The organism is Candidatus Thermoplasmatota archaeon, from assembly GCA_035541015.1.
Lineage (GTDB): Archaea > Thermoplasmatota > SW-10-69-26 > JACQPN01 > JAIVGT01 > DATLFM01.
Genome location: DATLFM010000055.1, coordinates 1 through 46766, shown reverse-complemented (window position 1 = coordinate 46766; position 46766 = coordinate 1). Strand labels below are relative to the sequence as shown.

The window sequence follows — 46766 nt, the reverse complement described above, 5'->3', positions numbered from 1 at the left end:
ATCCCAACCTCGGCGGGCTGCGCGGGCAAGGTCGCGGAAACTACGTCTCGCGCCCTTCGGACCCCGCCGCCGACTGGACGCCCGATCGCGACTCGGAAGCCGGCGACGTCGTGTGCGATTTCGTCTTCAACCCGGCGCTTGGCTGCATGAAGCGCCTCGTCGCGCTCGACGCCGTGAAGCCCGACTACCGCCTGCACGTGAAGGACCCGGCGCTGCGGCCCGTCCCGACGGGCTTCTCCGGAAGCGCCTCCATGCTGCGCTTCGAAGGCCAGTTCCCCATCCGTCTGGCGCCCGGCAAGCCCACCCCCATCTTCTCGGTCTCCCCCGAGGCGCAGATCGGCTCCTACGAGACCTTGCCGCGCGTGTCGCTCACCTTCTGGAAGGACGGCGCCGACGCCTACTACGTGAAGGGCAACTACGAGGGCACCGTCGAGCTCACCGTCGTCATGTGGGCGCCTCGCGCGTACTTCGACGGCACGCTCCCGCCGGGCGCAACCGTGGCGGACGTGCCCGCCTCGCTTGCGCCCTCCCTGCCGCCGCAACTGGCAGCTCCGGCCTCGCGCGTGGCCGCGCACGTGGGTCTTGCGGGCGAGCGGAGCGTCGCCACGATCGTGGACCGGCTCGAAGCGTACTTCTCCGCGTTTGGCGAGGGGCCGATCCCCACCGCCGCGCAAGAACCCGACCCGTACCTTGCGATCGCGCTTTCGCAGAACGGGTGCTGCCGACACCGCGCGTTCGCCTTTGTCGTCACGGCGCAGTACCTTGGCGTGCCCACCCGCTTTGTCGCCAACGAGGCGCACGCCTTCGTCGAAGTGTACGCCCCCACGGTGGGCTGGGTCCAGGTGAACCTCGGAGGCTGCGGCACGTACCGCACGAACAACCCCCTCCAGAACCGGCCGCTGTTCAACGAGCGGAACGTCTCGGACCCGAGGATTCCCGACGGTCGCGAGCCGCCCCCGGACGACCTGCCCCCTCCGCCGCCCCGGCGCGAGCGGATCACGATCCCGACCTTCACCGACATCACGCAGGCGCCCGAATCCGTTCGCAAGGGGGAGCCCTTCACGGTCGAGGGCTTCGTCGTGGTCGAGGCCACGGGAGCGCCGGTGGCAGGCGCCGTCGTCGACCTCTTCCTCAACCGGACGAAGGAAACGCCCGGCGACAAGATCGGGCAAGGAACGACCGACGCCCGAGGTCTCTACGCCATCACGACCTCCGTCCAATCGCTGCCCGCGCGCAGCTACCAGCTCGTGGCCGGCGCAAGGCCGCGAACGATCAACGAGACGCACCAATACGGCGAGTCGTGGAGCGACCCCCCCCTCTCCGTCGTGGCAGAGACGCGCCTTGAGCTTTCGATTCCCGCCGTCGACGGCGTGGGCGTCTCCGTTTCCCTCGCCGGGCGCCTGTTGGACGAGTTCGGCGATCCGGTGACCGAGGCGGAGGTCCTCCTCCGCGCGACCGGCGGCGCACCTCCGCTGCGCGCCTTCACGGACGCCGCCGGACGGTTCGAAGCCCGACACGCGTTCTCCAGCGCCGGCACGTACCACGTGATCGTCGAGTTTCCCGGCGACGACTTCTACTTCGCCTCGAACGCGAGCACGACGCTTCGTATCGTGAACGCCGCGCTCGATGTGGGGGAGACGGTGGAGGCCGTGCGCGGCGAGCCGGTGGAGATCCGAGGTACCGTGCGCGTCGGCGACGGCCCGCCTTCGTCTCCGAGGGCCGTGCGAGTCGTGCACGGCTTTGAGACCGCCGACGCCGCGGGCCGTACCACGACGGTCACGACGCAGCCGGCGGGCAACTTCAGCTCCCGCCAGGTCGTCGGCGCCAACGCGACGCTTGGCAACGCCAGCGTCACGGTTCTCCTGCTCGAGCCCCTTCTCGAGAAATCGGTCACGGTGACGATCCGTGCGCGCACGAACGTCACCCTCGACGCCCCCTCGGAGGTGCGGGAGGACGCCGAGGCCCTCGTGCGCGTGGTCGTTCGCGACGATCGCGGACGGCCGCTTGGCAACGCAAGCGTGACGCTCGATGTCCTCTCCGGCGGCGCCGTCGTGCGCACGTTTCCCCTCATCACAGGCGACGACGGCGCCTCGAACGTTTCCGTCAACGTCTCGGGTCTCGTCGGAACGCTTTCTCTCTCCGCCCGCTCGCGACCCGACGGATTCTACCTGCCCTCGGAGTCCTCCGGGCGCCTCGTCGTCCATGGAATCCCGGCGCCACCTGACGAGACCCTCTCGGCGGCCGTCGCCGTCGGCGTCCCGCTTGCCGCGCTTGGCGCCGCGCTTGCCGTGCGAGGTCGCCGCGCGCGCGGATCCGTGCTCTTCCAGGCCCACGCGCCGGGCCGGTCGCTCTCCATCGAGCTTCCCGATCTCGAGGCCGACGTACCGCCGGTCTGGGAGCCACGCGTTCCGCTGCGGATCGGCGTCCGGGTCCGCGGACCCGACGGCGCGCCGCTTCCGGGCGAGCGCGTTCTGCTCGTCGTCGCCGACCGGCGCCTCACGCTCACCACCGAGGCCGACGGCCGCGCGACGATCGAGCACGTCTTCGCCGACGAGGGTGAGCACCCGATCGCCGCGCGCGTGGGCGAAGGCCGCGCCGGGGTCGTGCGCGCGGTCGCCCCGCTGCGCGTGAGCGAGTACCGAAAGGAGGCCGGTCGGTCGTGGGAGGCGCTTCGCGCCGAGCTTGCGGACGCCGGTCTTGCGATCGCACCCGACGCCACGCCGCGCGACATCCAGCGGCGGCTTGCGGATCTCCAGGCCGACGACGAGTCTCTCGAGTCGGCCGTGACGTCGTTCGAAATCGCCAACTACAGCCAGCGTCCGTTCGGCCGCTCGCAATGGGTGGCCTTCGAGCGGGCCCGGGCGCGCGCGCTTGCGCATGCGCGCGGCAAGCTTGCGCCGCCGCCGGATCCCGCGACGGGAGGTGAGAAGGACGCCGCCTCCGCCTGAGACGCAAGGTTTTCCCCCGCAGGCCGCTCCGCCCGCGCCGGTCGTCACGTGGGAATCCAGTCCGGGGCCCGCGCGCCCCAATCGGGCTGCGTTCTTTGCCACGGCCCTCCTCTGCGGAGGCGCCTTCCTCGTCGCCCTCTTTGGCCTTGCCGAGTTCTCCCGCGCGGCGCCCGGCGTCCTTCCGCGCGATCCGTCCGTGCCCCTTGCGCTTGCGCTCCTGTTGGCCGGCGCCCTGGCGTGGGCTCGCCAGGAGACCGGGCGCGCCGTTGCCGGCGGCACGGTCGCGCTCGGGGTCGCCGCAGCGGCGTTGCTTGGCGCCGGCGCGGCGCTCCTGTACCGGGCCCTTGGCGACGTCCTGCCGTTTCCCGAGGAGGCGGGCGTCGTGCTGGCCGCGGCCTCCGGCGCGGCAGCGCTCCTGGTCGTCCTGCGGGCCGCCGCCCGCAACCGTCGGGACGGACTCGCCGCCTTCCTTTCTGGAAGCGCCAGCCGTTTCGTGTACCTCATCGTGGTCGTCGCGAGCTACCTTGCGCTTCGCCCTCGCCTGGCCGGCACCGTCGAGCACATGGATCTCTGGGAGTACGGCGTCGGGCTTGCGATCGCAAGCTTCCTTCTGGCGCGCTACCGGGCGTTTGCAGGCTCGAAGGCACCCGAGAAACCGTGGGCAAGCGTCGCCGTCCGCCACGTCGGCCAATCCCGGCCGATCCCCGACCGTCGGTGGCTTGACGTGGACGCGACCGTGGGCGCCTTCGTCGAGCGCGGCGAGGCGCGCGAGCGCTACCGGGACCTCGTGCTTGCCGCCCTTTCCGCCGGGCGGGCGCCGGCGTCGGCGTCCATGCGCGTCCGCGAGCGGATCGAGTCCTACGAGGACCTTCCGCCTCCGCGCTTCCTCCGCACGCGGCGCCGCCTGCGCGCGCTCGCCTCGCGCAACCGCGCCCGGCGCCTTACGCTCCACCGCGAGATCCTCTCGACGGTCGGAGGTGGCGTGGATGGGTGACGAGGGCAAACGACAATGCGATGCGATCGTGGAAAGCGTGGGAGCCGCCTTCGTGGGCAATCGGCTCCTTCTGCGAAAGCTCCTGGCAGGGGCCTTGGCCAACGGGCACGTCCTGTTCGAAGACTATCCGGGCCTTGGCAAGACGCTTCTCGTGAAGGCGTTTGCCGCCTCCATCGGATGCCAGTCCACGCGCGTGCAGTTTACGCCCGACATCCTGCCCGCCGACATCGTGGGCACGAAGGTTTGGGATCACAAGACCGGCGAGTTTCGGCTGAGCAAGGGCCCGGTCTTCACAAACGTGCTCCTGGCCGACGAAATCAACCGCTCGCCGCCCAAGACGCAGGCCGCGCTGCTCGAGGCCATGGAGGAGCGGCAGGTGACGATCGAAGGCGAGACCCTCGTGCTCGCCTCGCCGTTCTTCGTGCTCGCCACGCAGAACCCCATCGAGCAGGAGGGCACGTATCCTCTGCCCGAGGCCCAAATGGACCGTTTCCTTCTTCGCATGTCGACGGGCTACCCTCGCGACCTCCAGGCCGAGACCGAGGTGCTTCGGCGTCGCATCGCCTGGCGCAAGGACGACCCCACGCGGGACCTCGTTCCCGCCTGCACGGCCGACGAGTTCCGCGCGATGCAGCAGGAGGTCGAGCGCGTCTTCATCCACGACGACCTTCTTCGCTACATCGGCACGATTGTCCGCAACCTGCGCGACCACGCCAAGGTGGAGGTGGGCCCGAGTCCCCGGGGTGCCCTGGCGCTGCTCCGCGTTTCGCGCTCCATGGCCTACCTGCACGGACGCGACTTCGTCACGCCCGACGACGTGAAACTCTTTGTCGTGGACGCCCTCGCGCACCGTACGATCCTCGACATGGAGCAGACGCTTGAGGGCGTAAAGCCGGAGGAAATTGTGACCGAGGTGGTTGCCCAGGTTCCCGTCCCCACGCGCTTCCGCCCGGGCGAGACCGCCGCGCCCGCGTCCACCGAGTCGGTCGCCTGGGAGCCGGATCCCGCCCTCCCGGGGGCCCCGCGCGCCGTGCCGCAAGCACCCGCTTCACCGCCGGGCACCGCGGTCGCGCGACCGCCCTCGCCCTTGAAGCCCACGCTGCAGCGCGTCGTGCCGCCTGCGCCGCCGCCCGTTCCGTCGGAGGCCGCCAAGAAGCCTCGGAAAGGATTCTGGGGACGGTAGGCCCGAATGCTCACGAAGTCCGGGCATGCGCTCTTGGCAACGAGCCTGGCGCTCCTTGCCGCCGGCCTCACCTTCGGCAACTACGCGTATCTGCTCGTGGGAAGCTTCCCTTTGTTCATCGTGCTGGCGGCCATCGGCCTCGACGAGCCGCGCGACGTGCGCGTGGAACGTAACGTGTCCCGCACGAACGTGCGCGCCGGCGACCGGGTGACGGTCGAAGTCCGTGTCGCCTGCGCGGGCGGTCGCGGCCTTCTCGAAGTGCACGTCCCCTTGCCCGAGCCCTTCGAGCTTGTCGAGGGCAGCAACCTTCACCTCCTGCGCAAGGACGCAGGGCCGCTCGAGGCGAGCTTCGCGTTCACGTTCCGTGCGACCAAGCGCGGCACGTGGTCGCTTCCCGCCACGCGCCTGGAGGCCGTGCACGCGCTGGGGCTGCGCGACCCGGTCGCCTGGGTGCAGGGCGACGACGCCGTGCTCGAGGTGAAGCCTCGACTGGCGGGGCTTCGGCGCACGCGGGCGGCGCCCGGCTTTGCGCGCCGCATCTTCCCGGAGAACGACGAGGCTCGCATCGGCGTGCAGACCACGGACTTCCGCGAGATCCGCGACTACGCGTTCGGCGATCCGCCGAGCGCCATCAATTGGAAGGCGACCGCGCGGCGGCAGGCGGGCGCGGCGCCGCTGCCCGGCGGCGGCGCCATGCCCGCGCTCCCGCTCGTGAACGAGTACGAGCGCGAGGGCAAGAAGACGGTCTTCCTGTTCGTCGACGCCGCCGCCTACATGGAGGTGGGCACAAGCGTGGAGAACGCCTTCGAGCGGGGACTCGAGGCGGCCGGCAGCGTCGCGCGCTTCTACCTCGACCGCGGCTACCGCCTGGGCGCCTACGTGTACAACGCGCAGGACCAGCTCCTCCACCCGGACACGGGGCGGCGTCAGTTCCTGCGGCTGGGCCAGGTGCTGCTTCGCCTGGCGCCCTCGCCGCCGCGGCAGGGCTTGCGGGCGGCCGTCGAGCGCTGTCGCGGCTACCTCGTGAACGGGCGTCCTCTCGTTGTCGTGGTCACGCGCGCGACGGAGGATACCGACGGGCTTGCGGACGGATTGCGTCGCCTGCGCGCGATCACCGGGAGGCGCCGCCGCTTGCTGCCGGTGGTCGTCGTCACGCCGTCGCCCTACGCCCTCCTGCCCGCGCGCGAGGAATACGGCGAGGACGTCGTGACGCTTCTCTCCCGGTTGGACCGGCCGGCGCTCTCGCGCGTCCGACGGTTGGGCGCCGCGGTCGTCGAATGGGACCCGCGTCGGCACGGTTTCGAGAGCGCGTTCTTGCGGGGGGCCCGGTGATGGAGCCCGGCGAGCGCGCGCTCCGGTTCGGCGGGGCGATCGCCCTGTGGATCGTGCTGAGCGTCCTCCTCGCATGGAGCCCCGTCGTCGCGTCGGTGCCCGACGTGCCGACGGTCGTGCTGGCCGAGATCCCGGGCGCTGGCTTCTTCCTCGCGGCGTTGTTCGACGCAAGCCCGCTCGGCTTCTGGGAGACGACCGCCTCGCTTCTCGTGCTTGCCCAATGCCTTGCAACCGCTTGGACGCGGAACTTTGGCGTCGCCGGATGGCTTGGCGCGTGCGCGCCGGTCCTGCTCTTGCATGCGTACGGCTGGTCGAACCTCGACTGGTCGCGCGCGCTGCACGCGGACTTGGCGCTTGCCCACGGCGGCTTTCCCGCGCCCGAGATCGTGCTCGTCGGCGCTCTTCCCGTCGCCCTTGCGCTTGCGGTCTCGCTTGCCATCCTTCCGCGGCAGGCGGTCGCGCACTATCGCGCCAAGGGCGTGCCGGCCGAGGAGGTCGCCGCCATCCGGGGCGTGCTGCGGCCGGCCGCCGGCGTGCTGGCAGCCGCGCTCTCCGGCACGGCCTTCCTGGCCTTGGCGCTGCCGATCGCCACGGGGGCGCTCGCGCAAGGATCGAGGCTCACGACGGGGGTCCTCCTCGTGCCCGTGGTCGCTGCGGGAGGCCTGCTCGCCCTGCTTCTGCTCTCCGGCCGCCGACCGGCGCGGGCGGAGGCGGGCGCTTCGCAGGCAAACGCCGCGAAGCCGCCGGCCGTCGTCTGGGAATGAAGCCCTCGGGAGGCAATGGGTCGTCATCGGAAGCCGGAACGCGGCTCCTTGGGTGACCCTCTTCTCGTCATAGGGCCGAGCCTCCAAGGGTCGCCCCCTGCTTCACGGTTTCCACCGCGGGCGCGCTTGTCCCACAAACGTCCTTGGGAGGAACCGCGCGAGCCTTGGCGAGGAGGATCATGGCCAGCACTTCCCCGTTCGACCGGCGGACGAGCGGAGCCCCGCGCTTTGAGGACGTCGCCGCGGCGTTGGGCCTGCCGGCCGAGCGGGTGCGACGGGCCTTCGACGAGGTCGGCGGAACGCCCGAGGAGTATTACCATTTCGTGATCGACGGGGACGCCGAGGAACGGATCGACGAGCTGGCTCGCGCGCTTGGGATCCGGCGCGTCGAGCTTTCCGTCGCGCTTGTCGAGAGCGCGACCATGCCCTCGCCTGCCGCTCCCGTCGTTCCGGCCAAGCCGGAAACGCCGCCAACGCTCGAGACGGCCTCGAACGTCTCCGCGCGCCCGAGCGAGCCCATCCTCCGCGCGGCCGAAGCCGGAAAGGAGGTCGTTCGGGACGCGGCCGAGACCGTGGAGCGGCTCCTCGACGCGGCCGCCCGCACGCTGTCGGCCTCGCGCGACCTCACGCGCGCGATCGATCGCGTCGCCGCCCGCGCGCGCCCTCTCGTGCGGGAGGCTTCGCAGGCGGCACGCGACGCGGCTGCGGCAGGCGAGGACGCCGCGCGCGCAACGAGATCCTCGGTCGCCGAGGCGGGCGCCTCGGTCGGAGCGTTGGCGAAGGAAGCTTCCGTGGCGGCCGAGGAGGCAAGCGTGCGCGCGCAGGCGACGGCCGAAACGCTGGAGGGTACGGTCGACCGGACCGTGGACTCCACCATGACGGTCGCGCTGCGGGCCGTTGGCGACACGCTTCCGTCCTATCTCAACGCGACGGTCGCGACGCTTGTCGGCACGGGCATCGTGCTCCTTGCGCTGGGCCTCTTTGCGCTCCTTGCCCCGGACACGTTCCTCGCCGTCCTTCCCTACCTCCTTGGCGTGCTGTTCCTCGGCCTTGCCGTCCTCCTCCTGTACTTGGCGGCCCGAATCTGGGGGGCCACGGAAGACCTGCGCTTGGTCGCCTCCATGGCGCGCCGGCTCCGCCGGCGGTACGCCGCGGACCGGCCGGTGGCGCCCACGTTGCCTCAACGCGGGGCTGCGACCCGCGCGCCTCCCGGCACGGTCTAGCGCCACCAGAGACGAGCCTGCGCCGCCAGCGCAAGAAGCGTCCCGACGCCGGCCAGCGTGGCGCTTACGCCAAGCTCCGGGGGCAGCGGGCCGCGCGGCGCCACCGCCCACGCCAAGGCCAGACGCGCCAGGAATTCCAATAGGCCGGCCCCCGAACCAAGCCCGATCAGCACGGCGGGAACCGCGCGCGGCGTCCGCCCCGCCAAGAATCCGCCCGCCAGGACCGAGACCCCGCCCAATGCAGCCACGACGCCAAGGGCATGCCGCGCCGCGCCGGCAAACTCGCCCATCGACGGGTGCAGCGAGGCGGCATCGAGGACCCCGCCAAGCCCCCCGAGGCTTCCCGAGACCCCCGAGAGAAGGAGCAGGGCGCCCGAGGCGTAGGCCAGCCCGCGCGCGGGCGGAAGCATGCGTCCGACCATGCATTTTCATCGCAAAACGTTCATCGAAACGAGCGCGTCGCGACGGCCTTTGCGCGCTCGTTCCGCTCTATAGAGAACTCTTAAATAAGGCCACCCGCATGCGCGGTCGACGTGGCCGTCATGGTCGGTTCGCGCTTCAAAATCGCGTTCTCGCTGGTCCTTTTTGGGGGCTTGCTCCTTGGCGTTTTCGCCGACGTTCAAAGCCGATCCTCCGGCGTTCACGAAGGCAACCTGGATCCCGGCACCGCCTCGCTTATGGCCGGCGGCTGCTCGTGCCACAACCCCTCTCCCAGCCCCGAGGTGGCGGCCGTCCTCGAGGGAGTTCCCCCCTTCTACGTACCCGTCGGGCCAGGTGGCGCCTACGAGCAGCGCCGCTACGAGATCACGATCCGCATGCAGGGGGGTCCCGAACCCCGCGAGGGCGCCAACACGGGCGGCTTCCACCTCCACGTGACCGGCGGAACGCTGCTTCCGCCGGGGGATTCCGCGCAGGCATCCTTCGTCCAAGTCGTCGAAGGCGGGCACGAGGCCACGCACACCGCGCGCGGCGACCGCGAAGCCGACCGGGTCTTCCGGCTCCAATGGGAAAGTCCGGCGCAGCCGGGACCCGACGTCCAGTTCACGCTCACCGTGAACACGGTGAACGGCATCAACGGCAACGATCCCGACGACCTTTGGAACCGCTTGAGCTTCCTCTCCATGGGCGCGCAACGCTTGGGAGCCGTCGAGGCGCACGATCCGATCCACGCCTTCACGCAGCTTGGCGTCAACTTCTTCGCCTACTGGGTCGGCGTCGTGAGCTTCATCGTGCTCTTCGTCGTGCTTGCGATCACCTTCTTCGTGCTGCGGTACGGAGAGAGCGCGCACTGGGCCGCGTGGAAGGACCGGGCCGCCAAGGACAAGGCTCCCGCTCGCAAGGAAGCCTCCCGCGACTGGACGAGCTGGACCGTCGGCGCGATGGTCCTCGCGTTTGCCGGCTACGCGGCCTGGCAGCTGTGGGGCCGGGACGTCGTGGCGGCCGGCAGCCTGGAAGGCTTCACGTTCCTGCTGTTCGTGGGAGTCGCCACGCTCGCAGGAACGATGATCCTTGGCGTCTACTACGCCGTTACGCGCATCCGACCCTCCGCCTCGGAGACCGAGCGCGAGCGCGAGGGATGACGACCCATGGCCAAGGAAGCCGGCGAGATCGTCCGCTACGAACCCGCTCCCGAGCCGCTCTCGGTGGCCGCGGCCATCGTCGTCCTGGCGGCGCTCGACGCGATCTTCGTGCTCCTCTTCCTGTGGGGAAGCTTCGTGGCCAAGTGGAACACGCCGGTGGATCAGCAGGTGCTGGCGTTCTGGCTTGCCAACGTGTTTGCCATCACGGCTGTCATCCTTGTTCTGTACCGGCGGTTCTTCCTGCCGGACCTCTTGATCGTGAAGAAGCGGCGAAAGAAGTTCGAGGACTTCTAGAGGAACCATGGTCGACATCGACGAGATCCCGGAACCGGAGCAGGGCGTCAGCCGCCGCTCCTTCGTGAAGGGAAGCCTCCTTGCGGCCGCCGGCGTGGCCGCGGCAGGCAGCGTGGGCGCGCTCGTCAACTCCTCGTTCATCACGCGCGACGCGCCCGTGCGGCGGCTCCATTACATCGGCAACACGCTTGTCTCGGGTCCGGCCCCGCAGGGGCTGCCCCTCATCCCCCTCAAGGTCGAGGACGGCGTCGTCCTTGGCGATCCCGACTTTGGCTCCGACGATCCGGAATGGAGCGCTCGCATCGGCAGCGTACTCGACTGGTACAAGTTCTGCGGGCACGAGGATACGCCGGGCCTCTCCTCCACCTTCCGCTCGGACAACCACCTGAAGTACTTCCTGCTGCCCGAAAAGATCGCCTCCACGCAGTCGGCCGGGATCGAGCTTTGGTACCGCGACCGCATCGGCGAGGACATTCGGGTGGACGACTTCCGCGACGTCGGCTACGGCGCGGGGTTCCGCTGGCGAAGCGAGGGCCAGACGGGCAAGAACATCATCACCGGCATCGTCATGCGCATGCGCCGGCGTGCCCTTGCGTACACGCCGGGCCCCTGGCCGCTTGGACCCGAGCATTTCGAGCGCGCCGCCGAGGGAATGTACGTCGACCTTGGCGACGGCACGGTCCTCATGGCCTGCATCAGCTTCTGCAAGCATTTCTGCTGCGTTCCCGGCTGGCAGGAGTCGCCGCTTGCGCGCACGCAAGGCTTCTGGAGCAAGGTGTTCTGCACCTGCCACTTCAGCGTGTACGATCCCGTTCTCGTCAAGGGCGACTACTTCATCGGCGAGAGCGCCGCGCCTGGAGGAGGGGACGCCGGTGGCCACTGAATCCCCCCAAGCGGGAAACGTGACGGTCGACGCTCCCCGCATCGGCCGCAAGCGGCCCGTTCGGCGCGTGACGCCGAGTCAGAAGATGATGCTCGCCGCGTTCGCTTGGCTCGACGAACGCTTCCGGCTGCGCGACTACACGGACGTGATGAAGGACTTCTACTACGAGATGAACCTCGCGCTCCCGCGCAGCCACACGGAGAAGTACAAGCTGCGCAGCATCTGGTACTGGTACCCGCTCTACAGCCTCGGATCCGTCTCGCTGCTCGCCTTCCTCGTCGCCGTCGTGTCCGGCGTGCTGCTGGCCCTCTACTACGTGCCAAGCCAAGCCCCCGCGCCCGGCTGGGACGATCCGAACGTTTCCGTCGCGTGGGCAAGCGTGATCTACATCATGACCGAGGTTCCCTTCGGCTACATGCTGCGCTCCATCCACTTCTGGAGCGCCATGATCATGGTGGCGGCGGTGTTCCTCCACATGATGCGCGTGTACTTCACGCAGGCCTACAAGAAGCCGCGCGAGCTCAACTGGCTCGTCGGTCTGGGCCTGTTTGGCGTCACCATCTTGCTCGGGTACACGGGATACCTGCTGCCGTGGAGCCAGCTCTCGCTGTGGGCGGGAACGATCGGGCTTGAGATGAGCGCCGCCTCGCCGATCATCGGAAAGTACTTGCAAGCGATCCTGTTCGGGGGCACGGCCTTCAATCCGGCGCTCAACGTCCCGCTCACCCGCATGTACGTGCTGCACATCTTCCTTCTCCCCGCGGCCGCCTTTGGCCTCATCGTCGTGCACCTCGTGATCGTCTGGCTGCAGGGAATCGCGGAGCCCCACTAGCATGGCAAGCGCGCGCGTTTCGATGGGGGAACTCACCGAGGAGTACCTCAAGGAGGCCCGCAGGATCGAAGGCGAGCGCCGCGCCAAGAAGCGTCTCCGCACGGTGGAGGCCCAGCCGTTCTGGCCGCACGAGGCCATGCGCGACACGGCCCTCATCCTGTTCTTCGTCGCGGGCACGCTGTACATCTCCGCGGCCATGCCCTACTTCCTCGAAGCCCCCGCCAACCCGGCCGGCCAGCCCGAGGTCATCCTGCCCGACTGGTACTTGCTTTGGTCCTACGGGCTTCTCAAGCCCGGCGTGGCCAATCCCATCGGCGAGGCGACGCCCTGGGAGGTGCCCGGCCTCTCCGAGGTCCACGGCTTCGTCAATCCGGGCACGACGGTGGTGCTCGACGCGAAGACGATCGGCCTCATCCTGAACGGCATCCTGGTCGTGCCGCTCGTCCTGCTTCCCTTCATCGACCGCGGCAACCCACGCCGCCCCCAGGAGGCGCCCCTCCAGGCGGGCCTTGGCGTCGCCCTCATCGTCTTCCTGTTCATGGTGAGCGTGTTCTCCGTGAACAACGTCGTCTACAACGAGTACCCCGTATGGGGCGCGCCGCTGTACGACCTCACGCCGCGTCCCGCGCACGGGGCCTATCTGCCCGACGACCCGGCGCTCTCGGGCATGCGGGAGATCACCGTGTCCGCCACCGTCTCCGTGGAGGAGCTTGGCAACACGAAGTGGATCCTCTCCAAAGCGGATGCGCTGGAGGCTGGCGCCGCGTCATACTACATACGCGTCCTGTCGTCCAACGCGATCGAGTTTGGCCTTGGGCTCGACGAGACGCGCAACGGGCGCGTGGTCTCCACGCTCCACACGATCGCCGCCGGCAACCTGCGCGATTCGGGCGTGCACACGTTCGCCTTCACGTACAACGGGACGACGTTCACGGGCTGGTTCGACGGCGAACCCCTGGAACGCCTCGAGGTCGCCGGGTCCGTGACGCGCACTGGCGCGCCGCTGCTTCTGGGCAACGGACCGGCGGCGGCCGGCCAGGTGAAGGCCTACTTCGCCGGCACGATCGACGACGTCCGCGTCGTCGACCGCGCGCTTGCGACCTCCGAGATGGAGAACCTTACGTCGCTGGGCGTCCTTTCGGGCGACGTCGTGCGCTGGGGCTTCGACGGCAACGACCTCCGCCCCCCGACGATGGGCGTTCCCGGCGCCGCCTTCAGCGAGCCCTCGCGCGTGGTTCGCGACGGCGACGGTGCGCTCCACTTCGCTGGCGTCCGAAGCACCCTTGCGGGCATTCCGGCCATTCTCTTCTGGACGCTTCCGCTTCCCCTCGTGTTCGCGGTCCTGCGCTGGCGCGTGCTCGGTTACACGGCCCTTCGCGCGGCGGCCATCGGCGCGGTCCTCTTCCTTCTGCTCATCGGGCTTCTCATGTACAACATCGGCGACTGGACGCCGTTCCTGCCGTTCTACCTGTTCCACGGGTGCCAGCAGCCCATCTGGACGTTCCCGTTGTGCATCGGCGCCGCGCCGCTTGTCACCGCCAACCCCGCCTTCGATCCCATCAACGGCCTGCTCCTGGCCATGCAACGGCTGGACAACACGCTCTTGGCGTGGATGACGTGGTGGCTGACGATCGCGTCCTTTGAGATCACGTTCTTTGCGTTGGCCTACTGGAAGCTGTGGAGCGAGCGCCGCGAGACGTACGAATTCTTCCTCAACCGGACCTACTACAGGGTCCGGTGAGGGGGTCCGGTGAAGGAGGACCATGCTCACGCGAACGGCCTTCGGACTTGCCGCCGCCGGCTTCGTCCTGTCGCTTGCAAGCGGCGCGCTCGGGGCGCTGCTGATCCTGGCCGCCCTCGTGGCGCTTGGCCTTGGGCGCCGGGAGCACGGCGAGGACCACGAGCTTCTGGTCATGGGAGCCGTGCCCATCGTCTTGCTCGGATTCCTCGTTTTCTCCTTCCCCGAGCCCTTGGCGTCCATGCTCGTCGGTCTCACGGCCCCGTTCACGTCCGCCTCCGCCAAGGCCCCCGCGATCGCCTGGTGGTCGCTCCTCCTGACGGGACTTGGATTCCTTGCCCTGTGCGTCGGCTGGGCCGTCGCCCTTTGGGATCGCGCCGGTCCGGCCGGACGCGCGCTCGCCGTCGCCGCGGCGGTCTTGGCGCTCCTCCTGCCCGCCGTGCTCCATCTCAACGCGGCCGTCGCCGGTCCCGCGTCCGGCTTCAACGAGGGTCTGGCGGAAGGCCGTCACAATTTCTCGATCCCGTGGCCCGTCCTCACGCTCGCAAGCGTCGCGGGCGGCAAGATCGTGCTTGCCCTTGCGCTGGCCGCAACCGCCCTGCGGGCGTACGGGGTGCGGCGCGACTTGGGCGCCCACTTGGCGTGAGCGCCCGCGCCGCGCAAGCGAAACCATTTTGAAGGCGCGCCCCGTCGTCGCCTGTGCCCCTGCCCAGGTCGCCTAGCGGTATGGCGCAAGCCTGGAAAGCTTGTGTCTGAAAGGACTCGGGAGTTCGAATCTCCCCCTGGGCGCTCGACGTCCGTCTTGGCCCAGGTCGCGGACGGCAAGCGAAGCTTGCCGGACGTGTCGTGGAATCGAAGAACACGACGCGAACGGTTAAGGCAGGCGCGTCTCGTTCGGCCGGCATGCGCGCAACCGCGGGGATCGTTCTTGTTCTCTTGGCCGGATGCGTGGGGCCGATCGAACATCCGGCGGGCGACGATTCGACTTCTCACGAACCGCCCGAGCTTCTCTCGGTTCTCGCGCCCCGCCCCGTGTCGGCAGGAGACTTGCGTGAGCGCGAGGGCGCTTCGGCGATTTCCCCGAAGGATCCCAACGTCATCGCCGTCGCCTTCAACGAGCGGACGCGCATGCCCGTGACGCAAACGGGCACGGCCACCGAACCGATCCTTCCGGGGCTTCTGCGAAACGTGGTCGCCCTCTCGCGGGACGGCGGCGAGACCTGGACGCGGATCGTCCTTCCCACGGCCGACAACGCACCGCCGGGCTCGAGGTGGGCCATGGCGTGCTGGACCTTCGATCCCACGGCCGTGATCGACCGGGACGGGCGGGTGCACGCCACCTCGATGTTCATCGGTTGCGGAGGCCCGGGGTACGGGACGACAAACGGCCTTCTCCATGCGATCGTGGACGAGCGGGGCCCCGGCGAGCCAAACGTCATGGCGCTGGGCGCCGGCGGGATCGCGGGAACGTTCCACGATCGCCAATGGACGGCCTACGATCCGCAAAACCACCGGCTGGGCGCCGCTTGGACCGCCTACACGGGCGCCGCGCAGCGCCTCTCGCTCGTCGCCGTGTTCTCCGAGGACGGCGGCCGCACGTGGACGTTGCCGGAGGATCTCGACGCAGGCCTGCTGGCCGCCGGTGCGGCCAACTACCTCGTTCACGCGATGTGGGACTCGTCCGGGGACTTCGTGGTGTCGGCGTACGGCTGCGACGCTACCCCGCCTGGCGCGCGACCGTTCGTGTCGGGCCGCTGCCTTTGGCAGTTCTCCGGACAGCCTGGCGGACCCTGGCGACGGTCGGAGTTCCGCTACGAAGATTGCCCAGGTGCGCCGGCGGGCGGGGGATTCGGCTATGCAAACGGAGCCGCGGCGAGCTCGACGCGATACGTGGGCGCGGCCGTCCACGACCGAGGCCGGCCCGTCGGCGTGTGCGTGGCGGCAAGCGACGACGGCGGTGCAACGTGGCCGCGCGCGACGTATCTTGCCTCCGCGGCGCAGCCGAGCCTGTCTGCCGCGCCGGACGGGGGCGTGGCCGTCTTCCACCTCGCGCTTTCGGGCGACGTGGCGACACCCACGCTCGTGTGGCTGGAACCCGCCGCGCTTTCGGTGCGTGCCGAACGCGCGTTGGGGCCGGCGTACGACGCGGACACGGACGACGACGGCTGGCTGGAGCACGGAGACTACGAAGGGTCTTCCGTGCACGGCGACGCGTTCTTCTGGATGCTCACGAAGCCCAACCAGGAAGGTCGCAGCAGCGGGGATTCGTCGAACGATCTGGACATTTGGGGCTACCGCGGCGCCTTCGCGCGGACGTGACGCAGCGGAGCCGCAAACCCCGCGCGACGTCGGGCCGAGCGAGCCAACCTTTTTATATCCGCCTCCTTCTTGCCCCGCGAACCCGTAGGAGTTTTTCGTTTCATGGAATTGGAGATCTTCGCCGTTGGCGGCTACAACGAGGTCGGCCGCAACATGACGTGCGTACGCTACGGCCGCGAGGCCGTCATTTTCGACATGGGCATCCACCTCGACCGCCTGCAGATCCACGAGGACGCGGTGTTCGAAGAGCTCTCGCCCGACGACCTCATCAAGATGCACGCGATCCCCGACGACGACGTGCTCAAGCACAAGGGCCTTCAGGTGAAGGCCATCGTCCTCGGGCACGGCCACCTCGACCACATCGGGGCCGTCGTGAAGCTCGCGAGCAAGTACAAGGCGCCCATCTTCGGCTCGCCCTACACCTGCGCCATCCTCGAGCAGGGCCTCGAGGACAAGCGCCACGGAGCCCGCATCCCCAACAAGGTGATCCCGCTTCGGCCGGGCCAGGAGCGGAACCTCTCGAAGGATCTCACGATCGAGCTTGTGCACGTGACGCACTCGATCGCGCAGGCGTGCCTTGGCGTGCTTCACACCCCCAAGGGCGCAGTCGTCTACGCGCTCGATTACAAGTTCGACAACACGCCGGTCATCGGCAACAAGCCAGACTACGACCGCATCCGGTCGCTGGGCGACGAGGGCGTGAAGGCGCTCATCGTCGAGAGCATCCGGGCCGACGAGGAGACGAAGACCCCCAGCGAGGCCATCGCGCGCGACATGCTCAAGGACTACCTCTTTGGCCTTGGCAACGACCGGCACGGCCTGATCGTCAGCACGTTCTCGAGCCACACCGCGCGCATCAAGAGCATCGTCGAGTTCGGCCAGCAGATGGGCCGGCGCGTCATGCTCGTGGGGCGCAGCGTGGAGAAGTACACGGCGATCGCCCAGGAGCACGGTCTGCTCAAGCTGCCCAAGGGCGTGGAGCTCGTGGGGGGCGGGCGCGAGGCCGAAAACGCCATGAAGCACGTGACCAAGGAGGGCAAGGAGGAGTTCCTCGTCGTGGCGACCGGCCACCAGGGCGAGCCCGGCTCGCTACTGTCCAAGATCGCCGATGGCAAGACGGCCTACCGCGTCGAGAAGAACGACCACGTCATCTTCAGCGCGGACGTCATCCCCAATCCGACCAATCGCGCCAACCGTTACGTGCTCGAGACCAAGCTCAAGGGCCAAGGCGCGCGCCTCATCAAGGGCGCGCACGTGTCCGGCCACGCCTCGCGCGAGGACCACCGCGAGCTTCTGGCCATGCTTGAGCCCGAGAACATCTTCCCCGCCCACGGCAACCTCGACATGCAATCGAACTTCGCCGAGCTCGCCGAGAACCACGGCTGGAAGCTCAACGACAGCGTCTTCCTCTCCCGCAACGGCGCCTCGCGCGTGCTCAAGGTGTGACCATGGATCCGTTGGCCCGCTCTGCGCAGTACGCAAAGCTCGTCGAGGAACGCCTGGGCAAGGTCCTTTCGGACGTCGAGCCGGCCTCGCTTGGCGAGGCGGTGCGGCACTACCCCCTGGCCGGCGGCAAGCGGTTTCGGCCCGCGCTTGCGATGGCCGCCTGCGAGGCCGTCGGCGGGACCGCCGACGCCGCGCTTCCTCTGGCCTGCGCGGTCGAGATGGTCCACAACTTCAGCCTCGTCCACGACGACATCATGGACCGGGACCCGGTCCGCCGGGGGCTTCCGGCCGTGCACGTCAAGTTCGGCGAGCCGGCGGCCATTCTGGCAGGCGACACTCTCTTTGCGGTCGCCTTCGAGGAGATCGCGCGGCTGCGGTGCCCGCCGGCCGTCCGCGTGGACATCCTCGCCGACTTCGCCCGCGCCACGCGCGTGCTCTGCGAGGGCCAGCAGATGGACATGGAGTTCGCCGGGCGGGAGGTGGGCCGCGAGGAGTACCTCGAGATGATCTACCGCAAGACGGCCGCGCTGTACGAGACGGCCGCGCGCAACGGTGCCCTGTGCGGGGGCGGATCCCACGCCGCCGTGGAGGCCCTCTCCGCGTACGGGCGCGCCTTTGGCATGGCCTTCCAGGTGCGCGACGACCTCTTGGGCGTGGTTTCGACCGAGAAGAAGACGGGCAAGCCCAAGGAATCGGACATCCGCAACGGCAAACGCACGCTCATCCTGCTCACGGCACTCCAGAACGCCGACGACGAGCAGCGCGCCCTCCTGGAGTCCACCGTCGGCAACGCCAACGCGACGCCTGCCCGCGTCGCGCGCGTGCACGAGATCTTCCTCGAGACGGGAGCCGTCGACGACGCGGTCAAGCTCACCGAGCGCTATCACCAAGAGGCCGTGGAGGCCCTGGAACCTCTGCCCGCCAACCCCGCGCGCGAGTTCCTCGTCCGGCTCGCCGAGCACGCGGGGCGCCGCGAGGCGTAGGGACATGGCCGAGCCCGCCTCTTCGTTCCCGCCGGTCGTCCGGGAGGCCGCGCGGCGTTTTGCATTGCAGAACGCGGCGGCCCACGGCCAGCCCGACCCGGGTGCCGTCATGGGCAAGATCATGGCCGAGTTTCCCGAGCTTCGGCCCCGCGCAAAGGAGGTTTCCGCCCTCGTGCGCGAGGTCGTCGCCGGGCTTGCGCCGCTCTCGCAGGCCGACGCGCGGGCGACGCTTGAGAAGGAGGCTCCCGAGCTTCTTGTCCGGGAGCGCAAGGAGCGCGACCTCTCGCTGCCCGATCTGCTCGGCGCACAGGAGGGCAAGGTGGTCATGCGCCTGGCTCCCTATCCCTCGGGGCCGCTCCACGTGGGCAACGCACGCATGGCCGTGCTGAACGACGAGTACGTGAAGCGGTACAAGGGCCGTCTGCTCCTCGTCTACGACGACACGATCGGAAGCGAGGAGAAGCTACCCGTGCTCGAAGCCTACGACCTCATCCGGCAGGGGCTCGAATGGCTGGGCGTCCGCATCGACGGCGTGGCCTACAAGAGCGAGCGCATGGAGATCTTCTACACGTGGGCCGTGCGCCTGCTCAAGACGCATGGGGCGTACGTGTGCGAGTGCGGCGCGGCCGAGCTTCGCGAGAACCGCGAGCGCGGACTCGAATGCGCGCACCGCGGCCGCACCGTCGAGGAGAACCTCGACCTCTTCGCGAAGATGCTCGCGGGCGGTTTCCGCGAGGGCGAGGCGATCGTTCGCCTGCGGACCGACATGCGGGCGCCCGATCCCGCGTTTCGCGACCGCGTGCTCCTTCGCATCAGCGAGCGGCCGCATCCGCGCGCGGGCACGCGCTACCGCGTGTGGCCCATGCTGGAGTTCTCGTGGGCCGTGGACGATCACCTTCTCGGGATCACCCACGTGCTGCGGGGCAAGGACCTCGTGATCGAGGATCGCATGGAGGCGGCCATTTGGCAGAAGCTTGGCGTCTCCGGCCCGGCGTTTGGCCACTTCGGGATGCTCCGCGTTGCCGACGCGAAGATCAGCAAGAGCAAGAGCATGGCCGAGGTCCGAAGCGGCCAGTACACGGGCTGGGACGATCCGCGCACCTGGAGCCTCCAGTCGCTGTCCTCCCGCGGGATCGAGCCGGAGGCCGTGCGTCGCTTCGTGCTCTCGTTTGGGCTCTCGATGCAGGACATCGAGGTCCCGGCCGAAAACCTCTACGCGGAGAACCGCCGGCTTCTCGAGGCGCGCGCCAATCGCTACTTCTTCGTGGCCGATCCCATGTCGATCGCCATCGACGGAACGCCGTCGTCGGGCCTTCAGGCAAGCGCACCCCTGCACCCGGACCATCCGGAGCGGGGCGTGCGGCATCACATCCTCCCGGCGCCCGTGAAGGTGTACGTGCCGCGGGCCGACTTCCTGGCGTTGCGGCCGGGCGACAGGGTGCGCCTCAAGGATCTGGGGAACGTCGAGTGCACGAAGACCGGCTACCAATACGTCGGGAACGACCTTTCGGTGCTCAAGGAAGGGGTCCGCATCGTCCACTGGTGCCCCCCGTACGCGATTCCCGGCGTGGTCGTCTATCCCGACGGCGCTCGCGCCGAGGGCATGGTGGAGCGCTTGGCCGCCACCGAGGCCGGCAAGGTCGTGCAGTTCGAGCGCATGGGCTTTGCCCGCATCCGGCGCAGCGACGGCAAGCAACTCGAGGCCTACTTCGCCCACCGGTAGGAATTCATACCTCGGCGCCCATGCGCCGTCGGTCGATTCCGTTGGCCCAGCCGTCGCTTGCCCGGACACCCGCCGAACCAACGCCCGCCCCCGTCCCGACGAAGGTCGGAATCTTGGCGGAGGACGCGAACCGGCGCATCCTCGTCGTGAACGACGAGTTCTGCCGCCTGTTTGGGATTCCCGTGCATCCGGACCGCCTCTACGGCTACGATTGCCGCCGCGCGGCGGAGGAGGCCAAGGACCTCTTCGAGGACCCGGCGGGCTTCCTGCGGGGCATCGAGCGGGCCCTTGAGGCCAAGCAGATCGTGCGTGGCGAGCGGCTGCGCCTGCGCGACGGGCGCATGCTTGAGCGCGATTACCTTCCCATGCCCTTTGGCGCCGGCATCCACAACCTGTGGCAGTACCGCGAGATCCGCGATCCCTGACGCTCGCGCGCGTCTCACGTTTCGTCGTCGGGTGGAGCCGGCTCGGCGTCTTCGCGGGGAAACACCGGCGGCTTGCCGTCGCCGCCCGCATGGGGTGCCTGCGGTGGCAGGGCCGGAAGGTCCGCGGGGGCCAGGCGCGCGACGGCAATGATGCGGTCGCTCTCCTCCAGCTGCATGATCCGCACGCCCTGCGTGTTGCGACCCTGCTCGCTGATCGTCTCGACGGGCACGCGGATCACCATCCCGCTCTTTGACGTGACGATCACCTCGTCTCCGTCGGCCACTTCGAGCACGGAGACGACCTTTCCGTTGCGCTCGGTCGTCTGGATGGTGATGATGCCCTTGCCGCCGCGGTGGTGGACCGAGTACTCCGGCACGGGCGTGCGCTTGCCGTATCCGTTCTCCGTGATCGTGAGCAGGCGGCCCTTCTCCCGGTCGCGGATGAGGGCCATGGCCACGACGTTCTCCCCCGGCTCAAACGTCGTGCCCTTGACGCCGTAGGCGGCGCGGCCCATGGGCCGGACGTCCGCCTCGGAGAACCGGACCGAGAGGCCCGAATCCTTGGCAAGGACCACGTCGGTGCGCCCGTCCGTGATTCCGACGCCGACGATGGCGTCGTCCTCCTCCAGGTTGAGCGCGCGGATGCCGGTCACGCGCACGTTGGCGAACTGGTCGAGACCCGTCTTCTTGACGACGCCCTTGCGCGTCGCGAAGAACACGTATTGGTCGGGCGAGAACGCGCGCACCGGGATCGCGGTCTGGACCTCTTCGCCTTCTTCGAGGCCCTCGAGCAGGTTCGGGATCGCCTTCCCCTTGCTGTAGCGGCTGCCTTCGGGAACCTTGTAGGCCTTGAGCCAATAGAGCTTCCCCTTGTTCGTGAAGAACAGGATGTACTGGTGGTTCGTCGCGAGGAAGACGTCCACGACGAAGTCCTCCTCGCCCGTCTCCATGCCGATGAGGCCCTTGCCGCCGCGGTTCTGCAGGCGGTATTCCTCCGGGGCGATGCGCTTGATGTAGCCGCGGTTGGTCGTCATGACGACGACCGTCTCGTCGGGGATGAGGTCCTCGACGAAGATCTCCTGGCCCGACTCGGCGATGGCCGTCCGCCGGTCGTCGCCGTACTTCTCGCGAAGCTCCCCGAGCTCCTGCTTGATGATCGCGAGGACCTCCGCCCGGCTCCCCAGGATCTGCTCGTAGCGGGCGATGTCGCGGCGGACTTGGGAAAGCTCGTCCTTCACGCCTTGGATCTCGAGCGAGGTGAGCTTCGACAGGCGCATCTCGAGGATGGCCTTCGCCTGCTCCGCGGAGAGCGAGAACTGCGCCATGAGGGCCTCACGGGCGGCCTCCGGGTCGCGCGCGGCCCGGATCGTCGCGATCACGGCGTCGATGTTCGAGAGGGCGATCACGAGGCCCTCGAGGACGTGCGCGCGAGCGGTGGCCTTGGCGAGCAGGAACTTCGTGCGCCGGACGACGACGATCTCCCGGTGGGAAACGTAGATCTCGAGCAGCTGCTTGAGGTTGAGCTCGCGCGGCTGGTTGTCCACGAGCGCGAGGTTGAGGATGCCAAAGCTCGACTCAAGCTGGGTCTGCGCGAACAGCTGGTTGAGCACGATGTCGGGGTTCGCGCCCTTCTTGAGCTCCACGACGACCCGCATGCCTTCGCGGTCGCTCTCGTCCCGAAGGTCGGCGATGTCGTCGATCTTCTTCTCCTTGACAAGCTCCGCGATGTCCTTGAGGAGGTTTGCCTTGTTGACCTGGTAGGGAAGCTCGTCGACGATGATGCGCTGCTTGCCGCCCTTCTTGTCGATGTCCTCGAGATGGGTCTTGGCGCGCACGCGGACGATGCCCCGGCCCGTCGCGTAGGCCTCCAGGACGCCCTGGCGGCCTTGGAGAATGCCGCCTGTGGGGAAGTCCGGTCCGCGGACGATGCCGGCGAGGTCCTGGATCGTGATCTGCGGATTGTCGATGAGCGCCACGAGGCCGTCGCAAACCTCGCGCAGGTTGTGTGGCGGGACGTTCGTGGCCATGCCCACGGCGATGCCGGAGGACCCGTTGCAAAGAAGGTTCGGGAACTTGCCCGGGAGCACGAGCGGCTCCTTGAGGGTCGCGTCGAAGTTGTCGCCGAAGTCGACCGTGTCCTTGTCGAGATCCTCGAGGAGCTCCTCGGCCACCCGCGTGAGGCGGCACTCCGTGTAGCGCATGGCGGCGGCCGAGTCGCCGTCGACGGAGCCAAAGTTGCCCTGGCCCTCGATCAGGGGGTACCGCAGCGAGAAGGTTTGCGCCATGCGAACGAGCGCGTCGTAGACGGCAAGGTCGCCGTGCGGATGGTACTTGCCCAGGACCTCGCCCACCACGCGGGCGCTCTTCTTCGTGGCCTTGTTGCTTGCCAGGCCCAGCTCGGACATGGCGTAGAGGATGCGCCGGTGCACGGGCTTGAGCCCGTCGCGCGCGTCGGGCAGCGCGCGCCCGACGATGACGGACATGGCGTAATCGATGTAGGAGCTGCGCATCTCGTGCTCGATGGGCTTGGGCACGACGACCTGCGTGACGCCCGCGTTGCCTTCCTCGGCCATGGTCTCACACGTCCAGCACGGTGACGTCCCGCGCGTGCTTCATGATGAACTCCCTTCGCGGCTCGACCGCGTCGCCCATGAGCACCGTGAACAGGCGATCGGCGGCGGCCGCGTCCTCGATCGTGACCTGCGCAAGCGAGCGCGTGGCGGGGTCCATCGTCGTCTCCCACAGCTGGGTCGGGTTCATCTCGCCCAGGCCCTTGTAGCGCTGCACGTCGTAGCCCTCGCCCCATTCCCGCAGGAGGCGGTCCTTTTCGGCGTCCGAGTACGCGTAGCGCTCCTGCTTCCCCTTTTTCACGCGGTAGAGGGGCGGCTGCGCGATGAACACGTGCCCGGCGTCGACGAGGGGGCGCATGTACCGGTAGAAGAGCGTGAGCAGGAGCGTGCGGATGTGCGCGCCGTCCACGTCCGCGTCGGTCATGATGATGATCTTGTGGTAGCGGATCTTCGACAGGTCGAAGCCGGAGGCGTCCTTGGTTTTCGTCGCCACGGCGACGGTCCCGCCCCCGTCCGCTGCAGCTCCGTTCTCGCCCTCGGCCAGCTCCATGGGCGTCGAGATGCCCGTCCCGATGGCCGTGACAAGCGTCTGGATCTCGGCGTTCTTGAGGATCTTGTCGAGCCGGCTCTTCTCGACGTTGAGGATCTTCCCGCGCAGGGGGAGGATCGCCTGGAATTCTCGATTGCGCCCCTGCTTGGCGCTTCCGCCGGCGCTGTCGCCCTCGACGAGGAAGATCTCCGAGACCGCCGGGTCTCGCGCGGCGCAGTCGGCGAGCTTGCCCGGCAGGCTTGCCGTGTCGAAGAGGCCCTTGCGGCGGGCAAGCTCACGCGCCTTGCGAGCGGCCTCGCGCGCCTGCGCCGCCTGCACGGCCTTCTGCACGATGAGCGTGGCGTGCCGCGGGTTCTCCTCGAGGTACGCCGCGAGCTTCTCGTTCACGATCGACTCGACGATGCCCTTCACGTCGGAGTTGCCAAGCTTCGTCTTCGTCTGTCCCTCGAACTGCGGGTTCTCGACCTTCACGCTGATGATGGCCGTCAGGCCCTCGCGCACGTCCTCGCCCGAGAGCGGCTCGTCGTCGGCCTTGAGGACGTTGTTCTTGCGCGCGTAGTCGTTCAGCGTGCGCGTGAGCGCCGCGCGGAAGCCGGCGAGGTGCGAGCCGCCCTCGATCGTGTTGATGCTGTTGACGAAGCTGTGGAGCGTCTCCGTGTAGGCGTCGGTGTACTGGAGCGCCACCTGCGCCTCGGTGCCGTCCTTGCCCGCATCGAAATAAACGGGCGGATGGAGCGCCGTCTTGCCCGCGTTGAGCCAGCCGACGAACTCGACGATGCCGCCGTCGTACTTGAAGTCGTCCGACTTGCCGTCGCGCTCGTCGGCGATCGCGATGCGGACGCCTTTGTTGAGGAAGGCGAGCTCCCGTAAGCGCGTCGCGAGGGTCGTGTAGTTGAACGTGGTGTCCGAGAAGATCTCCGGGTCGGGCTTGAAACGCACGAGCGTGCCCGTTCCCTCGATGTCCTGCTTCACCACCTCGACGGGCGTGACTGGCGCTCCGCGCTCGTAGCGCTGATGCCACAGCTTGCCGCCCCGTCGAACGCTCACGTCAAGCCACTCCGAGAGGGCGTTTACGACCGACACGCCGACGCCATGCAGGCCTCCGGAGACCTTGTACGCCTTGTGGTCGAACTTGCCGCCGGCGTGGAGGATCGTCATGACGATCTCAAGACCGGGCTTTCCGTGCTTGGGGTGGATCTCGGTCGGGATGCCGCGGCCGTTGTCCTCCACGCTCAGGGAGCCGTCGGCGTGCAGGCGAACGTCGATGCGGTCGCAGAAGCCCCCGAGGGCCTCGTCGATCGAGTTGTCGACGACCTCGTAGACGCAGTGGTGGAGGCCCCGCGCGTCCGTCCCGCCGATGTACATGGCGGGCCGCTTGCGCACGGCGGCAAGGCCCTCGAGAACCTGGATCTCGGCCACGCCGTAGGTCCTTGCGTCGGCCTTCTGTGCACTCTGGGTTCCCTGTTTTTCGGCCATCGAAAACGCCGTTCCGACCCTCGCCTATCGCTCTCTGAGCGGGCGATTGTCCTTATAAACAAAGAAAGGCATTTCGTTTATAAGTATTTTGGCGAGGCGACGAGCCCATTGCTTAAATACTCACAGAGGAATACTTGTACCCAGCCAGGGACTCTCCGTGGCAGCGACAAACGGCATCGGGAAAGCCAAGGCACGGAGGCCGCCTCTGGTCCTCGACACGTCCGCCATTCTCTCGGGCAAAACGCCTCCCGCAAACGAGATCCTCTACGCCCCCACCTCCGTCGTCGACGAGTTCCAGCCGGGGGGACGCTCCCGCCGCCACCTCGAGTACCTGCTCGAGGCCGGCCTGCGCGTGATCGATCCCAAGCCCGCCTCCGTCGTCGAGATCGAGGAGGCCGCCTCGCAAACCGGCGACGGCTCCAAGCTCTCCACCGCCGACGTGGCGGTCCTCGCGCTTGCCAAGGAGCTATCCGCGTGCGTGCTCACGGACGACTATCGCATGCAGAACGTCGCCGCCTCGATCAAGATCCCCTTCCAGCCGCTCCTCCAGGAAGGCATCAAGGAGGTCCTCCGATGGGCGTACCGCTGCCGCGGGTGCGGCAAGCAGTACGAGACCGCCGCGCCCGAATGCGACGTGTGCGGATCGGAGGTCCGGCAGGTCAAGGCGGCGTAACTTCGGCGGCCGTACCCGAGCTTGGTCTAAGGGGCAGGACTTAGGATCCTGTGGTTAGTCCTTCGAAGGTTCGAATCCTTCCGGCCGCATTCGGCGCGCATAGCGCGCCGAATGCGGCAAGAGGACGAGCGACTCCGCGCCGAAGGCGCGGAGAGCGAAGTCCTCGAAGCCCGAGCGTTGGTAGGCGCGCGGCCTTGGGCCGCGCGCCGGGCGCCAACGCGAGCAGCGCGCCGAATGCGGCAAGAGGACGAGCGACTCCGCGCCCGCAGACACCCCGGATTTTTACTGCGCAACTGCGCAGTAAACGTCACCGCAGCTCGCGCGCGATCGCGAGGAAGTGCGCCTCGTCCCGTCGCGTGCGCATCGCAAGCTCGACGCGATGCGTTCCGGCGCGCGCAGGAAACGCGCGCACGCGCTCGGCAAGCGCCGGCGGCAAGCGCGCCACGGCCTCGGCGGGCACGCGCGCGACGCCCGCGGCCGGCGACCGCGCGGGCAGCAGCCGGCACGCGACGTCGCCGTCGCGCCGCAGGAACGCAAGCTGCCACCCCACCGCGGGCCCGGCGAAGCTCCACGCTTCGCGAAGCCCCAGCGCGCGCAACCCCGCGCGCAGCCTCGCGAGCGCGCCGGCGTCGGCTTGCGAGAGCGCGCGCGAGAGGAGGCGCGCGGTGGGCTTCTCGCCGCGTCGGCGAAGCATGGATGGAGCGCTCACGCGCGGCAACCGTGCGCGCGGCGGAAGACGCTTGCGGTCGACCGGAACGTTTAAAGCGAAGTCGCGAATTGGGGAGGTGCTCGTTACGAGCCACTCCTTCTAGCGGGGTGGGGTAGCCAGGATATCCCGACGGGCTCATAACCCGTAGACCAATGGTTCAAATCCATTCCCCGCTACTTGATCAGCCATCGCGCAAAGCGTGTTCGATGAGGCGCCGAAGCTCGTCGGCCCCGATGCCGCCGCTTCGCTGGAAGATGATGGCGCCGTTGGCATCCACCACGGTGACTTCGGGCGGCATGATGCCGGTGCCGTAGTTGCGGCCGACCGTGCCGTCGTCCAGGCCCGCGTACCACGTCCACCCGTTCCGTTCGAAGAACGCGCGCGCGTTGTCCTCGGAGGCGCCCGTGACCTCGACGCTCAGGATTTCGAACACCTCGCGCGGATACTCGTCGTAGACCGGCGCGAACTCCTCCATCGCATGCTTGCACGGCGCGCAGTTGGCCATGAAGAGGTCGACGAGGACGACTCTTCCAAGGAACTCGCTCAGGCGCACGTCGCCCTTGCCCAGAAGGTCGGTGAGGCCAAAGTCGGGCGCTCCGCCGCTTAGGCCAAGGACGCTCAGGGCAAACGGTGTCGAGGCGCCCGTCATGACGATGCGGTACTCGCCTGGCACCACGCCGTAGATGGACGCGATGCGGAGCGGCTTGTTCGGCGCCGTCGAAGGCGGCACGAGTTTCGTTCCCGCGCTCCATTCGGCCACGACGTCGCCTTGCGGATCGAGCACCTTGATCGACGGGGAGGCGGCGGCAAAGCCGCCGGCGACGGCGCCGCCAAGCTCCACTTGCAGCATCTTGTACTCTTTCTCGACGCGGAAGCTTGCCGTCGACGTGGGCGTCCGATCGCCAGCGGGGCTTAGGACGAAGGTCCCTTCCAGAAGCACGTCCCGCGCCTGCTCGAACGCGGGCCGCGCGGCCTTCGGCATGCCGTCGGACATGGTCGAGGACACCGGAGTCTCGGGCGTCCCCATGCAGCCTGCCAGAAGGGCAATCGTCAGAACCATCGCCGGAACCGCTCCACGAACCCTCATGCGCCTCGCCGCTCCAAAAGGACCCGGGAGCCGGAAGAAGATTTTGGCGTTCGTCTTTACCGGGGGGGTCTGGACGATCGCACATATGAAGTGGCCGCCAGCGGTCCGGGGTGGCGACGAGTTGCAGGTCAGGCGCCCTCGTACTCCGGGTACGCCGCCTCCGCGGTCGGCGACATCCATGCGGGCTCGAGGAGCCCGTGCCGCGCCCGAGGCGCCGTGCTGTCCACGCTGTCGAGGCTCGTGTCGCGCGTGCGCGCGGGCGCCGGGTCGAAGGGTGGATTGAAGAAGCCCGTGCGAAGCGGAACGTTTTCCTCGGCAAGCGCGGCGGCAAGCTCGGCGCGGGCTGCGCGCTGGCGCTCCTCGCTTGCGATGAAGCGCGCGAGGTCTTCCCATTGCGTGCCTTGCAGCCGTTCCCACAGCGCGGGAAGGAAGCTCGGCTGGCGGCGCCAGTAGGAGGTGTTGACCCAGCTCACGCCCGCGTCGCGAAAGGCGCGCGCAACGTCCCGCATGGTCGTGCCGCTTGTCGTCGGGTAGGCCGGCGAGTAGTTGGCAAAGACCGTGAGGCCCTCGTCGGCCAGCTGGCGAAGGGTGTGCAGGCGCGCCGAGATGGGCGGCGCGGCCGGTTCGACGATCTTGCGCGCCTCGTCGTCGAGCGTGGGAACGCTCAAGCCCACGCGAAGCTGCGAGAAGCGGCGGAGGAAGTCCAGGTCGCGCAGCACGAGCGGGCTTCGCGTGAGGATCTCGACGGGCCAGTCCTTCCGGAGAATGATCTCCAGGCAACGTCGAACGATCTCGAGGTCGCGCTCGGCGGCCTGGTACGGGTCGGTCGCGGTGGAGATGTACACGGTCAACGGCTTGCGCGTTCGCATCTCGCGTTCGACCAGGCGCGGCAGGTTTTGCTTGGCGACGACGTAGTTCCCCCACCGGCGTCGATCCACCTTCATCGTGTCGGGGACGTAGCAATACGCGCATCGGTGCATGCAGCCGACGTAGGGATTGAGCGACCACGCGATTCCGGTGGCGTGGCCGCCCATGGTGAAATCCGTGAGCGCGCTTTTGGCGTCCACCTCCAGGACGCGGCACTGGCCGTAGGCCTCGCGCGCCGGTTCCTCGTCCGTCGCGTCGATCCGGCGCTGGGCGGGCCGCGTGCTGCGTCCAAGCTGGGAGTGCAGCTTGTCGTTGATCCAGACGGGTTTCACGGCCTGGCAGACGATTGCGCCGGCCATAAGCGGCGGGCGGGGGTGCCCGAAACTGGTGGGGCTCGGGCCGTCCGCCTGGCAAGAACGGGGCGTCCACCGTCACGTCTTTAGACCGGGAGCCGCCTGCGCGCCTGCATGCTCTTGGCGACGGTCCGCAAGCTGGGGCCGCTTGTGGGCCTCTTCGCCCTTCTTGCGGGCATCGCGCTTGGTTCGGCGTTCCCCTCGTACTTGGCTTGGGTGGGGGCGGGGGTCGACGGCGCGTTCTGGCTTCTGGGCCGCGCGGTTCCGTTCATCATCTTCCTCGTGCTCACGCCGGCCATCGTGGGCTTGCTGTCCACGGGCAGCGCGGGGAAGTTCGCGTTCTGGGTCTCCGTGGCCTTCGTGCTGACGACGTTTCTGGCCGGCGTCTTTGCCGCGATCTTCCTCGTGCTCGTCTTCGGGCTGCCGCTCACGCCGTCCTCGGGCGATCTGGGAGCCGTGCTCGCGCACGTGGGGCAGCAGACGCTTGCGGCCGCCACGGGCGCGCCCGCCTTCATCGCGATCTGGTACGGCGCGCTCGTGGCCCTCTTCCTGCACTACGGGGGCCGCAGCCCGCGTCTTGCCTGGTTCTGCCGTCCCACGGCCGGCACGCTGCACCGCATCGGCATCGGGGGCATCGAGCGGATCGGCCACGGCGTCCGCGCGGTGCTGCCTGGACTTCTGTTCCTCGTCGGCATCTACATTCCCACGAAGCTTGCCGATGCGCTCTCGCGGGTGGGCGAGGTGGGAAGCCTTGCGGGACGCGATCCCGTGCTGTGGTACTTCCTCTCCGTTGGCGTCCTCGCCGTGGCGCTTGCGATCTTCCTTGCCATGGGCGTCCTTGCCGTGTGCAGGATCACGGGATTCTCCGTCCGGGCGTTCGTGCGCGAGTACCTCGTGTACGTCTATCCGTTCGCCTGGGCGACCGCTTCGAGCTACGCGACCGTGCCCATCAACCTCGACCGCACGAAAGCGCTCGGGGTGCGCCAGGAGATCCGCGAGTTCATCGTGGTGCTCGGGGCGACGGTGAACCTGGACGGAACGATGATCGGCGCCTTCGTGCTCACGGTCACCACGAGCCTGCTTGTCGGCTACACGCCGACGGCGCTTGACATCCTCGTGCTCATCCTTCCGCTTGCGATCGTGAGCATCGGCGCGCCGGGGATTCCCGGCGGCATGGCGCTCATCGCGCCGGGCATCGTGCTTGCCATCCTGCCCATCCCGGTGGCCCTCCACGCAGCGTTCTTTGCGATCTTCGTCGCCTACGCCTTCGGGCTCTCGGACCAGTTCCGCACGGGCGTGAACGCGACGGACAACGGCCTGCTTTGCCTTCTGTTCGAGCACTGGTATCCCGCGCATTTTGCAAAGCCCGGCGAGGCGGCGGCCGGATCGTTTCAAGCCGCGTCGGCTGTCGCGCCGCCGGCGCGCTAGCCGGTTCGGGAGAAAAGAAGCGCCGGCGCGGCGGCGAGCGCGGCCACCGGTCCGGCGAGCACAAGCGGCAGGAGGCCGGCGGCCGCAAGCGCCATGGCGACGGCCAAGAAGGCGATCGCCAGGCGCAGGCTGGACCGAGCGCGCTCCATCCGCAAACGCGCCAAGGACACAAGCTCGGGGACGAGGCGCACGTCTGGCCGCAGCAGGACCACGCCGGCCTCCTCGACGGCCACCTGCGCGCCCGAGCCCATGGCGATCCCGACGTCGGCGGCGGCAAGCGCGGGAGCGTCGTTGACGCCGTCGCCAACGACGGCCACCACGCGGCCTCCTTCCTGCAAGCCGCGCACGGCGCCCGCCTTTCCCTGGGGCGTGATCTCGGCGAACACGCGGCGAAGCCCGAGCTCGCGCGCGGCCGCCTCGGCCGTCCGAACGTGGTCGCCGGTCACGATCGCGCACTCGACGCCAAGCTCGCGCAGGCGCGCCGCGGCTTCCCCGCTTTCCGGGCGCAGGGGATCCGAGAAGGCGAGAAGGCCGACAAGCGTTCCTCCCACGCTTACCCCTACGGTCGTGAATCCCTTGGATTGAAGCTCGTCCCAGCGGGCAAGAGCCCGCTCGATGTCCACGCGGCGGGATCGAAGCAGCTTTGCGCTTCCCACGAGAAGCTCCCGGCCTTCGAAGGTCGCCTCGACGCCCACGCTCGCAAGCGTTCTCGCGTCGGTCACGCGCGCCGGTTCGATGCGGCGGTCCGCGGCGGCCGCGACGACGGCTCGCGCGAGCAGATGCCCATTGTGTGCCTCCGCGGCGGCGGCAAGCGCGAGGATCTCCTCCTGGTTTTTGGCAAGGCCTTCCACGTGCGCCAGCGCCAGCCGGCCTTGCGTGAGCGTCCCGGTCTTGTCGAAGACGATCGTTTGGACGCGCGCGAGGCGTTCGAGGGCTTGGGCGTCCTTCACGAGCGCCCCGCGGACGCGGGCCGCAAGCCGCGCGCCGTGAAGGGCCGGCCGGACGGCCAGCGGCAGCGAAGCGGGCGCGCCGGCCAAGAGCACGGCAAGGAGCAGCGGAAGCGGCGCGGCAAGCGGAGCAAGCGTGAGATGCGACACGACCGCCGCGCCGGCTGCGGCCGCCAGCACGAGGGGGACCATGCGCGCGGCCGTCGCCTCGCCGCTTCCGGCAAACGGGGGCGCGGCGGATTCTTCGAGCGAGGCGAGGATCCGACCCAGCGACGTTTCGGCGCCCGTCCGCGTCGCGCGCACCACGAGACGGCCCTGGACCACAAGACCGCCGGCGGGCACGGCGTCTCCTTCCCCGACGTCGGCGGGCAAGGGCTCGCCCGTGAGGTGCGCAGTCTCGACGCTGCCGGTTCCCCGCGCGACCACGCCGTCGGCCGCCAGACGCTCGCCTTCCGCCACGATCATCCGATCGTCGACTGCAAGCTCGGCGGCGGAAACGAATCGCTCGGTCCCGTCCCGCAGCACGCGCACCGCCTCCGGAGCCAATCGGGCGAGCGCCGGCGCGTCGGGCGCCCCCCGCCGAGCGTTGGCGTCGATCGCATGCGCGGCGGCCGCCGCGCCAAGGGCAAGGGGAGCGGCCGCAAGCCATGCGGCGGCGCCCGCGGCAAGCGGCAGCGCGTCGGGCCAGAGCGCGTCGGTGGAGGCCGTTCCAAGCGCAAGGGCGGCCGAGGCCAGAAGCAGCATCGTGCCCGCGTGGCGACGGGTCGAGAGAAGCGCTGCCGCGCCGGCGACGGAGCCCGCGACGGCCAGGAGCGCAGGAAGAGGCCCAGGGACATCGCCCGGGCGTTGGAGAAGCCACGCGACCGCCCCCGTGCTCAACGCCAGGACCGCGCACGCCGTCACGGGGGACGCCCGCATGGCGACGGAAACCCTTCCGGCCGGCCTAGTTCTTTGCGGTTTGGCTCAGGCCGCCGCCGGCGGCAGCGGGTTGCTCAAAGCGCCGAAGGACCAAGAACCAGAAGGCAAGCGTGAAGGCAAGAAAGAGCGCCCAGCCTGCGTGCTGATGGGCCTCCTGCAACGCGCGTCCGCCCCATTCGCGGCCGACCACGGCCAGCAGCACGAGCCGCGCGACGTTGGCCAACCAGACGCCCGCAAGCCCAAGCAGCGCGTAGAGCGCAAGGCGTCGGGGCGGAAGGTTGCGCTCCCACGCGAAGAGGCCCAGGAGGCCCAGGAAGAGGGCCGCCGGATAGAAGCCGGCGCACACGACGCCCACGGTGAGGAAGAGCGTGCCTCGGTCGGTTGCAAGCGCGACCGTCTCGCCGCGCACGGACGCGGGGATGCCAAGCAGCGAAAGGGTGCCCGCCATGGGATCCACGAGCGCGTGGCGAAGGTACCACCGAAGCGGCGAGTCGCCCGCGCCCGACTCGAGCAGGGCCTGGAGCGCCCACGCGGCAAGGGGCGCAAGGAGCAGAGGAAGGCTGTACGCCACAAGCGTGTCGACCTTGAGCGGTCCCGCGCGGCGTTCGAGGAACGGCGCGAGCGCAACGAGCGCAAAGCCGTAGGCAAGAAGCGCAAGCTCGGGGGCCGAGAAGGCCGAGCCCGAAGCGAGGTTGTACGCGAGCACGCTGCCGAAGCAAAAGAAGCCCAGCGCAAGGACGAGGTTCCGCCGAAGCGGCTTCGACGGGCTCGGGGCGCGCGCCGCGCGCGCAAGCGGCGCAGCGGCCAGACCCAAGCCGACGGCCACGAGGACAAGCGCCAGGGGCGCGGGCGTCTCGTGGTCGAGGACGCCCGTCAAGGAGAGAAGGCCGTAGCCTGCCGCAAGCAGGCCCGCCACAAGACGCGCACGCTCGGCCGCCGGCGCCATGGGGTTGGCTCAACCCTCCGGCCGGCGAGCGCCCCACGCGAGGGCCCCCGTGCACGCAAGCGCCAGGGCCACGCCAAGGGCCGGGTCGGGGAGGAACGGTACGGCCGTCGCTTCGACGAAACCGCACCCCTCCGACTCGCCAAGCTCGTTCGAGGACGTCACGCGGTAGCGGTACGTCGTGCCTGGCGTCGTGCTCGCGTCGAGGATGTGCGGATGCTCGGGCGTGCTTTGGGCAAACAGCTCGAAGGGGCCGTCGCCCTCGGCGCGGTAGAGCCGGTCCACCTCGGCCGTGAAGTGGCTCGACCACGTGACCATGATGCTCGCGTCCTCGTGCGCTTCGGCGTTCACGCTCGTGGGACACGGCGGCGGCGCCGTCGCCGGCGGGCGGTTCGATTCGTCCTCGTCGTCGGGAGACTCGCAGCCGGGGTCGTCCGGGTAATCGACGAGGCCGTCCTCGTCGTTGTCGAACCCGTCGGAGCAGTGGGGTTCGAATTGCGCGGAGACCGTCGCGGCGCCGGCAAGGAACAAGAACAGGGACGCAAGGCTCGGCAGGACGAGGGGAGAACGCGGAGGCATACGAGGAGGGGTTCGTCGGTGACGCTCAAAGCGGTGCTGGGACGCCGATCGGCCGCCACATTAAGAAAGAGAAACGGGGGCCCGGAGGCCCCCCTCGAAGAACCTAGCTGCGGCGGCGCAAGGCCACCCAGGCGCCCGTTGCGCCCACCGTCGCAATCGCGGCGGCCCACGGGCTCGTGAAGAACGGGATCGCCGTGGCTTCCACCTCGTCGCAGTCCTCCGACTCCTCGTCGCCGATCACGGTCGTCACCGTGTACCGGTACGTCACGCCGACGACCGTGTCCGAATCCACGAACGACGTGCCCGTCGTGTTTCCGAGCAGGACGAAGGGTCCGGCCCCGACGGCGCGGTACACGTTGTACGAGTCGGCGTCCGTCGCGGCGTCCCACGTCAGAAGGATCGTCGTATCGGAGCGCGCCTGCGCCTCGAGGTTCGTCGGGCACTCCGGCCCCGGCCCGTTGCCGTTTGTCGTCACGATGTAGCAGAAGGAGGCCTGGCTGATGCTAAAGGGACGGTTGTTGTTCGGGTTGATCGGCGCTCGAAGACCCGTGTCGGCGTTCGTGGGCGGGTCGTACGTGTACACGTTGGCGTTCGGGCCGCCCTTCACGATGACCGCGTGAACGCCTTCGCTTGCCACAAAATCGAAGTGCGTCCCGTTGAAGTTCGCGATCGTAACCACGATCGTGCCGTCGGTGAACACCCCATTGGCCATGGGTTCGATCTTGAACTCCACGAAGTCCGAATCGAGGTCGGCACAGCGGGGGTTCCCCGGCGTCACGGTCTGCGCGGAGGCCGGAAGCGCCAGAAGCGCCATGGCCAAGCCCAATCCAACTGCCATTCCTGTTCGTACGATGCGTGCGTTCATGGGATCGCCGCCGCTTCTCCGCCACGGGGCAGGATAGGGTTTCCGGCACGCGCCTCGGACGGCGGGGCGGCGAGGGGAAAAAGAGGATCCTGGCAACGCGAAACGTTCGACGAAAAAAAAGAACGGGCGCCCGCGGACGCGGGCGCCCGTACGGGAAACGCTCTACGGCCGCCGGCGGAGGAACGCGTAGGCGCCCAAGCCGCCCAGCGCGGCTCCCGCGGCCGCAAGCGGGCTCGTGAAGAACGGGATCGCCGTCGCCGACGCGGTGGCGCAGAACTCCGCGGTCACGCGCCGCCCGTCGAAGTGGCGAACGCCGTAGTCCACGACCGTACCTACGGGGTAGGGCCCGTCGACCACGGTCGACCCGTCCAGCATCTCGGTCACATGCTCCCAGTCGCCCCCGTCCACGGAGCGGTAGAGCACGAAGACCGCGCCCTCGTTCATCACGGTGACGGAGATCGTTCCGTCGGCGTTGGCGACGGCTTCAAGCTCGGTCGGCGGACACTCGGGCGGCGGGGGCGGACCTCCGTTTCCACCGTTGCCATCGTCCTCCTCGCAGTCGGTCCAGAACATCTTCGCCTTCGCGAAGTGGCCCTCGTCCACGTACGCTTCCACGCGGTAGTGGCCCGAGGGCAGCGAGAAGGGTCCCGCCTTGAAGTGGAAGCCCATGGGCGTGTCCTCCGCGTCGGCCTCCCAGTCGGCGCGCAGGACCTCGGACTTGTCCCCCGTGGGCGGCCACTCGTAGAACACGAGCCAGCCCTCGTCGTTCGTCATCTTGAAGCCCTCGATCCAAAAGTCGCAGTCGACGCGCGGATCGTTTCGCTGCGGGGGCGAGACGACCTCGTCGTCGTGCACCTTGATCGTTCCGTGGTTCGGGTTCTCGTGCGCCGCAGCCGGCACGGCTGCAAGCGCCACCGCGAGGACGATCCCCGCGGCCCAGGCTCTCGTTGCGATTCGTGGTCGCATGCTCCAACCTCCACGCGACCCGGGGTTGGGGAAGGAGGATAGCCGTTCCGGCACACCGATCGGCCGCGCAAGTCCGTCCGCCGGCGACGCTCCCGCGTTTTGCTCCGAGGGCCCGCGCAAGGGGCAAGATTGAAATCGTCCTTGCGCCTTCGCGCGTGCATGGCCCTGCGGTCCCGCAAGCCCAACGCGGCGAGGCTACCCCGATCCCTCGTCGAGGGGCCGCGCCGGCGCCTCGAGAGCTCCTTCGCGCGGCAGTTCCTGCGCAACCCCGTGGCCGTGGGAACGCTCTTCCGCTCCGGCCCGTTCTTGGCCAAGCGCCTCACGGCCGAGGCGCTGCGCCACAAGCCGGCCACGATCCTCGAGGTCGGCTGCGGCGACGGCGCCATCACGAAGACGCTTGCCAAAGGCGCCGCGCGCGAGGGCATCCGATTCCTTGCCGTCGACATCAACGCGGCCCTCCTTTCGAAGAATCCTGTGCGCGGCTCGCTCTTCCAAGGCGACGCCTCCCGGCTTCCCGTCCGCTCGGCGGACGTCATCGTGTGCGGGCTTCCGCTTGCGCTCTTGCCCAAGGAGAAGGTCCTGGAGATCCTCCGCGAATTCCGGCGCGTGGCGCCCAACTTCGTCGCCTTCCAGTACTCGACCACGAGCTTGAAGCTCATCCGGCAAGTGTTCCCCAACGCGCGCGTCGTCACGTACGTCCTGGCAAACGTGCCGCCGGCCGTCGTGATCTCCGGCTCGGCCCCGGCAGCACGTTAAAATAGAACCATCCCGATCGGCCCCCCCATGCATTGCGCGCAGTGCGGAGAGTCGCTCGCCGCGGGCCACCGCTTCTGCCCGCAGTGCGCCGCGCCCGTGCCCGGCGCAAGCGCTGCGCCCGCGCGTCTGCACATCGACGAGCTCTCCGCCAACTGCCACCACTGCGGGCAGGAGGGCCGCTACGGGGACCTTCGCCGCTGCGGCGTCTGCCACGAGCGCTTCTGCGTCACCTGCGTGGCCGAGTGCTCCGAGTGCAAGGAGGCCGCCTGCCCGGCGTGCATCCTCGAATGCACGACCTGCGGCAAGGTCGGCTGCGCCGACGATTGGGAGCACTGCGAGAGCTGCCACGCGCGCGCCATGTGCAAGGAGCACGCCGAGTACTGCTCCGACTGCGGCTACCCCGCGTGCCGCCAGTGCCTCTCGCCGTGCAAGAAGTGCGGCGACGACGTGTGCGGCATGTGCGTCGAGGAAGGGCACGGCACGGCAAAGTGAGGATGTATACAGATGTATACGAATGTATACATCAGGCGCGCTTCCACCGGGCGCACGTCTGGACGAAGTGCCGGTGCACGCGAAGGTCGCCCGTGAGCTCGGGGTGGAAGCACAAGCCAAGGACGTTTCCCTGCCGCGCGGCCACGATCGTCTTGCCCAGCAGGCCCCACGGCTCGCAGGCGCCCCACGTGCGGACGATGGCCGGCGCCCGAATGAACGCCGCCGGAACCGAACCCAATCCGGCGAGGTCCACGCTCGCCTCGAAGCTCTCCCGCTGCCGCCCGAAGGCGTTGCGGTCGACGGCGAGGTCCAGAAGGCCAAGGAGGCGCGTTCGCGTGTCGGAGACCTGGCGGTCGCCTTCCTTGGCGGCGAGGATGAGCCCCGCGCACGTGGCAAGGAGGGGGAGGCCCTCGTCGCGGGCGCGGGCGACGAGGCGGTCGTGGAGCCCGGAGGCGACAAGCAGGCGCGAGATGGCCGTGCTCTCGCCGCCGGGCATGGCCAGGCCGTCCACGAGGTCGAGATCGGCGGGCGTCCGGACCGGAGCGACGGACCCGCGGAGGCCCTCGGCCAGGAGGGCGGAGGAGAGCGCGCGCTCGTGCTCGGAGACGTCGCCCTGCACGGCGAGCACGCCAAGCCTCAGGTCGAAGCGGGGCTTCGCGCGGTTCGTCACGTTTCCGGCCATCGGCTTGCGCGATAAAGCCCTTGCGGCGCTCGGGTGTCGCTTGGTTTCGAGCGAGCAAACGCCTTTATGGCCGCGGGGCCCTCCCATGCGAGGAGCGCATGGCGAAGGTCCGTTGGTGCGTCGTTTGCCGCCGCGAGAAGCCCGTCCACGGCGTCTGGTACCTTCTGGATCCGCGCGCCCCGTCCTTCGCTTGCGAAGGCTGCTTCGTGGCGGCCGAAGAGATTAAGCCCCTGCCTGCGTAGCGGGCGCTGCCATGAGCCTCCTTTGGGACACCTTTGGCGCCGTCGGCCTCGTGCTTCTGGTCTCGGCCTTCTCCGCAAACGCCTTGGGCCGCATGGCTCGCGACGGCGTCGCCTACACGGGCATGAACTTGGGCGGAAGCGCCATCCTTGGCGTGTACTCTTGGTATCTTAACGCGCCCATCTTCGTCGTCCTGGAGGTCGTTTGGGCTTCGGTGGCCTTGGCGGGGCTCGTCCGGGCCCTGCAGGGCCGGGTCGATCTCGCCTAGCGGCGGGCGGAGGCGGCGGCGCGTCGCGCCGGCGCCCCTGCCCGGCGTTTCCGCGGGGCCTTCGTGCGCGCTTTTGCCTCCGGCTCCCCGAAGAAGAGAACGTAGCCGTCCGGATCGTCCATCATGAAGGCGCGCTCGCCCTGCTCGGTGTCGAGCGCAAGCTCGATGCGGGCGCGGGCTTTCTTCGCCGCGCGCCAGACGCGCTCCACTTCGGGCGTCTCGAAGTAGAGGACGACGCCGGCGCCCAAGGGGCCCGACAGCCAGTCGCGCACCTCCTCGTCGGCCCACGGGCTGTCCTTGGGGAAGAGGCTCACGACCGCGCCGCCCAGGCTCGCCTCGACGTACTCGACGCCGCCCTCCGTGCGTCGGGCCGTCTCGAAACCCAGCTTCCGGTAGAAGCGCTCGCTTCGGCCAACGTTTGTCACGTTGAGCACCACGTTGAGGGTCGTGGCCATGCGCAGGGGAAAGGCGTTCCCGTTCATGACCCCTCGGGAAGGTCGTGTCGCGTTCGGTAGTTTCTTGGCCTACGCGGTTTTGGTCCCATGGCCGGCGGTGCGCCGGCGCGGGCCCGTGGTCTAGTGGTCATGACGTCGCTCTTACAAAGCGAAGGTCGCTGGTTCGAATCCGGCCGGGCCCATGGCTACTGCACGTAGATCGCCGGTCGTCCCGGCATGGCCTGCTTGGCCTTGCCCGCCGGGTCGGGGCCCTCGCCGGCGGCATGCACCTCCCACGTCGCGGGGATCTCGGCGGACAGGAATGGAAGCGCCTCGCGCAGGATCTCGAGCTCGGGCAGCGGCTTTGCGCGTCCGGCAAGCGCGGCTGCGCCGCCGGAGGCCATCTCCTTTCCGAGCTTTTGGGCAAGCGCGGGCAACTCCTTCATGCGCGCGCGAAGCTCGGGGTCCTGCTGCGCGGCCTTCATGAACGCACCCACGTCGAGGCCGCCCTTTCCGGGATGTAGAACCGCAAGCGAGAGGGCCGATCGCTTCCACGGCTCGGCCACGTACAGCACGACGCGGGAGGGCGAGAGTCCCGTGACCTTGAGGATGGCGCGAACGTCGTCGAGAACCTCGCGGAGGTACGACTCCGCGCGCTCGGCCTCCTCGTCGCGCGCCGCCGGATCGGCGACCGGCCAGGGCGCCTCGATCACGCTGCCTGCGTTGCCCAGGCGGCTCCACGCCTCCTCGGCAAGGTGCGGGACGAAGGGCGAAAGGGCGCGCGCCTGCGCGGAGAGGAACACGTCGCGCAGCGCGCGCGAGGGGTCCTGCGCGCTGCGGCGCACGTACCACGACCAAGCCGACGCAAGATCGAAGAACGCAAGCTTGAGCGCGGTGCGGAAGTTGAGCTTCTCCATCTCGGCGTCGAGGTCCGCGAGGATCCGGTGAAGGGCGCTGGCGAAGGCGCGGTCGGCGCGCGTGGGCGCCCGGTCGGAGGCGGGCGGGGGGTTCGCGTAGACGTCGAGCCACGCCGCAAGGCGCCGGCCGATCGTGGCGGCAAAGTCGCGCTCGAAGCTCGCGTCGTCGAGCCCCTCGCCGGCGTTGGCAAGCGCCATCCGCACGGCGCTTGCGCCGTACTGGTCGAGCGCCTGGCGCAGCGTGACGAAATTGCCGGCGCTCTTGCTCATCTTCTGCCCGTCCACCATGACCCAGCCGTTCACGCCCATGCCGCGGGGCCAGCGCTCGGGCTCGTCGGGCCAGATGGCCACGTGGTTGAAGACGGCGAAGGTCAGGTGGTTCTGCAGAAGGTCCTTGCCGCTGTTGCGAAGGTCAAACGGGTACCAGTAGGCGAACTCGCGGCGGCACGCCTCCGCGACCTCGCGGGTGACCGTGCCGCGCGCCGCGTTCGCGGGGTTTCCGCGGCCCAAGAGCACGAAGCCGAAGAAGGCGTCCGTGAGATCCTTCGGGTCGACGGCGAAGGCGGGCTCGGCGACGCTTGCGTCGAGAAGGTGCGCGAACGTGTAGTAGGCCATGTAGATCGTGGAGTCGGAGAGCGACTCCACGACGCGCGACTCGTCCATGGGAAGACGCGTGCCAAGGCCGGAGTCGCGCGCGCAGGCCCAGTCGCGCAGCCAGTCGACCACGTAGTGGAACTGCTTTCGCGCGACCTCGGGGTGGATCGTCATGCGGTCCAGCGCCTCGTGCGTCTTCTCCTTCCACGCCGGATCGCCGTACGTGAGGAACCACTGGTCCGAAACGATCTTCACGATGCCCTCCGAAAGGCAGCGGCACACGACGGGGCCCGTGGGCTCGAAGTAGCGCTCCGCGTCGCCGCGGGAGAGGAGCCACTGCGCCACCTTCGCCTTGGCCTGCGCGACGGGAAGCCCCGCGAACTCGCCGGCGCGCTCGAGCATGCGGCCGTTGTAGAAGCCCGCCTGGTACACGGTCTCCGTCGCCTTCTCGAGAAGCTCCACGTCGCGCTGGCCTTGCACGCCAAGGCGCTTGACTTCGGCGGGCGCGGGAAGCGTTCCCGCTTCGCCCGAGTCGATGACCGGGATGGGCGAAAGAGCGCGGACGGAGGCGGCGTCGAGGCCGAACTCTGCCATCGCGCGTTCGTCGCGCTGGAGGTCGGAAAGCGCCGCGAAGTCGAACGGCGCGTCCGAGGGGACGCTCGTGACGATCCCGGTTCCCTTGTGGGGCTTGAGGAAGGAGGCCGGAAGCACGAGCACCGCTTCCTCGCGGGCGGGCGCATGGACGCGCGCGCCGACGAGCGCGCGGCCCGCGACGCGGCCCTTCTCCGTCACGCGATCGAGCTGATGAGGGAGCTTCTGCGCGCACGTGGGGCTTGCGACCCACGTTTCGCCCGCCACGTCGAGGACCGCGTAGTCCATGTCGGGGTCGACCCACGCGTTCGTCTGCGCGAACATGGTCTCGGGCCGCAACGTGGCGGCCGGGAGCACGGTGCCCGCCGGAAGGCCCGCAGCCGGCGCGGTCAGGCGCAGCTTCACGAGCACGTACTCCTGGGGCGTTTCGCCCTCGCCCTCGCGCCGGTCGTGGTCGGCGATGGGCTGGCGGTCCTTGGGGCACCAGATCACGGGGTGGCGGCCCTTCCCCACGTAGCCGCCCTCGGCGAGCTTCGTGAACTGCCACCGGATGAACCGGTCGTACCAGGGATTCCGGTCCGTCGTGAAGAACTGGCGGCGCCAGTCGATCCCAAGCCCCAGACGCGAGACGTCCTTCCGCCACTCGGGCGGGAACACCTCCGCAAAGCGCCACGGCTGCGCGAACTTCGCGACCTCCTCGTCGGAGAACCCCTGCTCGCGCAACATGCGCCACTGGGTCTGCTCGCCCTCGCGCACGCGGTTGGCCGCCGCCACGATGGGCGTGCCCGTGAGGTGGTAGGCGAACGGGAAGAGCACGTTCTTGCCCTTCATGCGCTGGTGGCGCACGGCGAAGTCCACGCGCGCCATCGTGAAGGCGTGACCGACGTGCGCGTACGCGTTCATGTACGAGTACGGGTAGGTGGCGAAGAACTTGGGCCGCGCCGGATCGACGGAAGGCTCGTACGCGCGGCGTTCCTGCCACGCGCGCTGCCAGCGTTCCTCGATCGCGTCGAACTCGGCCATCGTCACCGGAAAACGGACGGCCCTCTTAAGGGATGCCCCGCCCGGACGGCGCTAGAACGTCTCGCGGAAGCGGTACGCGCTCCGGTCGGGACCGGGGAGGGCGGAAAAGCAGTCGAAGCACGCGTAGGTGCGGATCCGCCGCTCGAAGCCTTGAAGGCCGGCGATGATCTCGGCCGCGAACCAATCGCGGATGCCCTCGGCCTTCCCGCACTTGGCGCACGATCGGGCAAGCGGCGCCCCCGTCGAAACCGCTCCTCCCTGCATGGGTTCGCGTAGCCCTGGCTTTCAGAAAAACCCTTCGATCCGGGGTCTCACGGTTTCGTCTCCACGATCCATCCCGTACGCTCGCTTTCCGGGAGATCGTAGTAGCAGGGGGGACAGGCGTAGACGCGGCGGGTCTCCGCTGCGGCGAAGAAGGACTTCACGCGGCGGATGCCGGAATACCATACGCGGACGCCGTAGTCGCGCCCGCAGACGAAGCACGACCGGCGAACGACCGGGGCCGGGGAACGGAGCCACGCCACGCCGGCCGGAAGTCCGGCGGGATTTAAAGCTCCGCCGGTCCCGCGTCGTTTCCTGCGCAATTGCGCAGTAAACTTCGCGTCCCTTCGATCGTTCCACCCATGACGAAGAATATCGGAGCGCTTAATAGAGAACCGCGACTATCGCAACCGACAGGGCGGGAACCCATGACCTTCGAACTGACCGTGGTCTCGAACACGCCCATGACGGCCGTCAACGACCTCGAGACGGTCTCGATCGCCTTCCTGTACAACGTGGGCTACCTGCCCAAGGGATACGATCCAAAGACAAACGTCGAGAGCGTGAAGCAGAGCGTCCCCTACAAGCTCTTCCTCAATTGCTTCCTCAAGCGCCCGGAGAAGGCGTGGTCCATCGAGGAGCTCGTGACCGTCCTTCGCACCTCGCGCCCGACCGTGTACCGGCACCTCAACAAACTCAAGAGCTACGACCTTCTCGAGGAAGTGAGCCTCAAGGCCACGGAGGACTCGAACACGAAGAAGGGGTACCGCATCCGCTACGGAAATCTGGCCAAGGCCTGGAACTTCTCCGAGGCGCACGTGAAGGTCGCCATGGAAGGGTACCGCAAGACGGTGGACCACCTGCAGGAGCTCGCGAACAAGGAGATCGCGCGCCAGACGGCCGCGACGGCCCCCCCGGAGAACGGCGAAGCGCCCCGCGAGGAAGCCGAGCCCGTTCCCATGGCTCGCGTTCGGCGGGGCGCTTGACATGGCCGGCCACGACTTCCACATGACGCCCGAGGGCCGCTATCGCGTCACGAGCCTTGCCAGCCGCGACGCCGTCGTCACCACGCTTGGCCTCTTCAAGGGCTTTGCGCCCATCGGAAGCGGCGACGGGCTCGTCTTCGAGCTTGTCGAGGGGCCGGAAAAGGGCCGGCTCCGCATCGTGCCAAGCCACATGATCGTCTCGATCGACGTGCTCGACCCCATCACGCCCAAGGCGCAGCCCGCCCGCGTCGAAAGCGAGACGGACCGCCTCTACGGGTGAGCGCGGGGGTCGTGCAACGCCGAAGGCACGCTTCGATCGCCTCGCCGCCGTCTTCTTCGACTTCTCCGGCACGCTGCTCGACGAGGACAGCGACCACGAGGCCCACCGCCGGCTCATGCAGGCTGCCGGGCGGCGCTTCGACGTGAAGGTGGACGCCGACGAGCTCGTGGGGCAGTACCATTTGGCGTGCGCCGACCTACTGGCGCAGGAGACGGCCGCGGGGACGCCGGGCCCCGGCGCGGGCTCGGGCCTCCGGCTGTACACGGCCGCGCTCCTTGCCGTGCTGTCGGTCCACGGCGCACGGCTTGGCGCGCGGGACGAGGCGTGGCTCCAGGAGGAGTACCACGAGGCGCACCGTCGGCACGTGCGCCTGCACGACGACGCGCGGCCCGCGCTTGCGGCGCTTGCGGGCGCCGGGGTGCACGTGGGGCTCGTGACGGACGTGGACGCGCCCTTCTTGGATTACCACCTGCGCTTCCTCGACCTGGAGGGCGCCTTCGACAGCGTGACGACGGCCTCCGACGCGGGCGCGCTCAAGCCCGATCCGCGGATCTTCCGGCTCGCGCTCTCCCGCGCGCGCGTGCCGGCCGGGCGCGCCGTCATGGTGGGCGACAGCCTGGAGCGAGACGTGGACGGCGCCCTTGCCGCCGGCCTTCGCGCCGTCCTCGTGGACCGCTACGGCGCGAGACGAACGGACGTTCCGCGCGTCCGGTCGCTCAGGGAGCTTCCGCGCGCCCTCGCGCGCCTGGACGGCCTCCAGTCCGAGCGCTAGGTCCGCGCCAACCGGTGCGGCGACGTGGGATACCAGACGAGAAGCTCGAGCTGATAGAGCTGCGGCCGGGGCTTGAACGTTACCGGCCCGTTCTCCGTCAGGACCTGCTTCACGACGTCGAAGTACTCGATGAGCCGACCCGCCATCTCGATCTCGGTGGGCAGCGGAACGCCGTTGTCGTCGGTGGTCTGCCGCCACCGGATGACGGCCTCGGCAAGGTAGGTGCCGTAGAACGGGTGCAGCGTCGTGTCGTACATGTGCGTGTAGCGGCCCGACGGCTCGGTGAGTTGCGACTGCCAACGGATCGTGCTGTTGTTGGCCCAGACCACCGTGACGGAGCCGTCGTACGCGCCCACCACAAGGTCGACGGATCGGTTGACAAGCGGGTCGTAATCTCGAAGGGCAAACGCCGTGACCCACTGGATATCGGAAAGCGGTTGGGGCGAGCAGCAGTACTGCGTTGCCGACGCGGCAGAGTAGGCGGACAATTTGGAGGAGAGGGGGTTCGCGTAGACCACGGCGCGGTCCTCGTAGCCGCTAAGGCCGGTGCGCGGCGTGGCCTGTATCATGGAAGCGCCCAGCGGGATTTCCTTGTGAAGCGTGCCGTTGAGGCCAAAGGCGACGTGCGTCTTTGTTTGGACGGCGCGCGACGACGGCGACCGGGGCGTAAGCCCCTGCGGCGACGGGTTGTGGATCAAATCCCCGGTTCCCGGGTTGATGCGGATCCAGGGGTTCGGGTCCGTGGCGATCTCGTTGGCGATCGACCGCTCGTAAGCGATGACGACGTCGGGGCTGGGCTCGGCGGTGAAGTTGAGGCGCGCGTCGAAGGCAAGAGCGCTCGTGTACCACCGCTGCCAGCGGGGGGCGGGCGCCTGGGGAAGGCTAAGCCCAACGCCCGTCGAGCCCCAATCCGCGTTCGTTCCGGGCGCCATGGCGTCCATCGTGCTGAAGTCCTCCATGTACGTGCCGCGCACGCTTCCGTTGCCCGCGTCCGTGATGTAGTCGACCTTCACGGACGGAAGGACGCCGATGCGCGGGAGCTCGTTCCACTGGCTGTTACGGCCAAACTCGATCCGCCAGAGGAGCGCGCAGCCCTGGGGGCACTTTGATTGGAACGGCAGGCCCGTCGCGAAGTTTGTCTTGAAGTTGGGCGTGACCTTCCGCCAGGTCTTGCCGCCGTCGTTGGAGAGGTGGTACGTCAAGCAGTTGCAGGGATCCAACCCCTCCGTGACGCGCGGGGTGACGTTGAGCCACGCTTCCCGGATCCAGCCGGTGAACGAGCCCTCGGCGGCGGCTACGCCGACGGCCGTGGCGTTGGCGGCAAAGCCGCCGACGAAGTGGACGCGATTGGCCGGCCCCGAGGCGCCCGTTGTCGGCCTGGAAAAGCTCGTGGCCTGGCCGTCGTTGCCGTTGCTTTGGAGGATGTAGCTCAGATTGCCCCACTGCGCGACGCCAAAGAGCTTGTACGAGTTGTCGTCGCGCGCCGGACGCAGCTCCAGGGGGCAGGCGGTCACGTTCACCGTGCAGGCGAGGTAGGGAAGCCACGTGAGTCCCCCGTTTGTCGTTTGGTACGCGATGCCGTAGGCGATGGCCCAACCCCGCTCGCCCTCCAGCGAGAGCCAGCGCGGCAACGAGTACGTGTCTGTCTTCCAACCCGTGGTCACGTTCTGCCAGGTGAATCCGTTGTCGGTGCTTCGGATGATGCGCGCGCCGGTTACGTTTGTCACGAGGCCCAGTACGAGCCCGTTCGTGGTGGCGGCCAGCGCGCGGATGGTTTCGGTCTTGTTGTTGATCGGGACCGTCACGTTCTGCCAGGTGGCACCCCCGTCGCTCGATGCGGCAATCACGGCTCCGGTGGTGCTCGAGAAGAGCGTATGGACGTTCGTGTGGGTACCGGCGGCCAGGATGCGGTCGTTGGCCACGTAAGCCACGTCCGTGAAGCTATACGAGTACCACCCCTGCGGATCGGCGATCGTGCGGTTCAGCCACGTCGTGCCGCCGTCGTCGGAGACAAGAACACGGGAGCCGGCCACGGCCACGACCCGGTTGTCGCGCGAATCCGCGGCCACGTAGTTGCGCGAGTCGGGCGCGATCATCTCGCCGTAGTATCCGGTCGCGGGGTCGTAGATGGCGACAATTCCGCGGACATCGCTTCCGCTCGAAGGGCAGCTCTGCGCCGAGCAGTTTGAGCTTTGGCCCACGGCCACGACGCGCCCGTTGTCAAGCACTTCAACGTCACGGACCATGCGCACGCGGCCGCCGGTAAGCCAGTTCACGCCCAGCTCCGTGACCTCCGAGAAGTCGGAGCCGGAGAGCTTCAACAGCGTCGAGCGGGTGCCCACGTAGGCCGTCATGGAATCGGCAACGGCGATGGACACCCAGCCGCTCTCGAAGCCCTGCTCCTTGAAGTGGAACATCTCCAGGGGCGTCGTCCCGTCGTACACGACGACGCGGTCGCGCGTCTCTTCGGGACCGTCCACCTGCACGACGACCTCGCCGATGCCGTCGCCGTCCAAGTCGACAATCTCCGCGCGCACGATCGTGTCCGGGTAGCGCGCCGTCAGATTGAAGGAAGCCTCCCAGAGCTTGTGGCACGTCGCCGTGAAGCCGGCGAGGGTCTTCTCGGTCGCGACCACGAACCCGTTTTCGGCTTCGGGCGCGTTGGCTGCCGTTGCGTAGACGCCTAGGCGGCCCGCCGAGACGGAGACGATCCGCTCGCGGGGGAAGCTTCCGTGGCAGCCGCCGCCGTCCATCTGGTGCACCGTCACGTTGCCTTCTTGGCTGGCGAGGCCGGCGGCGATCACGTGGTCGACGAACCCGTCGGCGTTGTAATCGGCCACCGCCAGGGCGCCTCCCTCGCTAAGCGGCGGCG

42 protein-coding genes, 4 tRNA genes and 1 pseudogene are annotated in these 46766 nt (G+C 68.9%); 30 read left to right on the top strand and 17 right to left on the bottom strand.

Annotated features, from left to right (window positions below):
* The 6 genes from VM681_05245 to VM681_05220 all read left to right on the top strand — a co-directional run.
* Nucleotides 1-2948: transglutaminase domain-containing protein (locus VM681_05245; protein ID HVL87398.1), on the top strand; the 2948-nt coding region annotated here is incomplete at its 5' end.
* A complete protein-coding gene (locus VM681_05240; protein ID HVL87397.1) occupies nt 2923-3942 on the top strand; it encodes a hypothetical protein in 1020 nt (339 codons plus the stop codon). The genes VM681_05245 and VM681_05240, both read left to right, overlap by 26 nt.
* Entirely contained in the window at nt 3935-5125 is a 1191-nt protein-coding gene (locus VM681_05235; GenBank protein ID HVL87396.1) for an AAA family ATPase, read from the top strand. Before VM681_05240 ends, VM681_05235 begins: the two co-directional genes overlap by 8 nt.
* A gap of 6 nt (nt 5126-5131) precedes the next feature.
* A complete protein-coding gene (locus VM681_05230) occupies nt 5132-6457 on the top strand; it encodes a DUF58 domain-containing protein (protein HVL87395.1) in 1326 nt (441 codons plus the stop codon).
* Complete coding sequence (locus tag VM681_05225; protein HVL87394.1) at nt 6457-7221, top strand: hypothetical protein; 765 nt, start codon at nt 6457-6459, stop codon at nt 7219-7221. Before VM681_05230 ends, VM681_05225 begins: the two co-directional genes overlap by 1 nt.
* A gap of 179 nt (nt 7222-7400) precedes the next feature.
* A complete protein-coding gene (locus VM681_05220) occupies nt 7401-8444 on the top strand; it encodes a hypothetical protein (protein ID HVL87393.1) in 1044 nt (347 codons plus the stop codon).
* Here VM681_05220 and VM681_05215 read toward each other — a convergent pair.
* Entirely contained in the window at nt 8441-8854 is a 414-nt protein-coding gene (locus VM681_05215) for a hypothetical protein (protein ID HVL87392.1), read from the bottom strand. The genes VM681_05220 and VM681_05215 overlap by 4 nt on opposite strands.
* 132 nt (nt 8855-8986) lie before the next feature.
* Between VM681_05215 and VM681_05210 the strand changes: the two genes are divergently transcribed.
* The 12 genes from VM681_05210 (at nt 8987) to VM681_05155 (ending at nt 20667) form a co-directional block, all read left to right on the top strand.
* Nucleotides 8987-10024, top strand: a complete 1038-nt coding sequence (locus tag VM681_05210; GenBank protein ID HVL87391.1) for a choice-of-anchor V domain-containing protein — start codon at nt 8987-8989, stop codon at nt 10022-10024.
* Nucleotides 10025-10030: 6 nt separating this feature from the next.
* The gene (locus VM681_05205) at nt 10031-10318 is read left to right on the top strand and encodes a hypothetical protein (GenBank protein ID HVL87390.1); all 288 of its coding nucleotides are present in this window, start codon (nt 10031-10033) and stop codon (nt 10316-10318) included.
* A 7-nt stretch (nt 10319-10325) separates the two neighbouring features.
* Nucleotides 10326-11201, top strand: coding sequence for a twin-arginine translocation signal domain-containing protein (locus VM681_05200; protein HVL87389.1), 876 nt, complete (start codon nt 10326-10328; stop codon nt 11199-11201).
* Nucleotides 11191-12033: a cytochrome b N-terminal domain-containing protein gene (locus VM681_05195; GenBank protein ID HVL87388.1), complete on the top strand. Its 843-nt coding sequence runs from the start codon at nt 11191-11193 to the stop codon at nt 12031-12033. Before VM681_05200 ends, VM681_05195 begins: the two co-directional genes overlap by 11 nt.
* Before the next feature lies 1 nt (nt 12034).
* Nucleotides 12035-13774: a LamG-like jellyroll fold domain-containing protein gene (locus VM681_05190; protein ID HVL87387.1), complete on the top strand. Its 1740-nt coding sequence runs from the start codon at nt 12035-12037 to the stop codon at nt 13772-13774.
* A gap of 22 nt (nt 13775-13796) precedes the next feature.
* Complete coding sequence (locus VM681_05185) at nt 13797-14417, top strand: hypothetical protein (GenBank protein HVL87386.1); 621 nt, start codon at nt 13797-13799, stop codon at nt 14415-14417.
* Between the two features lie 61 nt (nt 14418-14478).
* Nucleotides 14479-14560 (top strand) — tRNA-Ser (locus VM681_05180).
* A gap of 114 nt (nt 14561-14674) precedes the next feature.
* The gene (locus tag VM681_05175) at nt 14675-16090 is read left to right on the top strand and encodes a sialidase family protein (GenBank protein ID HVL87385.1); all 1416 of its coding nucleotides are present in this window, start codon (nt 14675-14677) and stop codon (nt 16088-16090) included.
* Between the two features lie 102 nt (nt 16091-16192).
* Nucleotides 16193-17536, top strand: coding sequence for an RNase J family beta-CASP ribonuclease (locus tag VM681_05170; protein ID HVL87384.1), 1344 nt, complete (start codon nt 16193-16195; stop codon nt 17534-17536).
* Between the two features lie 2 nt (nt 17537-17538).
* Complete coding sequence (locus VM681_05165) at nt 17539-18519, top strand: polyprenyl synthetase family protein (protein ID HVL87383.1); 981 nt, start codon at nt 17539-17541, stop codon at nt 18517-18519.
* 4 nt (nt 18520-18523) lie between these two features.
* Nucleotides 18524-20242: a glutamate--tRNA ligase gene (locus tag VM681_05160; protein ID HVL87382.1), complete on the top strand. Its 1719-nt coding sequence runs from the start codon at nt 18524-18526 to the stop codon at nt 20240-20242.
* 113 nt (nt 20243-20355) lie between these two features.
* Nucleotides 20356-20667 (top strand): hypothetical protein, encoded by a 312-nt coding sequence (locus VM681_05155; protein HVL87381.1) that lies wholly within the window; start codon nt 20356-20358, stop codon nt 20665-20667.
* A 14-nt stretch (nt 20668-20681) separates the two neighbouring features.
* On the opposite strand, the gene gyrA is transcribed toward VM681_05155, so the two are convergent.
* Both gyrA and VM681_05145 read right to left on the bottom strand, forming a co-directional pair.
* A complete protein-coding gene (gyrA, locus tag VM681_05150; GenBank protein HVL87380.1) occupies nt 20682-23240 on the bottom strand; it encodes a DNA gyrase subunit A in 2559 nt (852 codons plus the stop codon).
* A 4-nt stretch (nt 23241-23244) separates the two neighbouring features.
* Entirely contained in the window at nt 23245-25263 is a 2019-nt protein-coding gene (locus VM681_05145) for a DNA topoisomerase subunit B (protein HVL87379.1), read from the bottom strand.
* A 157-nt stretch (nt 25264-25420) separates the two neighbouring features.
* Between VM681_05145 and VM681_05140 the strand changes: the two genes are divergently transcribed.
* A complete protein-coding gene (locus tag VM681_05140; GenBank protein HVL87378.1) occupies nt 25421-25936 on the top strand; it encodes a PIN domain-containing protein in 516 nt (171 codons plus the stop codon).
* Nucleotides 25937-25941: 5 nt separating this feature from the next.
* Nucleotides 25942-26025, top strand: a tRNA-Leu gene (locus VM681_05135).
* Nucleotides 26026-26243: 218 nt separating this feature from the next.
* Here VM681_05135 and VM681_05130 read toward each other — a convergent pair.
* Nucleotides 26244-26645: a hypothetical protein gene (locus VM681_05130; protein ID HVL87377.1), complete on the bottom strand. Its 402-nt coding sequence runs from the start codon at nt 26643-26645 to the stop codon at nt 26244-26246.
* A gap of 101 nt (nt 26646-26746) precedes the next feature.
* Here VM681_05130 and VM681_05125 point away from each other — a divergent pair.
* Nucleotides 26747-26821 (top strand) — tRNA-Met (locus VM681_05125).
* A gap of 5 nt (nt 26822-26826) precedes the next feature.
* Here VM681_05125 and VM681_05120 read toward each other — a convergent pair.
* On the bottom strand, nt 26827-27705 hold the full coding sequence (locus tag VM681_05120; GenBank protein ID HVL87376.1) for a TlpA disulfide reductase family protein: 879 nt from the start codon (nt 27703-27705) through the stop codon (nt 26827-26829).
* 155 nt (nt 27706-27860) lie between these two features.
* A complete protein-coding gene (locus VM681_05115) occupies nt 27861-28958 on the bottom strand; it encodes a radical SAM protein (GenBank protein ID HVL87375.1) in 1098 nt (365 codons plus the stop codon).
* A 108-nt stretch (nt 28959-29066) separates the two neighbouring features.
* Between VM681_05115 and VM681_05110 the strand changes: the two genes are divergently transcribed.
* Nucleotides 29067-30380, top strand: coding sequence for a cation:dicarboxylase symporter family transporter (locus VM681_05110; GenBank protein HVL87374.1), 1314 nt, complete (start codon nt 29067-29069; stop codon nt 30378-30380).
* Here VM681_05110 and VM681_05105 read toward each other — a convergent pair.
* From VM681_05105 to VM681_05085, 5 genes are all read right to left on the bottom strand, one after another.
* Complete coding sequence (locus VM681_05105) at nt 30377-32245, bottom strand: heavy metal translocating P-type ATPase (GenBank protein ID HVL87373.1); 1869 nt, start codon at nt 32243-32245, stop codon at nt 30377-30379. The two genes, VM681_05110 and VM681_05105, sit on opposite strands and share 4 nt — an antisense overlap.
* Before the next feature lie 25 nt (nt 32246-32270).
* Entirely contained in the window at nt 32271-33191 is a 921-nt protein-coding gene (locus tag VM681_05100; GenBank protein HVL87372.1) for an exosortase/archaeosortase family protein, read from the bottom strand.
* Nucleotides 33192-33200: 9 nt separating this feature from the next.
* Nucleotides 33201-33767: a fibronectin type III domain-containing protein gene (locus VM681_05095; protein ID HVL87371.1), complete on the bottom strand. Its 567-nt coding sequence runs from the start codon at nt 33765-33767 to the stop codon at nt 33201-33203.
* A gap of 103 nt (nt 33768-33870) precedes the next feature.
* Nucleotides 33871-34605 carry a hypothetical protein gene (locus VM681_05090; protein HVL87370.1) on the bottom strand — a complete coding sequence of 245 codons (735 nt, stop codon included), beginning with the start codon at nt 34603-34605 and terminating at the stop codon, nt 33871-33873.
* A gap of 189 nt (nt 34606-34794) precedes the next feature.
* Nucleotides 34795-35598, bottom strand: coding sequence for a hypothetical protein (locus VM681_05085; protein ID HVL87369.1), 804 nt, complete (start codon nt 35596-35598; stop codon nt 34795-34797).
* Between the two features lie 159 nt (nt 35599-35757).
* On the opposite strand from VM681_05085, the gene VM681_05080 reads away from it, so the two are divergent.
* Nucleotides 35758-36354 carry a methyltransferase domain-containing protein gene (locus tag VM681_05080; GenBank protein ID HVL87368.1) on the top strand — a complete coding sequence of 199 codons (597 nt, stop codon included), beginning with the start codon at nt 35758-35760 and terminating at the stop codon, nt 36352-36354.
* Nucleotides 36355-36381: 27 nt separating this feature from the next.
* On the top strand, nt 36382-36846 hold the full coding sequence (locus VM681_05075; protein ID HVL87367.1) for a hypothetical protein: 465 nt from the start codon (nt 36382-36384) through the stop codon (nt 36844-36846).
* A 31-nt stretch (nt 36847-36877) separates the two neighbouring features.
* Here the strand turns inward: VM681_05075 and pdxT are convergent, their stop codons facing one another.
* Nucleotides 36878-37516 (bottom strand): pyridoxal 5'-phosphate synthase glutaminase subunit PdxT, encoded by a 639-nt coding sequence (pdxT, locus tag VM681_05070; protein HVL87366.1) that lies wholly within the window; start codon nt 37514-37516, stop codon nt 36878-36880.
* 110 nt (nt 37517-37626) lie between these two features.
* Here pdxT and VM681_05065 point away from each other — a divergent pair, with 110 nt between their 5' ends.
* A complete protein-coding gene (locus VM681_05065) occupies nt 37627-37770 on the top strand; it encodes a hypothetical protein (GenBank protein HVL87365.1) in 144 nt (47 codons plus the stop codon).
* An 11-nt stretch (nt 37771-37781) separates the two neighbouring features.
* The gene (locus VM681_05060; GenBank protein HVL87364.1) at nt 37782-38036 is read left to right on the top strand and encodes a hypothetical protein; all 255 of its coding nucleotides are present in this window, start codon (nt 37782-37784) and stop codon (nt 38034-38036) included.
* Here VM681_05060 and VM681_05055 read toward each other — a convergent pair.
* Complete coding sequence (locus VM681_05055; protein ID HVL87363.1) at nt 38033-38491, bottom strand: VOC family protein; 459 nt, start codon at nt 38489-38491, stop codon at nt 38033-38035. The two genes, VM681_05060 and VM681_05055, sit on opposite strands and share 4 nt — an antisense overlap.
* A 109-nt stretch (nt 38492-38600) precedes the next feature.
* On the opposite strand from VM681_05055, the gene VM681_05050 reads away from it, so the two are divergent.
* Nucleotides 38601-38673, top strand: a tRNA-Val gene (locus VM681_05050).
* A gap of 3 nt (nt 38674-38676) precedes the next feature.
* On the opposite strand, the gene leuS is transcribed toward VM681_05050, so the two are convergent.
* From leuS to VM681_05035, 3 genes are read right to left on the bottom strand one after another with little or no spacing between them, the layout of a single operon-like run.
* Nucleotides 38677-41595 (bottom strand): leucine--tRNA ligase, encoded by a 2919-nt coding sequence (gene leuS, locus VM681_05045; GenBank protein ID HVL87362.1) that lies wholly within the window; start codon nt 41593-41595, stop codon nt 38677-38679.
* 51 nt (nt 41596-41646) lie between these two features.
* A complete protein-coding gene (locus VM681_05040; GenBank protein HVL87361.1) occupies nt 41647-41859 on the bottom strand; it encodes a hypothetical protein in 213 nt (70 codons plus the stop codon).
* A gap of 47 nt (nt 41860-41906) precedes the next feature.
* Entirely contained in the window at nt 41907-42119 is a 213-nt protein-coding gene (locus tag VM681_05035; protein HVL87360.1) for a hypothetical protein, read from the bottom strand.
* A 165-nt stretch (nt 42120-42284) separates the two neighbouring features.
* On the opposite strand from VM681_05035, the gene VM681_05030 reads away from it, so the two are divergent.
* The 3 genes and pseudogenes from VM681_05030 (at nt 42285) to VM681_05020 (ending at nt 43894) form a co-directional block, all read left to right on the top strand.
* Nucleotides 42285-42842: a transcriptional regulator gene (locus VM681_05030; protein ID HVL87359.1), complete on the top strand. Its 558-nt coding sequence runs from the start codon at nt 42285-42287 to the stop codon at nt 42840-42842.
* Nucleotide 42843: 1 nt separating this feature from the next.
* Nucleotides 42844-43122: a hypothetical protein gene (locus VM681_05025; GenBank protein ID HVL87358.1), complete on the top strand. Its 279-nt coding sequence runs from the start codon at nt 42844-42846 to the stop codon at nt 43120-43122.
* A gap of 55 nt (nt 43123-43177) precedes the next feature.
* A pseudogene (locus VM681_05020) lies at nt 43178-43894 on the top strand (HAD family hydrolase).
* On the opposite strand, the gene VM681_05015 reads toward VM681_05020, so the two are convergent.
* A complete protein-coding gene (locus VM681_05015) occupies nt 43891-46734 on the bottom strand; it encodes a hypothetical protein (protein ID HVL87357.1) in 2844 nt (947 codons plus the stop codon). The pseudogene VM681_05020 and the gene VM681_05015 sit on opposite strands and share 4 nt — an antisense overlap.
* Nucleotides 46735-46766 lie beyond the last annotated feature (32 nt).

Coding starts and splice junctions, on each gene's coding strand:
- VM681_05090 (HVL87370.1), bottom strand. CDS start 34,605: ATGGCAGTTGGATTGGGCTTGGCCATGGCGCTTCTGGCGCTTCCGGCC.
- VM681_05060 (HVL87364.1), top strand. CDS start 37,782: ATGAGCCTCCTTTGGGACACCTTTGGCGCCGTCGGCCTCGTGCTTCTG.
- VM681_05205 (HVL87390.1), top strand. CDS start 10,031: ATGGCCAAGGAAGCCGGCGAGATCGTCCGCTACGAACCCGCTCCCGAG.
- VM681_05115 (HVL87375.1), bottom strand. CDS start 28,958: ATGGCCGGCGCAATCGTCTGCCAGGCCGTGAAACCCGTCTGGATCAAC.
- VM681_05040 (HVL87361.1), bottom strand. CDS start 41,859: ATGCAGGGAGGAGCGGTTTCGACGGGGGCGCCGCTTGCCCGATCGTGC.
- VM681_05085 (HVL87369.1), bottom strand. CDS start 35,598: ATGCGACCACGAATCGCAACGAGAGCCTGGGCCGCGGGGATCGTCCTC.
- VM681_05175 (HVL87385.1), top strand. CDS start 14,675: ATGCGCGCAACCGCGGGGATCGTTCTTGTTCTCTTGGCCGGATGCGTG.
- VM681_05030 (HVL87359.1), top strand. CDS start 42,285: ATGACCTTCGAACTGACCGTGGTCTCGAACACGCCCATGACGGCCGTC.
- VM681_05105 (HVL87373.1), bottom strand. CDS start 32,245: ATGCGGGCGTCCCCCGTGACGGCGTGCGCGGTCCTGGCGTTGAGCACG.
- VM681_05225 (HVL87394.1), top strand. CDS start 6,457: ATGGAGCCCGGCGAGCGCGCGCTCCGGTTCGGCGGGGCGATCGCCCTG.
- VM681_05025 (HVL87358.1), top strand. CDS start 42,844: ATGGCCGGCCACGACTTCCACATGACGCCCGAGGGCCGCTATCGCGTC.
- VM681_05190 (HVL87387.1), top strand. CDS start 12,035: ATGGCAAGCGCGCGCGTTTCGATGGGGGAACTCACCGAGGAGTACCTC.
- VM681_05220 (HVL87393.1), top strand. CDS start 7,401: ATGGCCAGCACTTCCCCGTTCGACCGGCGGACGAGCGGAGCCCCGCGC.
- VM681_05145 (HVL87379.1), bottom strand. CDS start 25,263: ATGGCCGAAAAACAGGGAACCCAGAGTGCACAGAAGGCCGACGCAAGG.
- VM681_05170 (HVL87384.1), top strand. CDS start 16,193: ATGGAATTGGAGATCTTCGCCGTTGGCGGCTACAACGAGGTCGGCCGC.
- leuS (HVL87362.1), bottom strand. CDS start 41,595: ATGGCCGAGTTCGACGCGATCGAGGAACGCTGGCAGCGCGCGTGGCAG.
- VM681_05210 (HVL87391.1), top strand. CDS start 8,987: ATGGTCGGTTCGCGCTTCAAAATCGCGTTCTCGCTGGTCCTTTTTGGG.
- VM681_05110 (HVL87374.1), top strand. CDS start 29,067: ATGCTCTTGGCGACGGTCCGCAAGCTGGGGCCGCTTGTGGGCCTCTTC.
- VM681_05095 (HVL87371.1), bottom strand. CDS start 33,767: ATGCCTCCGCGTTCTCCCCTCGTCCTGCCGAGCCTTGCGTCCCTGTTC.
- VM681_05165 (HVL87383.1), top strand. CDS start 17,539: ATGGATCCGTTGGCCCGCTCTGCGCAGTACGCAAAGCTCGTCGAGGAA.
- VM681_05235 (HVL87396.1), top strand. CDS start 3,935: ATGGGTGACGAGGGCAAACGACAATGCGATGCGATCGTGGAAAGCGTG.
- VM681_05185 (HVL87386.1), top strand. CDS start 13,797: ATGCTCACGCGAACGGCCTTCGGACTTGCCGCCGCCGGCTTCGTCCTG.
- VM681_05200 (HVL87389.1), top strand. CDS start 10,326: ATGGTCGACATCGACGAGATCCCGGAACCGGAGCAGGGCGTCAGCCGC.
- VM681_05075 (HVL87367.1), top strand. CDS start 36,382: ATGCATTGCGCGCAGTGCGGAGAGTCGCTCGCCGCGGGCCACCGCTTC.
- VM681_05100 (HVL87372.1), bottom strand. CDS start 33,191: ATGGCGCCGGCGGCCGAGCGTGCGCGTCTTGTGGCGGGCCTGCTTGCG.
- VM681_05065 (HVL87365.1), top strand. CDS start 37,627: ATGGCGAAGGTCCGTTGGTGCGTCGTTTGCCGCCGCGAGAAGCCCGTC.
- VM681_05160 (HVL87382.1), top strand. CDS start 18,524: ATGGCCGAGCCCGCCTCTTCGTTCCCGCCGGTCGTCCGGGAGGCCGCG.
- VM681_05080 (HVL87368.1), top strand. CDS start 35,758: ATGGCCCTGCGGTCCCGCAAGCCCAACGCGGCGAGGCTACCCCGATCC.
- VM681_05120 (HVL87376.1), bottom strand. CDS start 27,705: ATGGTTCTGACGATTGCCCTTCTGGCAGGCTGCATGGGGACGCCCGAG.
- VM681_05215 (HVL87392.1), bottom strand. CDS start 8,854: ATGCTTCCGCCCGCGCGCGGGCTGGCCTACGCCTCGGGCGCCCTGCTC.
- gyrA (HVL87380.1), bottom strand. CDS start 23,240: ATGGCCGAGGAAGGCAACGCGGGCGTCACGCAGGTCGTCGTGCCCAAG.
- VM681_05055 (HVL87363.1), bottom strand. CDS start 38,491: ATGGCCACGACCCTCAACGTGGTGCTCAACGTGACAAACGTTGGCCGA.
- VM681_05230 (HVL87395.1), top strand. CDS start 5,132: ATGCTCACGAAGTCCGGGCATGCGCTCTTGGCAACGAGCCTGGCGCTC.